General features: G+C 54.1%; 56 protein-coding genes, 1 pseudogene and 1 riboswitch (2 of these 58 running past the window's edge). Of the genes and pseudogenes, 28 read left to right on the top strand and 29 right to left on the bottom strand.

Annotated features, from left to right (window positions below; genetic code table 11):
* The 3 genes in view from HYT79_01210 to HYT79_01200 are tightly spaced (at most 59 nt apart) and all read left to right on the top strand, a layout consistent with a single transcriptional unit that may run on beyond the window.
* Positions 1–523: the 3' portion of a hypothetical protein gene (locus HYT79_01210; GenBank protein ID MBI2069194.1), read on the top strand. It extends 476 nt beyond the left edge of the window; only the last 523 of its 999 coding nucleotides appear in the window; the start codon falls outside the window, past its left edge; its stop codon occupies positions 521–523.
* Between the two features lie 59 nt (positions 524–582).
* Positions 583–1,317 carry an LssY C-terminal domain-containing protein gene (locus HYT79_01205; protein ID MBI2069193.1) on the top strand — a complete coding sequence of 245 codons (735 nt, stop codon included), beginning with the start codon at positions 583–585 and terminating at the stop codon, positions 1,315–1,317.
* Between the two features lie 7 nt (positions 1,318–1,324).
* Positions 1,325–2,650 (top strand): acetyl ornithine aminotransferase family protein, encoded by a 1,326-nt coding sequence (locus HYT79_01200; protein MBI2069192.1) that lies wholly within the window; start codon positions 1,325–1,327, stop codon positions 2,648–2,650.
* A gap of 89 nt (positions 2,651–2,739) precedes the next feature.
* Positions 2,740–2,912, top strand: a riboswitch (cyclic di-GMP riboswitch).
* A 52-nt stretch (positions 2,913–2,964) separates the two neighbouring features.
* Here HYT79_01200 and HYT79_01195 read toward each other — a convergent pair.
* From HYT79_01195 to HYT79_01175, 5 genes are read right to left on the bottom strand one after another with little or no spacing between them, the layout of a single operon-like run.
* A complete protein-coding gene (locus HYT79_01195; GenBank protein ID MBI2069191.1) occupies positions 2,965–4,221 on the bottom strand; it encodes an ACT domain-containing protein in 1,257 nt (418 codons plus the stop codon).
* Complete coding sequence (locus HYT79_01190; protein MBI2069190.1) at positions 4,222–5,049, bottom strand: alpha/beta hydrolase; 828 nt, start codon at positions 5,047–5,049, stop codon at positions 4,222–4,224. It lies immediately after the preceding gene.
* Between the two features lie 9 nt (positions 5,050–5,058).
* The gene (locus HYT79_01185) at positions 5,059–6,786 is read right to left on the bottom strand and encodes a thiamine pyrophosphate-binding protein (protein MBI2069189.1); all 1,728 of its coding nucleotides are present in this window, start codon (positions 6,784–6,786) and stop codon (positions 5,059–5,061) included.
* Positions 6,786–8,309, bottom strand: a complete 1,524-nt coding sequence (locus HYT79_01180; protein ID MBI2069188.1) for a GMC family oxidoreductase — start codon at positions 8,307–8,309, stop codon at positions 6,786–6,788. Before HYT79_01180 ends, HYT79_01185 begins: the two co-directional genes overlap by 1 nt.
* A complete protein-coding gene (locus tag HYT79_01175; GenBank protein MBI2069187.1) occupies positions 8,309–8,713 on the bottom strand; it encodes a hypothetical protein in 405 nt (134 codons plus the stop codon). The genes HYT79_01180 and HYT79_01175 overlap by 1 nt, the downstream gene beginning before the upstream one ends.
* 29 nt (positions 8,714–8,742) lie before the next feature.
* Between HYT79_01175 and HYT79_01170 the strand changes: the two genes are divergently transcribed.
* Together HYT79_01170 and HYT79_01165 are read left to right on the top strand one after the other, a co-directional pair.
* On the top strand, positions 8,743–9,507 hold the full coding sequence (locus HYT79_01170; GenBank protein ID MBI2069186.1) for a hypothetical protein: 765 nt from the start codon (positions 8,743–8,745) through the stop codon (positions 9,505–9,507).
* On the top strand, positions 9,508–10,644 hold the full coding sequence (locus HYT79_01165; GenBank protein ID MBI2069185.1) for a PQQ-dependent sugar dehydrogenase: 1,137 nt from the start codon (positions 9,508–9,510) through the stop codon (positions 10,642–10,644).
* On the opposite strand, the gene HYT79_01160 is transcribed toward HYT79_01165, so the two are convergent.
* Positions 10,641–11,510 carry a hypothetical protein gene (locus tag HYT79_01160; protein ID MBI2069184.1) on the bottom strand — a complete coding sequence of 290 codons (870 nt, stop codon included), beginning with the start codon at positions 11,508–11,510 and terminating at the stop codon, positions 10,641–10,643. The genes HYT79_01165 and HYT79_01160 overlap by 4 nt on opposite strands.
* Before the next feature lie 170 nt (positions 11,511–11,680).
* On the opposite strand from HYT79_01160, the gene HYT79_01155 reads away from it, so the two are divergent.
* Both HYT79_01155 and HYT79_01150 read left to right on the top strand, forming a co-directional pair.
* Positions 11,681–12,247, top strand: coding sequence for a hypothetical protein (locus HYT79_01155; protein MBI2069183.1), 567 nt, complete (start codon positions 11,681–11,683; stop codon positions 12,245–12,247).
* Between the two features lie 2 nt (positions 12,248–12,249).
* Entirely contained in the window at positions 12,250–12,921 is a 672-nt protein-coding gene (locus HYT79_01150) for a hypothetical protein (protein ID MBI2069182.1), read from the top strand.
* A gap of 6 nt (positions 12,922–12,927) precedes the next feature.
* On the opposite strand, the gene thrB is transcribed toward HYT79_01150, so the two are convergent.
* Positions 12,928–13,806, bottom strand: a complete 879-nt coding sequence (gene thrB / locus HYT79_01145) for a homoserine kinase (GenBank protein ID MBI2069181.1) — start codon at positions 13,804–13,806, stop codon at positions 12,928–12,930.
* Positions 13,803–14,858 carry a threonine synthase gene (locus tag HYT79_01140; protein MBI2069180.1) on the bottom strand — a complete coding sequence of 352 codons (1,056 nt, stop codon included), beginning with the start codon at positions 14,856–14,858 and terminating at the stop codon, positions 13,803–13,805. The genes thrB and HYT79_01140 overlap by 4 nt, the downstream gene beginning before the upstream one ends.
* A 43-nt stretch (positions 14,859–14,901) precedes the next feature.
* Between HYT79_01140 and HYT79_01135 the strand changes: the two genes are divergently transcribed.
* The gene (locus HYT79_01135) at positions 14,902–15,222 is read left to right on the top strand and encodes a cupin domain-containing protein (GenBank protein MBI2069179.1); all 321 of its coding nucleotides are present in this window, start codon (positions 14,902–14,904) and stop codon (positions 15,220–15,222) included.
* Here the strand turns inward: HYT79_01135 and nadA are convergent.
* Positions 15,219–16,259 (bottom strand): quinolinate synthase NadA, encoded by a 1,041-nt coding sequence (nadA, locus tag HYT79_01130; protein MBI2069178.1) that lies wholly within the window; start codon positions 16,257–16,259, stop codon positions 15,219–15,221. The genes HYT79_01135 and nadA overlap by 4 nt on opposite strands.
* 53 nt (positions 16,260–16,312) lie before the next feature.
* On the opposite strand from nadA, the gene HYT79_01125 reads away from it, so the two are divergent.
* Positions 16,313–18,025: a cation:proton antiporter gene (locus tag HYT79_01125; protein MBI2069177.1), complete on the top strand. Its 1,713-nt coding sequence runs from the start codon at positions 16,313–16,315 to the stop codon at positions 18,023–18,025.
* A gap of 64 nt (positions 18,026–18,089) precedes the next feature.
* Complete coding sequence (locus tag HYT79_01120) at positions 18,090–18,857, top strand: enhanced serine sensitivity protein SseB C-terminal domain-containing protein (protein ID MBI2069176.1); 768 nt, start codon at positions 18,090–18,092, stop codon at positions 18,855–18,857.
* Here the strand turns inward: HYT79_01120 and HYT79_01115 are convergent.
* On the bottom strand, positions 18,832–19,857 hold the full coding sequence (locus HYT79_01115) for an ATP-binding cassette domain-containing protein (protein ID MBI2069175.1): 1,026 nt from the start codon (positions 19,855–19,857) through the stop codon (positions 18,832–18,834). The two genes, HYT79_01120 and HYT79_01115, sit on opposite strands and share 26 nt — an antisense overlap.
* An 85-nt stretch (positions 19,858–19,942) precedes the next feature.
* Between HYT79_01115 and HYT79_01110 the strand changes: the two genes are divergently transcribed.
* Together HYT79_01110 and HYT79_01105 are read left to right on the top strand one after the other, a co-directional pair.
* Positions 19,943–20,179, top strand: coding sequence for a hypothetical protein (locus HYT79_01110; protein MBI2069174.1), 237 nt, complete (start codon positions 19,943–19,945; stop codon positions 20,177–20,179).
* Positions 20,179–21,105: a prohibitin family protein gene (locus tag HYT79_01105; protein ID MBI2069173.1), complete on the top strand. Its 927-nt coding sequence runs from the start codon at positions 20,179–20,181 to the stop codon at positions 21,103–21,105. Before HYT79_01110 ends, HYT79_01105 begins: the two co-directional genes overlap by 1 nt.
* A 9-nt stretch (positions 21,106–21,114) precedes the next feature.
* On the opposite strand, the gene HYT79_01100 is transcribed toward HYT79_01105, so the two are convergent.
* Positions 21,115–22,293, bottom strand: coding sequence for a CoA transferase (locus HYT79_01100; GenBank protein ID MBI2069172.1), 1,179 nt, complete (start codon positions 22,291–22,293; stop codon positions 21,115–21,117).
* Between the two features lie 36 nt (positions 22,294–22,329).
* Here HYT79_01100 and HYT79_01095 point away from each other — a divergent pair, with 36 nt between their 5' ends.
* The 3 genes from HYT79_01095 to tsaB are packed head-to-tail and all read left to right on the top strand — an operon-like array spanning position 22,330 to position 23,662.
* A complete protein-coding gene (locus HYT79_01095) occupies positions 22,330–22,773 on the top strand; it encodes a CoA-binding protein (protein MBI2069171.1) in 444 nt (147 codons plus the stop codon).
* Positions 22,770–22,994, top strand: coding sequence for a hypothetical protein (locus HYT79_01090; protein MBI2069170.1), 225 nt, complete (start codon positions 22,770–22,772; stop codon positions 22,992–22,994). The genes HYT79_01095 and HYT79_01090 overlap by 4 nt, the downstream gene beginning before the upstream one ends.
* An 11-nt stretch (positions 22,995–23,005) precedes the next feature.
* Complete coding sequence (gene tsaB / locus HYT79_01085) at positions 23,006–23,662, top strand: tRNA (adenosine(37)-N6)-threonylcarbamoyltransferase complex dimerization subunit type 1 TsaB (protein MBI2069169.1); 657 nt, start codon at positions 23,006–23,008, stop codon at positions 23,660–23,662.
* Between the two features lie 3 nt (positions 23,663–23,665).
* Here the strand turns inward: tsaB and HYT79_01080 are convergent, their stop codons facing one another.
* Positions 23,666–24,313, bottom strand: coding sequence for a DUF799 family lipoprotein (locus HYT79_01080; protein MBI2069168.1), 648 nt, complete (start codon positions 24,311–24,313; stop codon positions 23,666–23,668).
* Between the two features lie 95 nt (positions 24,314–24,408).
* Here HYT79_01080 and panB point away from each other — a divergent pair, with 95 nt between their 5' ends.
* The 7 genes from panB (at position 24,409) to HYT79_01045 (ending at position 33,722) form a co-directional block, all read left to right on the top strand.
* Positions 24,409–25,293, top strand: a complete 885-nt coding sequence (panB, locus tag HYT79_01075; GenBank protein ID MBI2069167.1) for a 3-methyl-2-oxobutanoate hydroxymethyltransferase — start codon at positions 24,409–24,411, stop codon at positions 25,291–25,293.
* Positions 25,277–26,170 (top strand): pantoate--beta-alanine ligase, encoded by an 894-nt coding sequence (locus HYT79_01070; protein MBI2069166.1) that lies wholly within the window; start codon positions 25,277–25,279, stop codon positions 26,168–26,170. The genes panB and HYT79_01070 overlap by 17 nt, the downstream gene beginning before the upstream one ends.
* Positions 26,154–26,975, top strand: a complete 822-nt coding sequence (locus tag HYT79_01065) for a type III pantothenate kinase (protein ID MBI2069165.1) — start codon at positions 26,154–26,156, stop codon at positions 26,973–26,975. The genes HYT79_01070 and HYT79_01065 overlap by 17 nt, the downstream gene beginning before the upstream one ends.
* On the top strand, positions 26,972–28,210 hold the full coding sequence (gene coaBC, locus HYT79_01060; protein ID MBI2069164.1) for a bifunctional phosphopantothenoylcysteine decarboxylase/phosphopantothenate--cysteine ligase CoaBC: 1,239 nt from the start codon (positions 26,972–26,974) through the stop codon (positions 28,208–28,210). Before HYT79_01065 ends, coaBC begins: the two co-directional genes overlap by 4 nt.
* Before the next feature lie 78 nt (positions 28,211–28,288).
* On the top strand, positions 28,289–30,379 hold the full coding sequence (locus HYT79_01055; protein MBI2069163.1) for a tetratricopeptide repeat protein: 2,091 nt from the start codon (positions 28,289–28,291) through the stop codon (positions 30,377–30,379).
* A 41-nt stretch (positions 30,380–30,420) separates the two neighbouring features.
* Positions 30,421–31,632, top strand: coding sequence for a hypothetical protein (locus tag HYT79_01050; protein MBI2069162.1), 1,212 nt, complete (start codon positions 30,421–30,423; stop codon positions 31,630–31,632).
* Positions 31,629–33,722: a SpoIID/LytB domain-containing protein gene (locus tag HYT79_01045; GenBank protein ID MBI2069161.1), complete on the top strand. Its 2,094-nt coding sequence runs from the start codon at positions 31,629–31,631 to the stop codon at positions 33,720–33,722. The genes HYT79_01050 and HYT79_01045 overlap by 4 nt, the downstream gene beginning before the upstream one ends.
* Before the next feature lie 20 nt (positions 33,723–33,742).
* Here the strand turns inward: HYT79_01045 and HYT79_01040 are convergent, their stop codons facing one another.
* Complete coding sequence (locus tag HYT79_01040) at positions 33,743–34,612, bottom strand: GAF domain-containing protein (GenBank protein MBI2069160.1); 870 nt, start codon at positions 34,610–34,612, stop codon at positions 33,743–33,745.
* Between the two features lie 137 nt (positions 34,613–34,749).
* Here HYT79_01040 and HYT79_01035 point away from each other — a divergent pair, with 137 nt between their 5' ends.
* The 4 genes from HYT79_01035 to alr are packed head-to-tail and all read left to right on the top strand — an operon-like array spanning position 34,750 to position 38,157.
* Positions 34,750–35,625 carry a hypothetical protein gene (locus tag HYT79_01035; protein ID MBI2069159.1) on the top strand — a complete coding sequence of 292 codons (876 nt, stop codon included), beginning with the start codon at positions 34,750–34,752 and terminating at the stop codon, positions 35,623–35,625.
* Positions 35,626–35,671: 46 nt separating this feature from the next.
* A complete protein-coding gene (locus HYT79_01030; protein ID MBI2069158.1) occupies positions 35,672–36,370 on the top strand; it encodes a hypothetical protein in 699 nt (232 codons plus the stop codon).
* Positions 36,371–36,406: 36 nt separating this feature from the next.
* A complete protein-coding gene (locus tag HYT79_01025; protein ID MBI2069157.1) occupies positions 36,407–37,054 on the top strand; it encodes an MBL fold metallo-hydrolase in 648 nt (215 codons plus the stop codon).
* Positions 37,055–37,062: 8 nt separating this feature from the next.
* Complete coding sequence (gene alr / locus HYT79_01020; protein ID MBI2069156.1) at positions 37,063–38,157, top strand: alanine racemase; 1,095 nt, start codon at positions 37,063–37,065, stop codon at positions 38,155–38,157.
* Here alr and HYT79_01015 read toward each other — a convergent pair whose 3' ends face one another.
* From HYT79_01015 to HYT79_00945, 15 genes and pseudogenes are all read right to left on the bottom strand, one after another.
* Positions 38,158–39,573 carry a DUF4139 domain-containing protein gene (locus HYT79_01015; GenBank protein ID MBI2069155.1) on the bottom strand — a complete coding sequence of 472 codons (1,416 nt, stop codon included), beginning with the start codon at positions 39,571–39,573 and terminating at the stop codon, positions 38,158–38,160.
* 69 nt (positions 39,574–39,642) lie between these two features.
* On the bottom strand, positions 39,643–40,989 hold the full coding sequence (locus HYT79_01010) for an aspartate aminotransferase family protein (GenBank protein ID MBI2069154.1): 1,347 nt from the start codon (positions 40,987–40,989) through the stop codon (positions 39,643–39,645).
* A gap of 9 nt (positions 40,990–40,998) precedes the next feature.
* Positions 40,999–42,498, bottom strand: a complete 1,500-nt coding sequence (locus tag HYT79_01005) for an aldehyde dehydrogenase family protein (protein ID MBI2069153.1) — start codon at positions 42,496–42,498, stop codon at positions 40,999–41,001.
* Position 42,499: 1 nt separating this feature from the next.
* Positions 42,500–43,957 (bottom strand): dihydropyrimidinase, encoded by a 1,458-nt coding sequence (gene hydA / locus HYT79_01000; protein ID MBI2069152.1) that lies wholly within the window; start codon positions 43,955–43,957, stop codon positions 42,500–42,502.
* A gap of 78 nt (positions 43,958–44,035) precedes the next feature.
* A complete protein-coding gene (locus HYT79_00995) occupies positions 44,036–44,536 on the bottom strand; it encodes a VOC family protein (GenBank protein ID MBI2069151.1) in 501 nt (166 codons plus the stop codon).
* A 13-nt stretch (positions 44,537–44,549) separates the two neighbouring features.
* Positions 44,550–46,115 carry an NCS1 family nucleobase:cation symporter-1 gene (locus HYT79_00990; GenBank protein MBI2069150.1) on the bottom strand — a complete coding sequence of 522 codons (1,566 nt, stop codon included), beginning with the start codon at positions 46,113–46,115 and terminating at the stop codon, positions 44,550–44,552.
* A gap of 18 nt (positions 46,116–46,133) precedes the next feature.
* Positions 46,134–47,009 carry an acyltransferase gene (locus tag HYT79_00985; protein MBI2069149.1) on the bottom strand — a complete coding sequence of 292 codons (876 nt, stop codon included), beginning with the start codon at positions 47,007–47,009 and terminating at the stop codon, positions 46,134–46,136.
* 148 nt (positions 47,010–47,157) lie between these two features.
* Positions 47,158–47,730 carry a hypothetical protein gene (locus tag HYT79_00980; GenBank protein MBI2069148.1) on the bottom strand — a complete coding sequence of 191 codons (573 nt, stop codon included), beginning with the start codon at positions 47,728–47,730 and terminating at the stop codon, positions 47,158–47,160.
* Positions 47,731–47,791: 61 nt separating this feature from the next.
* On the bottom strand, positions 47,792–48,364 hold the full coding sequence (locus tag HYT79_00975; GenBank protein ID MBI2069147.1) for an ORF6N domain-containing protein: 573 nt from the start codon (positions 48,362–48,364) through the stop codon (positions 47,792–47,794).
* Between the two features lie 84 nt (positions 48,365–48,448).
* Positions 48,449–49,792 carry an NAD-dependent dihydropyrimidine dehydrogenase subunit PreA gene (gene preA / locus HYT79_00970; GenBank protein MBI2069146.1) on the bottom strand — a complete coding sequence of 448 codons (1,344 nt, stop codon included), beginning with the start codon at positions 49,790–49,792 and terminating at the stop codon, positions 48,449–48,451.
* Positions 49,761–51,227 carry an NAD(P)-dependent oxidoreductase gene (locus tag HYT79_00965; protein ID MBI2069145.1) on the bottom strand — a complete coding sequence of 489 codons (1,467 nt, stop codon included), beginning with the start codon at positions 51,225–51,227 and terminating at the stop codon, positions 49,761–49,763. Before HYT79_00965 ends, preA begins: the two co-directional genes overlap by 32 nt.
* 70 nt (positions 51,228–51,297) lie before the next feature.
* A complete protein-coding gene (gene greA, locus HYT79_00960; GenBank protein ID MBI2069144.1) occupies positions 51,298–51,768 on the bottom strand; it encodes a transcription elongation factor GreA in 471 nt (156 codons plus the stop codon).
* 13 nt (positions 51,769–51,781) lie between these two features.
* Positions 51,782–52,663, bottom strand: coding sequence for a M28 family peptidase (locus HYT79_00955; GenBank protein MBI2069143.1), 882 nt, complete (start codon positions 52,661–52,663; stop codon positions 51,782–51,784).
* A 75-nt stretch (positions 52,664–52,738) separates the two neighbouring features.
* A pseudogene (locus tag HYT79_00950) lies at positions 52,739–53,509 on the bottom strand (undecaprenyl-diphosphate phosphatase).
* A complete protein-coding gene (locus tag HYT79_00945) occupies positions 53,506–54,420 on the bottom strand; it encodes a metal-dependent hydrolase (GenBank protein MBI2069142.1) in 915 nt (304 codons plus the stop codon). Before HYT79_00945 ends, HYT79_00950 begins: the two are co-directional and overlap by 4 nt.
* 104 nt (positions 54,421–54,524) lie before the next feature.
* Here HYT79_00945 and HYT79_00940 point away from each other — a divergent pair, with 104 nt between their 5' ends.
* On the top strand, positions 54,525–55,511 hold the full coding sequence (locus HYT79_00940; GenBank protein MBI2069141.1) for a hypothetical protein: 987 nt from the start codon (positions 54,525–54,527) through the stop codon (positions 55,509–55,511).
* A gap of 4 nt (positions 55,512–55,515) precedes the next feature.
* Here the strand turns inward: HYT79_00940 and HYT79_00935 are convergent, their stop codons facing one another.
* Positions 55,516–55,683 (bottom strand): hypothetical protein, encoded by a 168-nt coding sequence (locus HYT79_00935; protein MBI2069140.1) that lies wholly within the window; start codon positions 55,681–55,683, stop codon positions 55,516–55,518.
* A gap of 157 nt (positions 55,684–55,840) precedes the next feature.
* Between HYT79_00935 and HYT79_00930 the strand changes: the two genes are divergently transcribed.
* Positions 55,841–56,706 carry the 5' portion of a diguanylate cyclase gene (locus tag HYT79_00930; GenBank protein ID MBI2069139.1) on the top strand. It continues 466 nt past the right edge of the window, so the window shows 866 of its 1,332 coding nt (coding positions 1–866); its start codon is at positions 55,841–55,843; its stop codon lies beyond the right edge, outside the window.

Below are 56,706 nucleotides of genomic sequence, written 5' to 3'. Positions count from 1 at the left end.
TGCCGTCAACGGCGCCGGCCCTAATGCCGCGGATGATACGGGTAAAAAATCGTTCGCCGGGCGCTTGGGCGGCGAATGGCGGGAATTCGCCCTGGGCGGCTACGCTTATCTGGGCGATCAGGCGGATTCGGCGGGACCCGTGCTCCGCAATCGCTTCGGCGGCGAACTGCGCCTGGGACCGCCCGGCCAAAACCTGCGCGCCGAATACCACAGGGGCCAGGACGGAACCTTAGTCAGCGACGGCTGGTTCATCCAAATGGACGCGGCTTTGGGTATTTTTTCGCCGGAGGCCTATCGCAAGCTCGAATGGCTGCAGCGCTTGCGGCCCGTCGTCCGTTTCGAATCCTATGATCCGGACCGGCAGACAAGGAACGACCGGCAAATGACGACGCGCGCCACGATCCATTATTACTTCTCCAACGATTTCCGCCTGAGCGTGCAATACGACGCCGGACGCGAAGAAGACCCAAAAAAACAAATCGACAACGACGCGTTCACGGCCCAATGCCTGCTTCGTTTTTAAGAGCGCGGTTTCGCCCCCGCACCCGTTCCCAGCGGGCATTTGAGATAATCTCTTCCATCATGAACAAACGCGCCGCCGGCTTCGGCATTATTTTAACCGGAGCGCTGTTGACCGCGCTCTTCGGCGATTTCATTTGGCCGACCAGGGCTGAACCTTTTCCGGTGGAAACGCTCAGCGCGGTCCCCTCCTTTGACGGGCTATTGCCCACGCTGCCGGCCCGCAATACGGGACGCCTGGGCCGGGTCGGCAATGCCTGGAATATGGCGTTCATCGGCAGTGAAGAGCAGATCATCGGCGCTCTTGAGGAAGCGGGCTGGACCCGCTTGGCCCTGTCCATCCCGCAATCCATTCGAGAAGGCCTGGCCCAGATTGTCCGCTGGGAACGCCTGACCAAATTTCCCCCCATGAACCTTTACAAGCTCAACGGCCGCATCCAGGATCATAATTGGGCCCAGGTCATCACCCCCATCGCCAAGCGGCATCATTTCCGGCTTTGGAAATTGCCCCATATCGATCAAAAACAACGGTATTTGTGGTGGGGCCACGGAGATTTTGATTTAAGCGTGCGTTGGCATGATCTCTCCCATGTGCCGGACCCGGATATGAACATGGAACGCGACCATATCGCTGGAACGCTCAAAGGATCGCGCTGGGTCGAATCTTTAGAATGGCGTCCCATGGCGCATATTCCCAACAAAGGCAAAAACGATAAAGGCTACCCTTTCTTTAACGATGGACGCATCTTGCTGGTGACGCTCAAAAACCCCTCGGAATCTTCAAAAACGCTAGACTGAGCCATCCATGACTAAATTTAAAGCAGGGCCAAAAGCCAAACAATGGATCGCGAGGGATAGTCGCGTCATTTCCCCCTCCTATACCCGCGGCTACCCTGCGGTCATCGTGCGCGGACGCGGCGCGCGCGTCTGGGATGCGGACGGCCGCGAGTACCTTGATTTTTCGGCCGGCATCGCCACAGTATCCACCGGCCACTGCCATCCGCAAGTCGTCCGCGCCGTTCAAAAACAAGCGGCAGAGCTCATCCATATGTCCGGTACGGATTTCTATTACCCGGCCCAAATCAAATTGGCCGAAAAACTATCCGAACTGTTCCCGGGCAAAGAGCGCGGATCGGTTTTCTTCGGCAATTCCGGCGCCGAGGCCATTGAAGCCGGCATGAAATTGGCCCGCTACGCGACGCGGCGGCCCCGTTTTATTTCCTTTATCGGCGCTTTTCACGGCCGCACCTTCGGAGCGCTGTCCTTGACCAATTCGAAGGCCGTTCAACGGCGCGGTTTTGCTCCGCTTCTGCCGCAAACCAATCACGCGCCCTACGCCTACTGCTACCGATGCCCCCTGAATCTAAAATACCCGTCCTGCAAAATCGCGTGCGCGGATTACATTGAAGATGAAATGTTCCGGACCACGGTCCCTCCCGAGGAGGTGGCCGCCATTGCGGTTGAACCCGTTCAAGGAGAAGGCGGCTACGTGGTGCCGCCGCCGGAATGGCTCGCCCGCGTTCAACAAATCGCCCGCAAGTACGGCATTCTTGTATTAGCCGATGAAGTCCAATCCGGCATGGGAAGAACCGGACGCATGTTCGCGGTGGAACATTTCGGCGTGAATCCGGATATGATCGCGCTGGCCAAAGGCATCGCCTCCGGCCTGCCCTTGGGCGCGCTGGTCGCCAAAAAAAGCCTGATGACCTGGCCGCCCGGAGCCCATGCCTCCACATTCGGCGGCAATCCGGTGGCGGCTGAAGCCGCGCTCGTCACCATCAAACTGCTTGAAACAGAATTGATCAACAACGCGCAAATCCAGGGCCGCTACTTGATGCAGAATCTTAAGGCGCTCCAGGATGAGTTCGAGCCCATCGGCGACGTGCGGGGCTTGGGTCTGATGATCGGCGTCGAGATGGTGACGGATCGCGTCACCAAGAAACGGGCCGGAGCGTTGAGGGATTTGATCGTCGATAACTGCTTCAACGCCGGGCTCCTGCTCTTAGGCAGCGGTCCCAATACCATCAGGTTCTGCCCTCCGCTGACCGTCACCAAAAAAGAAATCGACCGTTCGATCGATATTTTACGTCGGGTTCTCAACAAGTCTCTAAAGAATCGAAAAACGGCCTAAATTTTAACACCGCTCCACCGGATTGAAACAGCGACCCCCCTTGACCAATCCTCGTTTCCGGTCAATAGTTGATGGTTGCCTCAGCGACCGCCTCGAAACGGCAAACCCGTTCTTTGAAAGTCGGGGACGCGAAGCCATGGGCCCTGTTGCCTCAAAAGCGGCGATCCCTTAACCCCCAAAATAAAAGGGAACCGCGAAGCACTCTTCCCCCACGCAAGCGGAGCGAGCCGCCGGTGGGCGATAGGGCAGCCTGGCTACCGAAGGCCGCTGTGCTTAAACTATGCCGAAGCAATGAAGGAAGCTGGAAGCTTCCTTCATTTTGTTTTTAAGGAACGCTTGAGCGACCGAACGACTTTTTGAGCCAAGGGTTTCTCAACGAACAGCATGATATCCGAATGAATGGTGACGATTTCCCAGACGTTCAACCCCGCCCTGGCGATGGGACGCACCAAGCGCTCGATCGCGCCCGGAGCCTCAATCGATTCTTCGCTGGATACGGTGATCTTAACCAAACCCTTTTTAACGGCCGAGCTCTTTAATTGAGGGATACGCGCGGCCACCTCAGCTAAGAACCCATAGGCTTTTTCGCAGTCTTTCTCAGGGACGTAAACGGCAAGAAAGGATTCGCTGACTGTAATCGAATAAATCGAAACGCCCGTTTCCTTCAGCGGCCGGCTGATCTCATAAAGAATGCCGGGCGTCGACACCAAGTCCCTGCCGATGAACGTCAAAGCCGCCAACGGGATGTCCAATAGACGCAAGGCGGCGTGCGGCGTCTTCAAAATTTCGGTTCCGCCCTTGGCCCAATCATCGCTTTTATAGGAGATCACGCGTGCCTTTTTGCCCGCTTTAAGATAGCGCAGAGCCCCAGGATGAACCACGCGCGAGCCCGCCGAAGACAAAAAATAAAGCTCCTTGGCCTCAAGATGAGCGACTTTGGCCTTGGGGTGAACGCCCGCCACATTGGGGTCCCAGGGCAAAACACCATCCACGTCTTTGACCAAAATCACTTCATCGGCTTTCAGGATATCCGCCAGCAAAAAAGCGGAAATATCGCTGCCGCCGCGGCCCAAGGTCACCACTTCGCCCGATTGATTTTTAGCCACGAACCCGCAGACAACCGGAATGCGTCCGGCTTTCAAATGCCCGCCGATCACGTTGTGAACCATGCGCTTTGATGATGTCAGCAGTTTGAAATTCCTGATTTCATTGACTTTTTCCTTCAGGGGAGCGGCGTGATTTTGAAGAGCGACGGCCAACGGCCAATTTTTGTCCCATGGGGTGATGGCGACCGAATCTTGACCGGCAGTCTTGAGCGCAGCGGCCAAAAGTTGGGCCGAGGCCCATTCTCCTTGGGATAAAAAACGTTCCAAATCCAGGGCATCCGCCCTTTCGCCGGCAGCGCGGATAAAAGCGTCATAAAGATGGTCCGTGGTTTTTCCCATGGCTGAGACCACGGCCAAAACTTTCTCTTGGCCCCGGTGCATGGTGGCTAAGGCCTGTGCCATAGCCCGAACTTGTTCAGGGGTGGCTAAAGTAGAACCGCCTAATTTAACAACACGCAGCATCAATTAAAGCCTTCGATTCGCAATATCTGATTTTGCCAGAAACTCCTCGATTTTATCCCAATAGAGTTCACCCGAAATGCTCGGACCCGCGCAATGGCTGCCGCTAATCGCCCAGAACTCCTTAGGTTCCTTGGCTGCCTGGAACAGACGTTCGCCAAGGGCAAAGGGAACGATTTCATCGTCCCGGCTATGAATAATCAATTTGGGAGCGCTGACGCGGGCCAGCTTATCCGCGGCTTCAAAACGCTGCTTGAGAAAGCGTCGCACCGGCAAAAAAGGAAACATCATTTCCCCCATGTCTACGGCCGAGGAAGGGGAGCCTTCTGTGATGATGGCGCGAATTTTCACGCGGCTCGCCAAATCAGCGGCCACCATCCCGCCCAACGACTCGCCGAAAAGAACAACGTCGTCCGGGAGAATATTCTTTTTGTCCGCCAAAAACCCATAAGCGGCCAACGCGTCGCGATAAAGCCCTTGTTCGGATGGCCGGCCGGCGCTTTGGCCATAACCTCGGTAATCGATGATGAAAACACTAAAACCGTGTTCATGAAATCCCGCCAATGTCGCCATCCGATGGCTGATATTGCCGCCGTTGCCATGAAGAAAAAGAACCGTCGCCTGAGCCCGGGAATGGGGCATCCACCAGCCGCAAATGGCAACGCCGTCTTGGCTGGTCAAATGAATATCTTCAAAGGCAAGCCCCGCTTCCCGCGGCGTGGCCGCCACAACGCGGTCTGGAAAATAAATATTCGCCTGCTCAAACGCCCGGAGGCCGAAATAAACCAGTCCCCCCAAAACAATGAAAACAACCAGCGCGGAAAACATTTTCAAAGGCTGGTTTTAGCGGGCAATCAAATGGCGGTAAGCGGCGCGGCCGAGCATCCTCAGGCGCTCGCTCCAAGGCAATCGCCAAAGATTGGTTTTAACCACGCCTTTGGTGAAAAATGTTTTTTGGGAATAATCGATGGCCACATTGATCACCACGGGTTTTTTATCCTTGGCTTTTTCCAATGCCGCATGAATCGTTTTATCGATGGCCGCGTCATTAGGCAAATCACAATAGTGGGCATGGCAGGATTTAGCCAAGGCTTCCAAGTCATACGGATGAAGCACGCTGCACGTATCCCGGTTCAAGCTGGTCCGCTGGAACTGAACGATTTGGCTTAACTCCCCGTCTCTGAGCACAAAAATCAACGGCGCGATCCCGTAATGCGAGGCGCTCATCAATTCCAAGCCGGTCATCAACAAAGCGCCGTCGCCGGCTAAAGCCGCCACCGGCCGGTCAGGGTTAACGAGTTTCGCGCCGATAGCTGCCGGCACCGAATAACCCATGCAGGAATAATCAATGGGCCCGATAAAACAGCCGGGTTGATCAAGGCGCAGCATTTCCATGGCCACGAACGTGCCGTTGCCGGAATCCGTGGCATAAATGGCATCCGGGCCCAGAATCTTTTGGAGCGAGGATAAAAACAAAGACGGGGTCACGCGTTCCTTGCTGGGCGATTGGCGCCAATCGTTCCAAATATCCTCATGCCCCCGGCGAATTTCCTCTTTTAACGCCGCGTTCTGGGGACGCCGCTTGAGCCGCTCCAGCAAGCCCCGGACAAATACGCCCGCGTCCGATTCAACGGCCAGCTTGGCCGGATAATTTTTATGAAAAACATCCTTATTAATATCCACATGAATCAAATTTTCCGGCGTCTGCAAACCGTAGCTGGCCGTGGCCACCTCGCCGAACCGGCAGCCGATGGCCAATAAACAATCCGCCCGGTCCATAATGTTGCGGACAAAGGCCGGGGCCGCATTCCCGAACGTGTTCCAAAGCCAAAGGGGATGATGCTCCGGAAAAACGCCTTTTCCCTGGACCGTCGTGACCACGGGCGCGCCCAGTTTTTCGGCCAATTCGATTAATTCCGCTTGGCAGGCCTTGGCCCCGTTGCCGATATAAAGCGCGGGGAACGCCGCGCCCTCAAGCAGGCGGGCTGCTTGGTCCAAATCTCCCGAAGAAGCCTCGGGCGGACGCAACGACCCCGCTCCGTCGTAGCTGAGCGGCCCGATCTCATGGCTGAAAAGGAAAAAATTCGCCGGGATTTCAACGGCCACAGGACCCGGCGTGCCGCTTCGCGCGATGGCGAACGCTTGGCGGACAATCGGGTAAATATCCTCCGGGCGCTCGGGCCTGAACGCCGCTTTGGTGATCGGACGCAAAATCGCCAATTGATCGATATGATGCAGTTGATAAGATTTGCCCGTGTCCCGGCGCATACCCGTGGCCAGAACAACCAAAGGCACATTGTCCATGAAGGCTTCCCCCACCCCGGAAAGGCAATGCGTCACCCCGGCTCCGGGCACCACATTGGCCACGCCCACTTGATCCGACGTGCGGGAGACCCCGTCCGCCATGAATGAAGCGCATTGCTCATCAGTCACCAGCATCGGGGTCACCTGCTCGGAGCGCTCCAACGCATCGTAGAGCTCGGTGTTATGCGTGCCCGGAATGCCGAATGTCCAGCGAACGCCCTCGGCTTCCAAAGCTTTAACGACCAAATCAGCGCCTGTTAATTTCATTAAACCCCCACGGGCTGGGTCTTGAGTTCCCCAACCCTGCTGCGAACGGCCTCAGCCGCTCGATCCGCCAAAGCCATAATCGTCAAATAAGGATTGATCTGGGCGCATTTAGGGAACAAGCTTGCATCCGCCGCAAACAACCAAGGCAGCCCATGCACCTGGCCCCAAACATCGGTCACCGAATCTTGGGCATTCGTTCCCATACGGCAGCCGCCCATCAAATGCGCGGCGGAAATGGAAACCTTGCCCAGCTTGAAATCATCACGGGTGATGAGAGCGTCGATCTGATTTTTTTCTTCGGCCTCGATAAAAAACTTCTTGGCGGCCGGAGCATGCACGCGCCGGGCGCCGGCGGCGAAGAAAATCTTGGCCGAGGCGCGCATGGAAGCGACGAACGAATCGATGGTTTGATCCCCGATGCGGTAATCAACCACCGGATTGCCCTCATGATCGATCGTGACGCGGTTTTGAGCCAGCGCCTCATCTAACGCCAGAACAAGAATCATTTGCAATCGGTCCATCCGCTTCATCATGGACGCGTGTTCGGGCCCGAAACCCGCCAGATTCTTGGCTGTGACAAAGGGAAAGTACATGCAGGTTTCCAGCAAAAACTTGTCGGGGTCGACGAATTCATCGCAGTAGTAGCTTTTAGGATGACCGTAATAGTTAGTAATGGACCGGTCATGCTGAGCGACCAAAATCAAAGCCGGGTGGCATGTCCAATAGCGCCCCAAAGCCGGCAGCCTGCCCCCCAACCCCGATCGCAACAGTAAAGCCGGGCTGTTGACCGCCCCGGCGGCAACAACAACGATTTTGGCCTTAATTTGATATCGGCCCGGCGCCCATTTTGAGGGCTCCCCCACGCTTTCTTGGGGGTGGACGACGGCCTCAAGCGCGCGGGTTTCCATATCGATGCGCTTGACCTCGCAGCGGGTGATCACCTGAACGCCTTGTTTTTCCGCGGCCGGGAGCTGGACGCGATGAGTGCCCTGTTTGGCCGCATTCGGGCAGCCCATATTGCACATGCCCGAACCCTGACAACCTTTCAAATTCAACGGAAATTGTTCGACCTGGTAGCCCAATTGCCGGCAGCCCTCATAAAACAAACGGTTATTGTCATTAATCAAATCAGGTTCAAGCAAATGAACGTTATTTTCTTCTTTATATTTTTGGGAACGCCTGCTCAAATCATCCCAGGATAATCCGGGAACGCCCCATCGCCCGAGCGTTTCCTTGGGGATCACCAGCGAGGTGCCGGTGTAAACCACGGTCGAACCCCCGTAAGCGCGGGCAAAGGCGAGCGTCATATTGCGATCCTTGGTTAAAAAACCGCCGCCGTCAAAATAAAGACGGTTGGCCATTTCCACTTCCCGGCCCGTGTAATCCGCTTCCCGGAATTTTGGGCCCCATTCCAAAACCGCGATTTTCATTCCATGGGCCGCCAGGGGAGCCAATTCCTTGGCCACGGCGCCGCCCCCGGCGCCGGAACCCACGACCACGATGTCGAATTCTTTGGTATGCATCAACGCTTTAAAAGAGTATTGCCTTGTTTGGAAGGACGGTACCCGACCGGCTCGTTGATTTCGGTCCGTCCGTAATAACCCATAAAAATTAAAGTTTTTAAACCCCAAAATCCGTTACGCAAAAGGCCGATTGGTCCCTCTTGCAGCCAACGACAAAGCCGGGAGCGCCCAGTTGCGTCCAACCGGCTTAACGATTTTCCATAGCGCAAAACGGATAAAACATCGATGGCTTTAAGAAACAGCAAAAATTGCCGCTGCATGGTTTGGGGCCGCTTGGACAAGGCATTTTCGATGGTCAGGAAAAAATCCGTCTTTTGGGTCTGGGTTAACAATGCGACATCAGGCGCAATCGTTTGCGCCAAAACCCATAAAACTCCTTTTTGTCCGTCGGAAAACACAAGCATGGAAGAAGTTTATATAAAAGCAGGCTGGTATGGGTATCAACATAAAGACCGCGTTGCTTTTGATTGCTTTAACCCCGGCCGGCGCGCAGGCCTTAAACACTGAATGGGGTTACGAATACTGGGATCTCAGTTTCTTCTCGCCTTCGCGAATTTGGAGCCTCCGGCTTCAAGAACGCGGAAAAAAAGGGACGGGGTATATCGAGTATTACCGCACATCGCGTTTCAAACGCCAAGACAACACCGTTCATGGAGGGATTGTCGGCAAACTGGGCCCCCTTGGCTGGGATTTGAAGGCCGGCTTTACACCCAAAGCCGCCGTGCTTTACCGCCAAATAAGCGAAGTCATTTTCTATCTGCCGAGTCCCGGTTATACCCTGGAGCCCTTTGTCAGGGGCAATTACCGGCGCTTTACCGACGCCAAAGTGACCACAGGAGAAGCGGGCCTGCGCTTTAGCCCGCTGTCAGGCTGGGATGCTTCGGTCCGAGCGGGTTATATCCAAACCGCGCTGGAAGGCCCGGCCACTCAGAACAAAGACGCCGGGTCTCAATCCTATCAATTGGGCTATACCTGGAAAGAGGCTTTACGAATATTCACGTTTTACGGATCATGGCGCGAATTCTTCGATTCAGGCAATCCCTCCAATCCAGGCGAATACAGCATCGCCGAACGCGGGGGAGGACTAAGCTGGGCTTTAATCTCAGCCGGAAAACTCAAAGCCACTCACAGCCAGGAACGCCGCAGCAACGGCGCTTCGATAAAAAAATACTCCCTGGCCGTTGAAACGTCCTTTTAAATGGCATTTCTCATTGCCGTCTTGTTATTCAATGTGACTGTTTCGGCCGCGCCGCCGGCAATCACAATGAAGACGGTGGCGACCGGCTTCAAGCATCCGGTCAGCTTGAAATTCGACTCCTCGGGGAAAGCTTATATCGTCGAACAAAAAGGCTACGTCCGCGTCATCGAGAACGGCCGGCCCGACAAAAAACCTTTTTTGGACTTAAACCGCAAAGTAACCAGATTTTTATCGGCCTCCTCGGAACAAGGGCTCTTCGACATCGCCCTGCATCCGGACTTCCTTAAAAACGGACGGTTGTTCGCCCATTACACGGACAAAAACGGAGATACGGTGATCGCGGAATACAAAGCGGCCGGCGGCCAAGCCGATGCCTCAACCGAACGCGTGCTCCTGCGCCAACAACAGCCCTACTCAAACCACAACGGCGGGCAAATCGAATTCGGGCCGGACGGTTATCTCTACATCGCTTTAGGCGACGGCGGTTCGCGGGGCGATCCTCAGGGCAACGCTCAAAAACTGACGACCTTGCTGGGCAAAATCCTAAGGCTGGACGTTTCCACGCCGGTACAATACACGGTACCGCCATCCAACCCCTTGGCCGATGAGGCCAAAGACAATCCTGGGATCAAACCGGAAATCTGGGCTTTCGGACTAAGGAACCCTTGGCGATTCAGTTTTGACGGCCGCTTCCTCTATATCGGCGACGTCGGCCAAAACAAATGGGAAGAAATCGATGTGGAAGACACCCGCCAAGGCGGCGGCAAAAATTACGGCTGGAATATCATGGAAGGCCTGGAATGCTACAAGTCAAAAGAATGTGATCCAGCAGGATTGACTCCTCCGGTCCATGTTTACCCCCTCTACGAACAAGGAGACTGCAGCGTCACCGGCGGCTATGTTTACCGGGGTCCCGACACCAAACTTCAGGGTATTTATTTTTATGCCGACTATTGCAGCGGCACACTGCGTTCATTTCGCCATAAAAACGGCAAGACCACCGAACACAAAGAGTGGCGCGAACTCAACCCGGATGGAAAACACTGGGAAAAAATCAGCGCTTTAGGCCGGGATCCTGAAGGTGAAATTTATTTAGTGGATCATGAACGCGGCAGCATCCTCAAGCTTGTTCCCTAAAACCGAAAAATCCTTCTGATCCTCGACTCCACGACATAAAAAGCGGAATCTGGCTTGGGTTCTTTCACCGCATAAATTTCGCTCCCTAATGTCGCCTGCGCCAGATAAGGGATATATTGGATCAGTTCGGATTCGGCGGCGCGCATGGTCATGACGCGGCGAAAAATCTCTCTACCGCCTTTACGCCGTTGCATCTCATCCCAATGTTTCCCGAGGCTTTGATTAGGCTTGGAGACAAAGGGATTTTTTGCGTCGTAACGGACCGGATGAACAACGATTTTGTCCCCCATTGCGCTCGTATAGCGTCCATCTTTTTCTTTTTTGATCAATCCCCATCGGTAAAAATCGTTCAAAACTTTCACGATAACCGCCTGGGAGAATCCCAAAAGTGCGGCCAAATACTGTACGGTCCAAGAACCCATGTCCTCGCTAAAAATCTGAAGCGCCCAATAATGCGACGCCGAGCGCTCGATGATTTGCGCTTGATTTGGGCCCAGGACCAATTGCCGCCCGGCTCTGGCCTTTGCAATGGCTTTGCCCAGAGGATGCGCGCTGCGGGATTCAACCGGAGGCTTCAGCAAAGGCGCCAATACGCTGCGAAACCCTTCGCCCCCGAAAAGAGAGCGAAGATAGGCCGACATCAGCCTCCCTAAAGCCCCTTCGGTATGGCGCAATCGCAGTATGGTCGCTACGGCCGTGACCACGGGCGCGCGCGGCAAGGAACGCCCCTGCTCGATATTCAAATACTGGTTGTAATTGACGCCGAAAAGCCGGCGTCCGCCGTTAGTGTGGTAAAACGCATAGGCTGAGGAATACCCCGCCCCTTCGCGCAGTTTCCTTAGAACCGGACCGAATTCATAAGGCATGTTGTCTTCATTATAGCCTATAGTTCAATTTGATTGAACTATAGCTGAAAAAATATCAGTCTAATTGCGTGGGACTTAGTCCCCCCTTCCAGGCCCCAGAAGACTCTATTCACCGGGAACAGCGGGTGTTATCTTGATTGGGTTAGTAATGAATAAAGGAGGCCCCTGCCATGAAAGCGAGAATCATACCCGCCGCAATTGCGTTAATTTATTTCGTGCCCATCGATATCCAGGCTCAAGAAAATGAAACTTTAAAGCAAAGGCAGCAGTTGGAACAAATCATGGACGGCGGCGCCGGACAAGGCCGGCAGGCCGGACCCGTACCCGTGAGCAACCGCCGCGAGGAACGCATCGCCAAACTCAGGCGGCTGCATGAACTTTACGAAATGAAGCTGGAAACCACAGAACTTAAGAACCGGGCCCAGCGCAACGTGGAGAGGGCTGATGAAAAATCTAGAAAACTAATTGGTCCCGAGATTGGCACGGATGCGATGGGTTGGCTGTTGGCCGGACTCTCGCTGCTTTCAATGGTTCCAGGATGGTGGATAGCCGCTTCTATTCTGGGAGTCCTTTCGGCGGCTTCTTTTGCTTCAGCCCGATTGATCAACCAAGCCAAACACTCCGCTAAACAAGAAGTTGAATATCAAAGATTCGTTGTCAGGTCTCACGAAAAACAACTCAACAAGATCGAGGAAGATATCTTGTCCGTTGAAGAAGAACTGCTTCCCAACTCCTAAAGATGCGGAAAAATAACAAAGCCAAAAAACCGGCTTTAAACCACAATCGGCTGATTCCATCAGCTTTGACGGCCGTTATTTTCTTATCGCTCACTCCCGTTGATTCAACGGCCGCGTCCGCCAGGGAGGCGCTGCCGATTGAATATTCGCTTCAACGCCGGATGGACGGACGCTCTGCCGTAAAAAACAATATGAACAATCACGCGGCTAATCCCGCATCAGCGGCATCACCAACAATTCTCACTCCGTTGCCGGTTACTAGCCTGATGGAAAATACGGCCCCAAATATAACGCCCATGAATATCAAGCTTGTAAAAATGACCGGCATTCCAAAAAAGAACCCCATTCTTAACGAATCCGTAGGCGCGGCGATGATGACGGCCATGATGGCCACCTCGTACACAATAGCAATGGGAAGGCGGGGCATGCTCAAAAGAACGGGCGTTTCCGGGGCGATCAGCGGCTTTGCCGGAGCCCTAACTTTCAACCTTCTTGACCAAAGTCGGCAACGGCAAGAACGCTTGGGGTTATCAAGCCTTGCGGCCGGGATTGCCGGAGGCATCGCCACAGGATTGATTTTTAAAGCCGGGTTGATCGATTACAATGTTTATTTCTGGACCTCATCCGTATTGGGCCTATTCGGCGCTATACTCGTAGAACGTTGGCGAGAATAACCCCGCCTAGTTTCTTTCCGATTTAAATCCCTTGTTGTCAAATAAATAAACCTGGGCCCGGCTTTGGATTCGGCGTCCGGCGAAAGCGCGTTCCATGGCTTCGCCGATGGCGCCGGGGTCTTTTCGTTGATCCACGACAGCCAAAACAGAAGGGCCGGCTCCCGATAAACAAGCGCCCAGCGCTCCGCTTTTAAGCGCGGATTCGATCACCTGATTTAAACCGGGAATCAAACGGGCGCGATAGGGCTGATGCAGCCGGTCTTCCAGAGCTGATTTAAGCTGGCCGAATTGTTTAGTTTCCAACGCGCAAAAGAGAGAAGCCAGCCTCCCTAAATTAAAAACCGCGTCCTGCCTGGGAACGCTTTTAGGCAAAATGCGCCGGGCTTTTTCCGTGGGTAGATTAAAAGAGGGGATGCAAATCACGGCGGCCAATTCACGGGGCATTTTTCGGGAATAAGCCTGAACTTTGCCGCCGGCAAACCAAGACAAGCAGAATCCGCCGTAAAGCGAGGCTGCGGCATTATCAGGATGCCCCTCAAGGCGGGCTGCTTGCGTTAACGTTTCTTCATCATGGTCCTCGCGTTTCGTCAAGAGACGCGCCGCAACCAAGGCCGCCAAGCGCGCCGCGGCCGAGGAGCCCAGCCCCTTGCCCATGGGGATGCCGTCTTTTGAACGAAAACGAAAACCATTTTTAGGAAAAGCTTTTTGCAAAAGCGGCCAAGCCGTCCGAACAATTAAATTTTTGGGCTGATAAGGCATGCCCTGCGCCTTAGGCACGACCTCAAGCTCCAATTCCAGATAAACGCCCAAGGCCGCGGCCGCCACATCGAAACCGGAGCCTAAATTGCCTGATGAGCCGGGAACGCGGATCCAGACTTTTTTCATCGCAGGATACGCTTAAGCGCGGCCTCCACGGATTTCATGTCCGGCTTGACCGTCATCGATTTGCTCTTAAAGCGAAACGGGCTGTCCGGGTCTTTCAAACCGTGGCCGGTTAAAATGCAGACGATTTTCATTCCGGATTCGATTTTTAGACGGCGATTTTTAGCGTATTTAATCAACCCGGCGACCCCGGCCGCCGAAGACGGCTCGCAAAAAACGCCCTCGGTTTGAGCCAGCAACCGGTACGCCTCCAATATTTCCTTGTCCGTCACCGTGTCGATGGCGCCGCCGGACTCATCCCGGGCCGCCAGCGCGCCTTTCCATGATGCCGGATGGCCGATTCTAATGGCCGTCGCCACTGTTGCCGGGTTCTTAACGGGCTTGCCCAGGACAATAGGCGCCGCGCCCTTGGCCTGAAATCCCATCATCCTGGGCAATTGTTGATTGCGCAAATATTCTTTATACCCCCGCCAATAAGCCGTGATATTGCCGGCATTGCCGACGGGCATGAATTGATAATCCGGGGCGCGACCCAATGCCGAGCAAATCTCAAAAGCCGCGGTTTTTTGGCCTTCCAAGCGATAAGGATTGGTTGAGTTGACGATCGTAAGATTGAATCGAACCGCAGCCTCGCGAACTAATTTTAAACATTGATCGAAATTACCCTTAACCTCGATCACTTTGGCCCCGTGGATGACCGCTTGGGATAGCTTGCCCGCGGCCACATGCCCCTTGGGCAAAAAAACAAAACAGGGCAATCCGGCGCGCGCCGCATAAGCGGCGGCCGAAGCCGCGGTATTTCCGGTTGAGGCGCAGACAACCGCTTTGGCCCCTTCCTCAACAGCCTTTGAAATCGCCAACGTCATGCCCCGATCCTTAAAGGAACCGGTAGGATTCGCCCCTTCAACCTTGCAGTAGAGGCTCTCTTTGGGCAAATTTAATTTTTGCCCCAGCCGATCGACGGCAACCAGGGGAGTGCCGCCTTCGTTTAAGGAGATAACCGGAGTTTTCCCGGTGACTGGAAGGTGCTCCCGATAACGATCAATAATGCCCATGGCTCAACCGGCCTTATTTAAGGATAATAGGAGCCCTTAAGCTATGAAACCCAAACTCATCGAGCTGACCGAGCGCCAAGAACGCCTGCTGTCCGGGCCGCCGGAAACCGCAGGCATGAAATCAGGGCACGTGGTGCTTGCCGTCGGCGAGGAATCAGGACGGCATTCGACCGGCGAGCGCGAAGAAATGATTATTGTCCGCTCCGGCGCCGGCGTGGTTGAAATCGATGGGCAAAAACCTCTGGCCGTCAGCCGGCAAATCATCTGCTATATTCCCCCCGGCACCTGGCACAATGTCAAAAACAACGGGCGGGAGCGGCTCGATTATGTTTACGTGGTGACGCCGGCGGGAAAAGCGTCTTAAGCCAGCGCGAACATCGCGTCGATGGCTTTTTTGGCCTTGACGCGAATGCCTTCGGAAACTTCGATGATATGATCGGGTCCGGGATTGCGCAATGCTTGTTCCACATGATCCAAATCCACGGATTTCATGTAAGGGCATAGCCGGCACATCGGCACAAATTTTTTACCGGGAAATTCGGTCCGGGCCAAGTCGCCTAACCCGCATTCGGTAACCAGCATATAGTAGGAGGCGTCTGTATTCTTGACGTACTTCATCATGTCGCCGGTGCCCCCGGCAAAATCCACGATTTCAACCAAACTTGGGCTGCACTCGGTATGCGCCAAAATTTTAACCCCCGGGTATTCTTGACGGTAACGCTGGACCCATGAGGCGTCAAAATCCTCGTGAACGATGCAGGTTCCCTTCCAAATAATCATTTCCTCGCCCAATTTCTTGTTTAAATCGCGGGCTAAATTCTTGCCCATCAGCTCATCCGGCAAAAAAATCAGCTTCGGGTGCTGCCGGTAAAGCTTTTCCAAAATTGTGCGCGCATTGGCGCTGGTAACCACGGCGTCGCATTCGGCTTTGACGTCGGCCGTGGTGTTGATATAACAGACCGCCGGAACGCCGGGGTGGCGGGCCTTGAGTTTTCGGACATCCTCGCCGGTGATGCTCTCCGCCAGCGAACAACCGGCTTCAAGCGCGGGAAGGATAACGGTTTTCTCCGGGTTTAAAATCTTGGCTGTTTCCGCCATAAAACGAACCCCGCAAAAAACAATGCGCTCGGCCTTGACCTCGGTGCAAAGCTTGGCCAAACGATAGGAGTCTCCGGTAAAGTCGGCGATCCCCAAAAGAATCTCGGCCCGCTGATACACATGCGCCGGGATCACCGCATTGTTTTGCGCTTTGAGACGATTGATGCGCCAGGTTTTTTCCGCGGTCAAGAGCAGCGTTTCTTCGGTATGCCCGCCCAATTGAAGCAGGCCCTTGGCCTCAAGGCGCGCGGCCTCGTCGTCGATCTCTTTCTTCGTCGGTAACAGGGTTTTCTCACTCATCATTTTTATTTTACCACCAATCACCGATCGTCCTACCCGGGGGTATAATACTCCTCGTGACGCATGGGTCCCTGCACCTGCTGACGGATATCAGCCTCTCGATCGTGTTCGCGGCTTGTTCGGCGCATATTCTGCGCCTGCTGGGCCAGCCGGCCATTCTAGGCTACGTTTTAGGCGGCGTTATCCTGGGACCCCAGTTGGGCCTGGGCCTGGTCACGGAACCGGATTCCATCGAATTAATTTCCGAGATCGGCCTGATTTTCCTCCTCTTTATCATCGGCCTTGAGATCAATTTGAAAGAAATCGCCAAAATGGGCCGCGCCATGTTGACGCTCGGCGCCGCGCAAATTTTCTGCTGCATGGCCCTGGGCTTCGCCTTTTTCAGCCTGGTGGACTATGGTTTTCGTCCGGAAGGGTTCGAGCTCCTTTATCTCTCGGTGGCCCTGGCCATGAGCTCGACCATGATCGCCGTCAAGCTTCTACACGACAAATTTGAGGCGCACACGACAGCCGGCCGCTTGACCATCGGCGTCCTGATCGTTCAAGACATCTTTGCCGTAGCTTTTATGGCGATCCAGCCGAATTTAAGCAATCCCGAATTAACCGGCATCGCCGCTTCTCTGGGCTTAGGCGCGGCGCTGGTGGCGTTAGCTTTTGTGATCAGCCGATATGGCCTGAGCCGCCTGTTTCGAGCATCGGCCAAAAACCCGGAATTGGTGCTCTTAACATCGGCATCCTGGTGTTTCGTCCTGACTATGCTGGCCGAGCGCGCCGGGCTTTCCAAAGAAATGGGGGCTTTGATCGCGGGCATTTCCATCGGCACATTTCCCTATGGAACGGATGTCGGCTCCAAATTGACCGGAATCCGGGATTTCTTCACCACGCTGTTTTTCGTCTCCTTGGGTCTAAAAATGCCGCGCCCGGACGGAACTTTTTTAATGACGGCAGGGTTGGCCGTCGGTTTCGTCATTGCGAGCCGGCTCATCAGCGTGACCGCGGTTCTTTACCGCCAAGGAAAAGGCTTAAGGCTCGGCCTTGTTACTGCGCTGAATTTGGCCCAAATCAGCGAATTCTCCCTGGTGATGGTGGCCTTAGGCGTAGAATTCGGTCATGTGCGGGAAACGTTCGCTTCCACGATTCTCGGCGCCATGCTCCTGGCTTCTTTGGCGTCGACCTATATCATCGCTTATAACGACCGCTTGGCCAGAACCCTGAGCCGGTGGCTGGAATCCCTGGGCCTGCGCGAACGGCGTACGGACCCGGCCCAGCCGTCACCCGAAGCACAGAGGGATATCGTCATGCTGGGCTGCTTCAGGGAAGGCTTAGCTCTAATCGACACCATCGAGGAGGAATCCCCTCAACTCTTAAACCGGATGCTGGTCATCGATTACAATGCGGGCTTGAAAGAACGGTTGGAACATAAAGGCGTCAAATGGGTGTACGGCGACTTGGCTCACGCCGAAACCCTCAGCCACCTTCATCTTGAGAAAGCCTCCATTGTCTGTTGCACCATCTCGGATACGTTCCTCAGAGGAACGACTAATGAACGGTTGCTGCGCTTGACCAAAGCATTGTCTCCCAATGCGCGCTTTATCGCTACGGCGGACGACCATGCCCAAGCCGAACGGCTGCTGGACGAAGGGGCGGCCCATGCCCTCGTTCCGGCGAAACTGGCCGGTTCCAAAATTTTAGAGCTCATCAAAGAATCATCGCCTGCCGACGTCCCCGAAGATCGCTCCTGCGATCATCCTCAAACGACCGCCGTTTAGAACGAATTTTCATTTTCAAATTCGCTATGGCTTTTTTTCATTCAAGGCTCTACACTGTAAAAGCATGAGCAGGGAAATTCATCCGTTAAAAAATTCGGCGCTTGAGAAGGCCTTGGCTGATTTGGCCGAATCCGACAACAAAAAAACCCGGCAGGCTCTCTACCAAAGCTTTCTAAAAAGCTCCCTGTTCGTCCCCGGCACGCCTCCGGAAAATCCCCAAGACCAGGATCATCAAATTGAAATTTTGAAAAACTCCCAGGGCCAAGCGGCGCTGGCCGTCTTCACCTCGCGCGAAGCGGCGATTCAATGGAAAGAAGAGGTCACCTGCATCGCCGCCTCCGGCCGTGAAATTGCGGCGCTCGCCGATGAGGCCGGCGTCGAGATTATTCTCATCAATATGGCCGGGCCCGATCCGCGCGGTTTTTTAACCCGCGCCGAAATTCAACTGCTGATTCAAGGATTTTCCGCGGTCAAAGAAACCAACGGGACCATCACGGCCGAAGCCTCGCGAGAAATTTCCGTCAATATCGAGGAGCCGCCCGGCGGCGTCGCTCCGCAGCTGGAGCGTTTTTTGCGCCTAAGCCTGGATTGCCAGCCGGCCGCGCGCGCCGCTTATCTTTTTCAAGCCACTTATGAAGGCGGTGATCCCCACCTGGTTCTGGGCGTAGAGGCTCAGGGCGATGAAAACGACTTAGCTCGTTGGTTGGAGTCCATGGCCACGCCCATCGCCAAATACCTGCCGGTCGGGCAATACATGGATTTCATGCTCATCGACCGGGCCATGGCCGAAAAAATCCAAGAGGCCATCAACCCTCTTTGGCAGCGGGCTTAGCTCCCGCGAAAATCGTCCGGATCACATCTTCCACCGCCGGCTCTTCGATCGTAATGTCTGAAATCGCGGGCAGGGTTTTACCCGAACGTTCCAAGAGCTCCGCCGCCGAAGCCGAAACCCGTTCCCGGGCGACGTTAACTTCAGCGGCAAGCCCGGAGCCGTTGATGGCCGTCAACCCGGAATCCTGAAGGGACCCCGGAGCGGGCGCTTGCGCAAAATCAACGCGTATTTTTTTGGTTGGGGCGTACTGATCAACAAGTTTCTTCAGCGGACCATCGTACAACAGCCGCCCCTGATCGATGATCAAAACGCGGCGGCAAAGCTGGGCGATGTCTTCCATGTTGTGGCTGGTGAGCAAAATGGTCGCCCCTCGGCGTTGATTGTACTCTTGGAGAAATCCCCTGATTTTATTCTGCATCACGACATCCAAGCCCAACGTCGGCTCATCAAGCAGCAGCAATTTCGGCCGGTGCAAAAGCGCCGCGGCCAGTTCCGCCTTCATGCGCTGGCCCAACGAAAGCTTTTTAGCGGGCACGTTCAACAGTTCGGAAAGCTCCAGCAACTCAACCAATTCCCCCAGGCTTTCCTTGTAAAAATCGTCCGAAAGTTCGTAAATCTCTTTGTTTAACAATAAGGATTCTTCAATCGGTAGCTCCCACCACAATTGAGAACGATTGCCGATCACCAACGTGATTTGCCGCAAAAATTCGTAGGGGCGCTCACGGGGAACAAAGCCCAGCGTGCGCACCAAACCGGCGTCGGGGTGAAGCAAACCGGAAATCATTTTCAGCGTCGTGGTTTTGCCCGCGCCGTTGGGGCCCAAAAACCCGACCAATCCCCCGCCGGGGATCGTAAAACTTAAATCCCGAACCGCTTCCACCATCGTATAGTGACGGCGAATGAGCGCGGCCAGCGCGCCCATAAATCCCGGATTGCGTTTGGGAATCTTAAACGTCTTAGAGAGCCCGTTAACAACGACCGCCGAGGAATCCGGGTTCATTGCTTTCATCTTATCGTTTTTGTTCCGCCTACCTGTTCCGTAACTCCTTGGATGATCAAAGCATGTTTATTACAATGAATTTGCGATGGACGAAAACGATAGCTGGTTGAAGCGCTTGCTGGGCTTAAACGGCCATGAAGAAGACGGCCTGGGCCGGCCGGCGCCGCAGGGATTCCAATCTCTGGAGAAAGCGATTGTTACGGCTCTTCTTTGGTGCGCGGCCGCTATTTTGATGCTGCGCTTCAGAAATCCGGAGCTGGGCCTGGTTTTAGGCGCAATCGCCGTGGCCGTCACCGTCGCCATTTGGAAGAGGAGGTCTTGATGTATTTCACGCTAGCCGCAATTATCGCCGCCGTTCTGCTCATTTTAAACAGAAACAGCTGGCTCGACTTCAAACACGGGGTTCTCTGGGATCAGCTTTCCGTGCTGTTGGTGCGCTATGCCGGAGGTTTGTTCGCCTTGGCCATCATCGCGACGTTGGCCGATGACGCGGTTGTCATCGTTCCGGCCGGCCACCGGGCCGTTGTTTATGATGTGCTGCAGAAAGGCGTACGCCCCAAGCCGCTGGGCGAAGGGTTGAACTTTGTGATGCCCTTCGTGCAGCAAGTGACGCTCATGGACGTGCGCGTTCAAAAAGACACGTACGATGCCACGGCCCAATCCAAAGACCTCCAAACCGTTCACTCAAAAGTCACCTTAAACTACCGTCCCGATCCCGGTCAAACGCCTATCATTTACAGGGATTTCGGGCTTGGTTATGCGGACAAGGTGATCAGCCCCGCTGTTCAAGAGGCCATTAAACAAGCCACGGCCCGCTTCACCGCCGAAGAACTCGTCACCCGGCGCGACGACGTCAAACGCATGATTCGCGACGTGGTCGATCACCAGGTTCGATTCGCCCATATCAAAACCGAAGAAATCTATATTACGGACTTTGAATTCTCGCGCTCCTTTGCGGAGTCCATTGAGCAAAAGCAGGTCGCGGAACAGCAGGCTCTGAAAGCAAAACGCGACCTGGACAGAATTAAGGTTGAGGCCGAGCAAAAAATCGCCACGGCCCGCGCCGAAGCCGAATCGCTGAAAATGCAGCGCGACGCGATCACGTCCCAGCTCATTCAATTGCGCCAAGTCGAGGTTCAGAAACTGGCGATTGAAAAATGGAACGGACAAATGCCCCAGGTCATGATGAGCGACAAAGGGGCCACCCCGTTACTTGATTTAACCAGCATGCGGCCCGGCGGCCACTAAGCGCAGCGGCTACTGGACGATCCGCTTTCGGCGCAGATCGTTAATTCTTTCCGTTTTTAACCCCAGGCCGCGCAAAACGCCAAGCGTATCGCGGCCCACGCGAAACGGCTTAAGCCGCGTCTTTATTTTGGACCGGGAAAAAGCGAAAGGATGCCCGATCATTGGGAGCGCTCCTTTGCGGACTCTTCCCCGCGCCTGAAGATGGTCGTTGGTCAAAGCTTCATCGAGCGTCAAAACAGGCGACACGCAGGTTTCCGGGCCTTCCAGGATCGCACGCCATTGCTCAAGGGTCTTGGTCTTTAAGATCGTCGACAACTCTTTTCTTAAAAACTCCCAGCGCCCGATATCGCCTAGGTATTGTTTCAAATCCTCCCGGCCGACCAAGGTCAACAGCCGTTCCCGATAAACCATCTCCACCGCGCCCACGGCCAAATGCCGCCCGTCGGCTGTTTCATATACGCCGTAAAAAGGATCGCGCCCGGCCAATTGCAGACAGCCGCGTTTTAACCCGCCGTTAGCCAAATGCTCGGCATAGGGCAAAAACATCCAAGAAAAAAGGCCGTCAAGAATGGCGGCGTCGACGAATTGCCCGCGCCCGCTGATCTTGCGCTCATAAAGAGCCGCAATCACGGCGATCGCGGCGAATAAACTTCCCCCGCCGATATCGCCGATGGGCAACGGCGCAAGAACGGGCGGCCGGCCGGCTTCCCCGACCAAAGACAGCAAACCGGCGTAGGCCAGATAATTGATGTCATGGCTCGCCCAATGGCGCATGGGCCCGGTTTGCCCGTACCCCGACAGCGAGCAATAAATAATCTTGGGGTTGACCCGGACGATGTCCCGGTAGCCCAGACCGATTTTCGACAGCGTGCCCGCGCGAAAACCCTCGATAAAAACATCGGCTTGCTTGGCCAATCGTAAAACCAAGCGCCGCCCTTCTTCTTTCTTGAAATTAATAACCGCGGATTTTTTACCGCGATAGAGTGTCGCGGAAAGCATGGCGTGTGCCGGTCCCGAAGGAAACCATGCCAATAAAGGATCGATCATTTTAGGCATCACCACATTGGTTACTTCCGCGCCCAAATCAGATAAAACCATGCTCGCGAAAGGCCCGGGCAAAATCCGGCTCAAATCCAAAACCCTGACCCCGGAAAGAGGAGGCTTGGCCGAAACCGCGCCAAATGTCATATCAGAAATACCATAATAACGTACGGGAGCATTATTATGTCTGAAAAAGAGCCCTTCTGCGAGGTTCCTGCTTTCAACGCCTCATCCGAAGAAATGGCCGGAATCCTAAAAACAGCCAAAACCATCGCCGTGGTCGGGCTTTCCCCGAAACCTGAGCGGCCCAGCCATGATGTGGCCAGGTACCTGAAAGCTCGGGGTTACAAAATTATTCCGGTTAATCCCGGGCACAAAGAAATTCTGGGCGAACCTTGCTACCCCTCGCTTCTCGAAGTCCCGGAAAAAGTGGATTTGGTGGATATTTTCCGCGAGACGGCGGCTGTTCCCGACATCGTGGATCAAGCCATTAAAATCAAAGCCAAAGCCGTTTGGATGCAATTAGGCATCATCCACAATGAAGCCGCTAAAAAAGCGAAGGCCGCGGGCTTAAAAGTGGTCATGAACGCCTGCACCAAAGTCGAACACATGGGGCTTGGCTCATGAGGAATCTGTTCTTCCTCCTGGGATTAATCGTGGGCTGGCTCTTGGCCTCGGTTGTGCCCCCTCCCAATTGGCTCGCCCATCGAGTCGAAGGCATCGTTGAAACGGGTCGGGATAAGATTGAAGAAAAAGTGCAGGAGCAAAAAGAAGCTATTAATGAAAAACTTCGCGGCCAAGTCGAAGAAGGCGCCATCGACCTGCAGAAAACGCTCCAAAAGCAATAACCCAAACACCGTTGAACGCGATCGCCGTTGAAACATCGGGCACCTATTTAAGCTTCGCCATTCTTAAAAACGGCCGGATAGCGGCCAAATTATTCTTGGATGCGGGATGGAACCATGAAAACATTTTTTGGCGGCGCTTCCCCCCGGCCCTCAAAAAGACGGGCCTGAGGCTGAACAACCTTGATTTTTTAGCCGCAACCACCGGACCGGGCCGCTTCACCGGAGTACGCTTGGGCCTGAGCATCATCAACACCTGGGCCGGCCTTCATCAAACCCCCGTTTTCGCGCCTTCGGTCGGCGATCTGATGGCCTGGTCCTGCGGCGGCCCTAGCCGTCTGCTGCGCGTCGTGGCGTTCAGCGGAGCCTATGTGGCCGCCGAAGAATCCCGGCTGAAGGCTTATCCTGCACTTGAGGATTTATTCGCCAAAAAAGCTCCCGGTAAAACCGTGACGGCGCTCTACTACGTTCAAGAAAACCTCAAGGAAAAAACCGTGGCCCTGGCGAAACAATTCGGATTCAACCCTAAAGAAGAAATTCCCAGCGCAGAGCGGCTTTTATCCATGGCTTTAGCCGCGGCCAAAACGGATCGACGCTGGATCAAGCCCCCGCAATTGCCCAAACCGATTTATCTAAAGAATACTTGGAACGCGCCGACGCGCCGGAAATAAAAATTACTTAGGGAATTTTTCAAGCAGTTTGCGGATGGCTTCATCGGTTTCAGCGGTTAATTCCACATCAGCCAAGGCATCGGTGGCATCCATGGCTTTTTTACCGGTCTGCGCAGGCATTAATTTTTTGGCCCCGTCTTTGACTGATTTGACCACTTTGCCGGCCACGTTTAAAACCAAATCCCCGGCCGCGTCCGTGCCTCCTCGGGTGGTGACGCCGGATTCCTGGCGTTCATAAAGAACGGCTCCGTTGTGAGCGTCCACCAGTTTCAACCGAATTTCCACTTTACGCTGGCTTAAAGCCACGGCGCTCTTAAAGGTGAACTCCACCAGGGTTCCATAACAAAAACGATCGGCCGGTATTTTTTCCCGAAGCCGTTCGACATCGATCGCGCCCAATTGCCCGCCGTCCGTTACGCCCATCTCTTTTAATTGAGCGTCTATTTCTTCCATCGGAATAAGAAGATGCCCCTTCTTTCCCATCTCTTTAAAAAGAGCCACCCGAACCAAAGACGGCGCCTCAAGATCGTTGGAATCGTTGGCCAGGGGAAACAGGGCTATTCGATGATTTGAGATCAGACCGGTTTTTTTGGAGGAAGCCGCGCAAGCGGCCAAGACTACGCATAAAAAAACAGCCAGGATTGGTCTCATGCGTACACTAGTTTACATCACTGCTCAAGGCAATCAGCCGATAAAGTTATAATAAGAGTGTCGCTTGGACCCGGAAACGGGCCGAGACGGTTATGATGAACGATCATCTTACGCCTGCCCAAAAAATCACCATTGCCGACGTTCAACGTAAAAAACTTGAACGTCAACCCATCACGATGCTCACCGCCTATGATTACCCGACGGCGTTGGCCGTGGATCAGGCCGGGATCGACTCGATTCTGGTCGGGGATTCGCTCGGCATGGTGGTTCTAGGCTATGAAACGACGTTGCCCGTCACCATGGAGGACATGATCCATCATGCCAAGGCCGTCTCCAGAGGCGCCAAACGCGCGCTCTTGATCGGTGATATGCCGTTTCTATCGTATCAAGCCTCCGTTGCCGAAGCCGTCAAAAACGCGGGGCGGTTCCTTCAGGAAGCGGGGATGGATGCGGTCAAACTCGAAGGCGGCCGGGAAATGCTCAACGCGGTCAAGGCCATTATCGCCGCAGGGATTCCGGTGATGGGCCATTTGGGGCTGACCCCTCAATCCGTGCGTAAATTCGGCGGTTTTAAGAGTCAGGGGCGAACCGCGCAAGCCGCTTTAAAAATATTAGACGATGCACTGGCTCTTGAGGCAGCCGGGTGTTTTGCCGTTGTTTTGGAATCCATCCCGGATCGAGTGGCATCGTTTATTTCCCAGCGCTTGTCCATCCCCACCGTAGGCATCGGCGCAGGCTCAGGCTGCGATGGGCAAATTCTGGTGCTCCACGATATGCTCGGATTTTTTGACCGGTTCACCCCGAAATTCGTCCGGCGCTACGGTCAATTACATCAAAACATAGCCGGCGCTATCGCCGCTTATAAAAAGGATGTGGAAACGAAAATGTTTCCGGTCCATGATCACGCTTACGCCATCAATGATGCCGAATGGGAATATTTTTTGAAGGAGGCCGAACATTCCTATGCGGGTCGTCACTGATCTCAACGAACTTCGCCGAGCGAGGCTTGCTCTGACCGAGCCCCTTGGTTTTGTACCCACGATGGGCTACCTCCACGAAGGGCATCTATCGTTGGTTCAACGGGCCAAGGAAGAATGCGCCTCGGTGATCATCAGCGTCTTCGTCAACCCGGCCCAATTCGGCCCTCATGAAGATTTTGAACGCTACCCGCGCACCCTGGATCATGATCTTCATATGCTCAAGGATCTCAACCCCGATCTTGTCTGGGCGCCTTCTGTCGGAACCATTTACCCTGAAGGCTTTCAGACCTATATCAATGTCGAACGAATGTCCCTGCCCCTGGAGGGAACGGTCCGGCCCGGGCATTTCCGCGGCGTGGCCACGGTTGTCGCCAAGCTATTTAATCAGGTTCAACCTCAATACGCTTATTTCGGGCAAAAAGACGCCCAGCAATTGACCGTCATCCGGCGCATGGCCCTTGATTTGAATATGCCGGTCCATATTGTGGCCTGCCCGATTATCCGGGAAGCGGACGGCTTGGCCATGTCGTCAAGAAACGGTTATTTAAATCCGAATGAGCGCCGGGCGGCCGTGATTCTTCATCAAGCGCTCGAAGCGGCGCGCTTGGCTTATAACCGGGGAGAGCGCCAGCCCGAAACGCTTAAAAGCGCCATGCGCAAAATCATCCTCAACGAACCCCTGGCCAGAATCGACTATGTTTCCATCAGCCGCCCGGAAACGCTTGTGGAGCTTGACGTCCTGGGCCCGAACGCGCTTTTCTCCCTGGCTGTGCGCATCGGCTCAACGAGACTAATCGATAATTTTCTTCTTGAAGCGGGGCGCTGGCAAACAGGCCGCTTATCGTCCGGGAGTCTTTCCTATGCTGCTGGCCATTGATATCGGCAACACCAATATCACCCTGGGTCTCTTTGACCGGGACAAACTGAAAAGCTCCTGGCGCCTGGCCACGAATCATGCCAGCACAGCCGATGAATACGGGTTGAAAATTCTGGGCCTGCTCCGTCACGAAAACATCGACCCCGCAGCCGTCGCCGGAGCGGTCTTAGCCTCGGTTGTGCCGCCGTTAACCGGATTTTGGATGGAACTTTGCCGCCGTTACTTGGGCGTTGAAGCGCTGGTCGTGGATGCCGGCGTTAAAACAGGAATGAGCATCCGCTATGACGATCCCAAAAGCGTGGGCGCGGATCGAGTGGTGGATGCGGTGGCCGCTTTCCGACTTTACGGCGGACCGGCTTGCATCGTTGATTTCGGCACAGCCACCACCTTTGACGCGATCTCGGAAAACGGCGACTATTTAGGCGGCGCCATCGCCCCCGGAATCGGCGTCGCCACAGAATCCTTGTACAAGCGCACGGCTAAACTGCCGCGCATCGAAATCGCCAGGCCGCCGTCCGTCATCGGGAAAAACACCGTTCATTCCATGCAAGCGGGCGTGCTCTTCGGCTATGTGGGCCTGATTGAGGGGATCGTGAGCCGTTTCCGAAAGGAGTTGGGCCCGAGCATGAAAGTGGTGGGCACGGGCGGCCTCCTCGATCTGATTGCCGCGGAAACGCCGGTCATTGAAATCAAAGCGCCCTGGTTGACTCTTGACGGGTTGCGCCTGATTTATGAAATGAATATGCCGCAGGCAAAATACCCTCCCAAGCAAAAAAAAGCCGTGAATTTAACGGGGGCCCGATGACCACGATTGCTTCCTGTCCCCCGCTTGAGAATAAACGCCTGGTCTTAGGCGTCACCGGCAGCATCGCCGCTTATAAAGCCGCCTATTTGGCCAGCCGTTTCACTCAGGCCGGAGCCTCGGTGGACGTGATTTTAACCTCATCCGCGGCCAAGTTCATCACGGCGCTGACGTTTCAATCGCTCACCGGCCGTCCTGTTTTTACGGATTCGGATTTATGGGGCGCCCAAGCCCATGTCCTGCACGTGGGTTTGGCCAAAAATGCCGACGCTTTGATCATTGCCCCGGCCACAGCGAGCCGGTTGGCCAAGCTGGCCCATGGACTGGCGGATGATTTGCTCGGCCTGACCGCGCTCTCGGCGCAATGCCCCATTGTCGCGGCCGCGGCCATGGATGCAGGCATGTGGATGAATGCCGCCGTCCAGGATAATGTCCGGCTTCTTAAAAAACGCGGCGTGATTCTCATTGATCCCGAAGACGGCCGGCTCGCCTCAGGCCTGACGGCAACCGGCCGGATGGCTGAGCCCGGCAGGATTTTCGGACGCCTGCGTTATTGCTTGAGCCGCCGAGGCCCGCTTCGGGGAAAAAAATTTCTCATTACCGCAGGCCCGACCCAGGAGCCCATCGATCCGGCGCGCGTGTTGACCAACCGGTCTTCGGGTAAACAGGGGTTCGCCCTGGCCCAAGCGGCCCTGGACCAGGGGGCCGAGGTCACGTTGATCGCCGGGCCGGTTGCCTTGGCCACGCCGGAAGGAGCCGCGCGCCTCAACGTCAACAGCGCTCAAGACATGGCCGACGCGGTGCTTAATGAATTAGAACGGGCGGATGTCCTGATTATGGCTGCAGCCGTGGCTGATTTCAAACCGAAACGCCAAGAAACAAAAAAAATAAAAAAAGAACATGGTTTGCGCGTCATCGAGCTTGAAACGACCGCAGATATTCTTCTTGAAGCCGGGCTCCGTCGACGGCGACAGGGATCGCCTAAAATCATCATCGGGTTCGCCGCGGAAACCGAAAATTTATTGACCAATGCCAAAGCCAAAATGAAGGCTAAAGGCCTGGATTTAATCGTGGCCAACGACGTCGCAGGGCCTGACGCCGGGTTCGACGTCGACACAAACAAAGTCACGCTCCTGACCCCGGACCGGCCCCCTGTCCATCTTCCCCTGGCCTCAAAAGCCGAAACCGCTCAACAAATTATCGAGCGGGCGGCGGCCTTGCTCAATCAAGCGAATTAAAAACCAGCCTCAGGTTTGACGCCGCAAAAATTACCCTAGTGCAAAAATGCTTTTCTTGAGTCAAAATATCAAAGAGCCATGCGTCGACTACTGATCATCACCTTTTTCCTTGCCGCCGGCAGCCGGTTTGCCTGGGTCGCATCCTCTGCCATCCAAGAGGAGGAGCCGTTCCCGCGCATTTCCATGCACCACTACCTTAAATACATGCTTTATCAGCGCTCCGACGAGCCCGAAAAAGCCCTGACCGAGCTCATTCTGGCCTATCAGACCAATCCCATGGCCTACGAATTGCTTGAAGAAATCGTGGAAGTGGCCCTGGACTTGCGCCAAATCGAAATCGCCAGGGTTTATTCCCAAATCGCCCGGCAAATAAAACCCAGAGACGCCTCAAGCCTCTATCTTGAAGCCCAGGTGCTCCAAGCCATGGGCCGCACCAAAGAGGCGTTGCGGGCTCTCTTGGAAGCCAGAGCGCTCAAACCCCAGGACCCCAACATTCTTCTGGGCCTGATTTCCCTTTACGCTTCACTCGATGACAGGCGCAACGCGCTGCAATACCTTGACTCCTATCTGAACGTTTCCCCGCCCAACGCCGACCTCCTCAAAATCAAAGGCTACTACGAAATGGAATCAAACAACCCGGAATCCATGCACAGCTACCGCCGGGCCTTTGAAGAGGACCCCGATGACGCGGAAACCGTCGACGGCATGATCAACGCCTATAAAAAATTCGGGAAACTCGACGAACTTTGGGGTTACCTCAACCGCGCGTTGAGCGAAGACCCGCAAAATAGCCCGTTACGCCTGAAACTCTGCGCCGTTCAAGAGGACGAGGAGAGCAAACGCAGCTGTCTGATGGAGGTTTTAGAGCAGGAACCGGATAATATCCAGGCCATGGGCCTGTTGCTCGATATGCTGGAGAAAACCGAGGCCTGGGATGAGGCGCTGGCCGTGCTGCACGAACACCCCGGAATCGCCCGACGAGAAGCCGTCTTCGCGCTGAAAGAAAGCTTTTACCTGCTTCATCTGGATAATCTTCGGGCCGCGGTCGGCGTTTTAGAGGAACGGCAAAAACTGTTCCCGGACAATCACGATATCGCTTATTTTTTGGCTTTAGGCTACGAAGACCTGGGCGAATACGCCAAAGCCAAGAATACCCTGGCCGAGCTCTATAAGAAAAAACCCGACTGGCAGGAAATGGCTTATGCCTATGCCTTGATCTGCGGGGAGCTCGAGGATTACGCGTGCATGGAGAGCGTCTTAAACGATCTTTACTACCGCATGCCGGATGACCCGGTTTTTTCGAATGCCCTGGGATTCACCTGGGCTGAGATGGGCAAAAACTTGGATGAAGCCCATCGGTTGGTCGCCAAAGCGGTCCAAGCAGACCCCAAAAATCCGTCCTATCAAGACAGCATGGCTTGGGTGCTTTTTAAAATGGGCCGCACGAAGGAAGCGCTTGAAATCCTTGAGCGCACCGCCCAAGACAGCCATGAGCCTGAAATCATGCTGCACTTGAGCCAACTCCAAAGCAAAGGAGGCAAAGACCGGGAAGCCTGGCTTTCCTATTTCTCAGCCAAATTCGAAATGAACAAAAGCCGCAAAAAAAGCGTGCGGCTTCTCTCCCATATCGCTGTTCTTGAGCCGATGCTGGATAAAAAATTCAAACCCCGGCCCGCGGAAATCTTCACGCGTCAAATCGCGACGGCCCAGGATGGATTCGCCGGACAGTTTCGATGCGAATTCGCGGCCAATAACAAACAGGCCCTGCGCGTTAAAATGGCGCTGAGCCTGCCCAAAGACAGCGGGCAGATCAAAGTTTTGTATTGGCCGCCCGGAATGATGACGCCCTTAAACAGCGAGGATGTCGCCGCTAATTTACCCCAAAGCAGGGAATTTTTAGCTGAATTTGAGTCCGCTCTTCAAGAATTTTTCGCCCGCCACTCGTGGCTGAACAAAGAAAAACACAGCCGCTTGCGCTGGAAAATCATGAACGACTACTCCGTGCGCGCAAAAGGACCGCATCTACGCCTAGAGTTCATGGATTTTTACCGGGAATTAAGCCTTAATTCGGCGCAGGGAACCAAAGGGGGGCTGGTGCCGCGCACCATCAAATTGGACGGCCGCCTCATCCGCGCCACCTGCGAAGCCCTGGACTACGTCAAAGAGTAAATAACCATCCTCCCGCTCTTCATTAAACGCTAAAATTCCTGATGATGATTTCTACCGATCATGAGTCGTCCCTTGCTTTCTCCTGGACCAAAGGGAGCCGGCGCGAAACCCTGGCTGAAATGGTCGGGGAGTGGAAGAAATCGTCCCAGCCGCTGGGTTTCCTCAAGCCTCCGGATGCCGATGACATCAAGACCATAAAGTCCGAGCTCAACAAAAAACGCAAGCTCGGTTTTAACAATTACTGCATTTTGGGGATCGGAGGCAGCGCCTTGCCGGTCAAATCCTTGATTCATTTTTTCTCCGGCCGCGCCAAACGCCCGGAAATCTGGGTTTTAGACACCATTGATCCGGCGACCCTGACAAAACATCCGGCTCTGACCGAACGACTCGATCAAACCCTGTTTCATATCGTTTCAAAAAGCGGTTCCACCCTGGAGGTGGAGCTCCTCAAACAATTGACCGTCAAGGCGGTCCAGGGCATCGATAACAAAAACTGGAAAGAGCGGTTTCTGGTCACCACTACGCCGGGCGCCGGCAATCCCCTTGAACGCTGGGCCGCGAGGAACAGAATTTCCGTCCTCCCCTTGCAAGAGGATATCGGCGGGCGCTTTTCAAGCTTTTCTCCCGTCACCTATGTCGCCGCCGGGCTGATGGGCCTTGATTTGCCTTCGATCAGCCGCGGCGCGGCGGCCGCCATCGAACATTGCGATTGGGCGCTGAGCTACGCCGATCTGCTCGGCCGCGAAGTCAAGGCCGGTAAAAAAATTCTGGGTTTTTTCTTCTACGATGACCGCCTGCAGGAATTCGGCGAGCTTCTGCTGCAGCTGGCGGCCGAATCCCTGGGCAAAAAAGGCCGCGGGCCGGCGCCGCTGAAATTCATCGGAACGCGGGACCAACATTCGCTGCTGCAGCTCTATTTGGACGGGCCGAAAGACAAAGCCGCGACAATTTTAAGCTCGGATGAATCCGTTGGGCAAGAATCTCCCGCGGCGATCGATCCGGACAGCCTGGCGGCGATCGAGCGTGCCTTCCGCGCCTCCTGCGAAGGCACGGCGCGCTCGCTTGCGCAGCGCGGAATCAAAGTTCTGCGCATCAACATCAAGCGCCATGACGAAGCCGCTTACGGCGAGTTGGTCCAATTTTTCCATCTGGCGACCGTGGCCATGGGCCGGCTCTTCGGCATCAATCCGTTCGATCAGCCGATGGTCGAACTCCAAAAACAATACACCCGGCAGCTTCTTCAACATCATTGATCGCGCTTCTCCTTGTTTTATCCGCGTTTCCCTCCTTCGCGCAAATCGCCGATGACGCCGCCCGGGCCAAGAACGAAGGCAACGTTCATTTTTTCCGGGCCCAATTCGCCCGCGCCGAAAGCGCGTTCCGCTACGTTCTGGCGCGGGATTTAAACGATAAGGAATCCCGGATTTCCCTGGCTTTAAGCCTGGAGGCTCAAGAAAAACACCGGGAAGCCTTCGCCGTCTGGACGGCGCTCAATGCGGAAGCCGGCTCTATCGACCCCTTCATCCTCTACCATCTGGGCCGCAATCATCTGATGCAAGGCAATTTCTCCCTCGCCCAGGAGTCTTGGACCAAGGCCGTGGGGTTCTTGACGCCGCCGGAAAATGATTCGGAACAAGCGCTGCTTCGGCTCATCACATTGATGCTGGCCGTGACCCAGCATATCAGCAAAGATTACGGCGGATCCAATGCCAATTTAGATTACTTAGCCGAGCAGGAACGGGTCTCCTTGGGAGCGGCCCGGTATTTGGAAGGCATGAATTGCCAGCATTTAAAAAGAGCGCCCTGCGCGCTCGAAAAACTGCGCCTCGCCCTGAGCATCGACCCCACACAGCAAGAAGCCCGCCGTTTTTTAGCCGATATCCAAGCCGGGTATGGGGATATCGACAGCGCTTATCTTGACGCCCGGCGTTACCTTTCGGCGGAAAAAGACCCGGCTTACGAAAAGATTTTCAAAGCCTACGCCGCCCACACCTTAAAACCCGTGGATGTGTTGTTGGCGGACCGGGAAACGGGTTTTGCCACGGCTTGGCCCAGGCTGGTCAAAGACGCCCTGACCGAACGAAGCCCGGCCCTGCGCGTCGGACTCTTTGCAACAGCCAACGGCGAACCGCAGGCGCTTTCCGAACTCAGCATAATCGCCGGGTCCTCATTTTCCGTCACCCTGGCGCAAGAAGGCGACTTGGCCAAAGGAAAAACGGATGAAAGTTGGCGCGTGCTGTTTCTATCCACGCCTACGGCCATGATCGCTCTGCTGAAAGGAAACCAGGAATTTAGAGTGGCCAACAGCGTTCTCTTTAAAACCGATGACCCGGCCCGCGGAAGCTTCCTGATCAAAGGAGCCCGGCCATGGGGCCTGACCGAATCCATCCGCTCCGATCTTCAGGTCCGCGGCCATGTCTTGATCGTCGCCCGACAAGAAGGATTCTTCGCGATCAACGAAATCGGGCTTGAAGAATACCTATTCGGCGTTTTGCCCTATGAAATCGGCGGGTCGAGCCCGGAAGAAGCCTTGAAAGCCCAAGCCATCCTGGCGCGATCCTATGCGCTCTGGCGCCGGGACCAGGATCGCTACCATGCCCGGAAAAATCATCCCTTCGACGCCTGCGATCAGGTTCACTGCCAGGTGTACAAGGGTTTTTTAGGCGAAACCCAATCCGCCAATGAAGCGGTGCGCGCCACCTTCGGGCAAGTCGTCAAGAAAGACGATGTCTTTTTTCAAATCTGGTACCACGCCAGCTGCGGGGGCTTGCTGCGCGACGGCGACAGAAAGGACTTGCGGCCGGGCGCCCATTCTTTGGCGCCCGGTCTTGACGCCGCACAATCGATGGCTCAGTTAAACCCGCAGCAATTGACCCAATTCCTCGAATTCGCCCCCTTCCAAAAAACCGGGGCGCAGTGGTGCTTTGAAACGGCGCCACGATTTTCCTGGGTCCGCTTCCTCAGCATGGAGCAACTCGCCCAAAAAGCGCGCAACGCCTACCCGGAAATCGGCTACCTCAAATCCGTAGCCATTGAGGAACGCGGCTTCGACGGACGCGTCCGAAGAATCCGGCTGTCGGGAAACAAATCAAGCCGCATCATTGATGAAGATTTCGCCATCCGCCAAGCCCTGGCTCCGGGGGCGCTGCGCTCGGCGCAATTTACCATGATCCCCATCCGCATCAACAAAGAACAACGCTACTTTCTGTTCATTGGACGGGGCTACGGCCACGGCCGGGGCGCGTGTCAAGTCGGCATGATCAATCAAGGCAAAGAAAAAATCTCCGCCGCGCAAATCCTGAACCATTACTATCCCGACGCCAAGATTGAACACGCGTATTAATGCGGCCGGCGGTCAAAAAACTAATTCGACGCTGAGCGGGCCGCTGCCGGGGTAATATCCTGCAATAAAAGAGCGGCGCCGGCGAGCGTGCCCTCTCGATCCGTCACGGGAACGCAGGAAAACCCCACGATTTTAGACGGGTAACGCTGGGTTTCCTGCCGGGCGATGGGCAGAGTGGTCTCGATCACTTGATTGATCGAATGGGCCAATTCCGGCCAACTATTCGCCAACTCATCGAGACGGCCCCCGGCCGCCAGTTGAAAGGATTCGGTGTTTAAAATCTCCCTAGCCCGGGCATTGGCCGTTAAAATCATGTTATTGGGATCGGCCACGATCACGCCTGCATGAAAATTATTCACGGCCCACTCAAGAGCGGTATTTCTGCGAACGTTTTCTTCCAACGCGGCTTTTTCGAACGCCGAGCCGATTTCACGGCCCAGGATGGAAATCAACTCAAGATCGGCGTCCGTAAAACGGCCGTCCTTTTTGTTTAAAAATTCGATGGCGCCTTCCACTTTCTCGCCGAATAAAATGGGGGCGGCCACCACCGAACGCGTATCAAAATTGGTCCTCCTGTCCGCTGCGCCGGAAAAACGGGCGTCGCTTTTGACATCATCCACTTTGAGAGGCTCTTTGAATCGAACCACCCACCCCACCAAACCCTGCCCCACGGGAAAAGTGATGGATTTGAGCGTTTCCAAGGGGGCTCCATAGGCGGCCGATGGCGTCAATAAACCCCCCTCATTCATCAAAAAAATCGTTCCGCCCTCGGCATTAAGCGCCTGCGCGACCTTCATCAGCACGAAATCCGCTACGGCCTGGCGATCCCGCAGCAGGTGCACATTGCTCAAAACATCGCAGAGAATCCGGTAATGAAAAAGTCCTAACATCACCGTTATTATACCCCATCGAAACGACCGGCTTCGGGGTAGGACTTTAGGGCAGGCTGATCTGGGACTTAAGTCCGACGGAAAACAGCCCCTTTGGGCCCAGGGAAAATTTAAGGGTAAAAGCTATCCTTAAAGTAATGAAAAAAACAGGCCTTCTGATCAGCCTTGCGGCAAGCCTTGCTTTTCTGGTTTTCAACCGCAATCAGACGCCTGCCGACATGCACCGCCACAGCAGCGCCATGCAAATCGCCGGATTCTCCCCGGCGCCCCGGCATGTTGCATCCGTGCCCGGCGACACGTATGCCAACGGCACCATTCTTCGCCAGCTTAAAAAAATCCTTTGCCGCCTCCCCTCGCTTGATGCCGAATGCCGTGAAATGTCGGCCATCGAGGTTTCCATCAGCGCCGATTCACCCTGCCTGATCTCCCCATATTCCGACGCCGTTTACGGGCATGGGCATATCGTCATCAATCAAACCCGCCTGGAAGCGCTGTATGGCGAGCTCTTGAAACAAGGCGCTCCGCGCAAGAAAGCGTTGCGCTACCTGGCCGCCCATTTTGCGCCGGTCCTGGCCCATGAACTCCGGCATGCCATCAACGACCGGCTGTACCCTGGATTAAAACCGACCAAAGAGGGCGAAATCAGCGGATTTTTGGCGGAAGTCGCGGCTTTTGACGAAGTCCACCGTTTTTATCCGGATGCCTTCCGTTATCGCAGTGAACTTGTCGGGCATATCAAAACTCAGCTTTGGAACCGCTGGCAGGAGGAGGGCGCCGCAGGCTTGAGCGAATTCGTGGAACACTCGCCGTTTTATCTGCATCTGCCTTCCTTGGCCGAATTAACAAGAGGTTCGACCAGGCGAAAGGCCAGGGCCGCCCTGGCCTTTCACCGGAATGAATGGCGCCAAGCGCAAGACGCCTGGTGCCAGGAATTCGTCGAAGCCTGCTCTTTTCTTTCAAGGCAGCCCTCCGTGTCCGCAGAGCCGATGCTGGCCTACGGCTCGGATTTCTAAATTCGCTTCTTTCCGGCGGGCGGATCAGTTGTAAGATATAACGCTTATGCCTCTGCGGATGCAAAATTTTCCGGAACACCCCCTAAGCCGGGCGACGGAATTGCTGATCGCGCTGACGGCTTTTATTGGAGCTTTATTTTTAAACACCCTGGCCGGACGCGTGGCGGATGAGGCTGGTGTCCATGCGCATTCATCGCCCGACCTTCTTTTTCAGTACCTGCCCATCGTCGACATGCGCTTTTTCTTTCTTTGGGGATTTTTGGGGTTCGTTTGCTGGGCCACGTTCGCGGCCCTAAAATGGGAACGGGAACGACTGGCTTATATCCTGTGGCTTTTTGCGCTGCTCATTGTCGTGCGCTGTTTTTTCATCGTCTTGACGCCCATGAAGCTTCATGAGTCGGCTCTTTCCATCGATGGCGACCCTCTTTATGAAACCATCGGCAAGCATTTCACCCTCCGGCATGATTTGTTCTTTTCCTCGCACACGGCCATGCCTTTTTTGGCTTCGCTGATCTTTCGCGGACGCTGGATTCGACTTTCGTTTTTGGGCATTTCGATTTTGATGGCCTCGTCGGTTCTGTTATCCCGACTACATTATTCCATCGACGTGTTTGCGGCTTATTTCATCACCTACGCCACTTACCACGCGGAAAACAGGTGGTTCCAAGTGCCTTACATGAATTGGCGCCGACGCTGGGTGGCGACCCCGGTCAAACCTCAACCTGCGCCCGATCAGCAAACCTAACGGCCGAACGCAATGGTTTTTTGGCATTATTGAGGCATGGCGACGCTTGAAATACGGCAGCTTGAACTGGGGCCCCTAGCTAATTTCGTTTATCTGCTGGCGGACGCGCAGGCGAAAAAAGCCCTGGTTATCGATCCAGCCTGGGACGTGCCGGCCATCCATAAAAGGCTCGAGGCCGAAGGCTGGGCCCTTGACGGTATTTTCCTCACGCACAATCACTTCGATCACATCAACGGGGTCGGCCAGGTTCTCGCGTTTGCGGACGTCCCCATTTATATTCACAAGGAAGACGCCGGCCCATTGGATCAAGATTTTCGAAAAAGCATGAGGGTTCTTTCCGGTGGGGAAAGCGTGCCTCTGGGCCAATTGAAACTCAATTTTCTCCACACGCCCGGACACACCGAGGGCTCCCTTTGCCTGAAAGTCGACAACCATCTGGTTACCGGCGACACGCTGTTTGTGCGCGGCTGCGGGCGGGTCGACTTGCCCAGCTCCGATCCGGAAAAAATGTATTCCTCGCTCAAAAAAATCGCGACGTTGGACGGGCAGGTCTTGGTGTTCCCCGGGCACAATTACGGACCGACCCCGACCGCTCCCTTGGATCAAGAAAAAAAAGATAACCCGTATATGCAACTCGCCTTAAATTCAACGCTGAAAGAATTCCTGCGCGTCATCGCTCCCTGAAGTCTTCGGTGGCCAATCACAGCTCAACACACTCGAAATGGGTTGAGGTTGATTTAAACGAACTCCAGGCCAATGCCCGGTCCATCCGCAAAGAGCTGGGTCCCGGGGTTAAATTCCTGGCTGCCGTTAAATCAAACGCGTATGGCCACGGACTTGAGGCCATTGTCCGGCGGCTTGCATCGGAAAATTTATGCGATGCTTTCGGCATCTGGTCCGCGACCGAGGCCAAACGCGTCCTTGGGATTGCTCCGGTAAAACCCATTCAGGCCGCCTTGTTGGCGCCTGCGCTCGATCATCCCGCTGATCTGGCCCCTCTCGTTCGCCGAGGCGCCTGGCTCACTTTGGATCGTGAAGAATTGATGAGGTCGTATACTCAGGCCGCCCGCCTGGCCAAAAAGAAAGCGCGGATTTTTGTCGATCTTGACCTGGGACTGGGCCGCTGGGGCGCCAAACCCAAAAACGCCATCACCCTGGTCCGCTCCATGCTCAAACGGCCGGACCTGGAGATGATCGGCATTGCCACGCATATTGATTATCTTCCCGGTTTAAACAAAACCGAAGCTGAAATCAAATTAGGCCATTTTCTCCAAGCAGCCAAGGAAATCGAGGCTATGGTCAAACGACCGCTGATTAAAACCTGCGCCAACACATCCGTTTTTTTGGATTTTCCGGCTTGGCGCTTGGATATGGCCAGGATCGGAAATTTGCTCTACGGCGTCAATCCCACGCCGACCCCGTTTCCCGTCAAAAATATCTGGTCCTTTAAAGCCAAAATTTTATCCGTCCAAAGCCTGCGCCGGGGAGAAACCGTGGGTTACGGCAGCGAATTTCTGGCTTTAAACCCGATGAAAGTGGCGTCGGTGGCCTGCGGATTCGCCGACGGCTTGACCATGGAGCCCGCGCATCGGTTCATCCGGCTAACCTCGCCGTCGCGCTATTGGGCCAAATGGCAGGATAAGGAATTGCCCATTGTGGGCCGCGTGGGTCTGGGCCACGCATTGTTGGATATCAGCAAAGCCCCGAACATCAAATCCGGAGACACCGTCGAACTTCCCGTGCGCCGCACCGCGGCCTCCATGGACGTGCCCAGACTCTACCGCTGATCACCAAGAATACTTGACGCTATATCGAACAACGGATTCTGCGTCTTTTTTGACCGGGACTTCAAACTCGATGGTTTGCGCGTCCTTTTTGGTCCATTTCTGGGACGACTCCAGCACTTTCCAATTGGTCCAACGGTAAAGATGCTCCGCCACCGCAACCGTAATATCGGAATCCTTATGATTCCTTAAGATAATTTCAAATGACTCCTGGAACCAGCGCTTGTTGACATCCGATTGATAAGCCGTGCGTTTTCTTTCGCCGACCACGTCGAAAGCATTGCCCATGCGCACCCGGATTTTTTCATCCTTGGGCGTATGGTCGATTAAATCCTCGCCGATGAACTCCAGGGCCCCATCCGTGTCCTTCTTGTACACCCGGATCTTGCCTTTGGGCAAGGGCATGCCCATATTGTTGTCCTTTGAATTTTTAAACTCAAGCATCACCCAAACCTTTTTATGGCCCTGGGTTCCGTAGCCGGGCTCAGTCCGGTAATATTCATTGTATTCGTAGCCGACATTTTGGGCCCCGTCGTAAATAAACAATTTCTTTAAGGGCACATCGGCGGCCGAGGCCATCTCAATCTGCTTCGTCTCGTTTTGCCCCAGCGTCGTCCGGCGGCCGAGCGTGTAGAGATGGTATTCAAAAAATGATTTTTCCGTAAATTGATCAGCCGAGGCCTCCGCAACCATCAACGCCTTCCTGGCCACACCGTGCATCGCCCGAGCCTCCTCGGCGCGATGAACGTCCCCGGCCACCAGTTTCAACTTCGCGTCTTTGTACGTAGCGCCGGAATGATTATCAATCGTCACCCAGGCGTTTAAATCCATATGGTCATCCTGAGGATTCGTCACCAGCACATAATCAGCGCGCCAATTCAAACCGCCGGTCAAATAACTGATTTCGCAATCATGGGAGCCGCCTTTTTGGCTCGACGCCGTCCACAGCAAGGTGGGTTTCGTGAGCAGCCCTTCGGGGAGCTCGGGTAAAATTGGGTTGCCGGGAGGATTCACGTACACCTTGGCGCCCACTTGAAGAACTCGGCCGCCGTAATTAGACAGCAGCGTCCCTCGAATAACCTCTCTTTTTTCGCCGCTCGCTCCTAAAAAACGCTCCAGCTCGATTTCCTTGCCCAGATAACGCTCCAGGAGCTTGTCCTGGCTGATCAAGTCATACTGAAAATTCTGCTCGATGACGGAAACCGCCTCAGGCGCGGTCAGGCTTTTAAAATGAACGCTGGTCGGATCGATTTGGGCCGCCACGTCCGTGACTTTGATTTCATTCGTCCCTTTATTGAGGCGAAAATTTCTGGTTTCCCTGACCAAGCCCAAATTTTGATTGTAAACCGTGACGTCAACCGCCGAGGCCCATCGAATAAAACACAAAAACGCGACCAGAATCCATGGTATTCGTTTCACAATTCCCCCTCCGATTCAAGCTTAATGGACGCAGCGGTCATTTCTTTGACGGTTTGCCGCTGCGTCCACCTAGGAAAGTTTGTTTAAGCTCTCTTCCAAAACAGCGACGATTGTATCCGCGTCATTCTTGGTAACGCAAAGCGGCGGCTTAATGCGAATCACATTGGCGGCCATGCCGCCTTTGCCCAACAAAACGCCCCGCTCTTTGGCTAATTCCATGACTTTTAAAAGCTCTTGGGCCGCAGGCTCCTTGCTTTTCTTGTCCTTGACCAACTCAACGCCCAGCATCAAGCCTTTGCCGCGCACATCGCCCACCCAGGGCGATTTTTCCTTAAACGCCTCGAGCTTTGTTTTCAAATAAGCGCCGACCGCGGCCGCGTTCTCCGGCAATTTTTCCTTATCCAAAACATCGAGCACAGCCGATCCTGCGGCCATGGCCACGGGAGAGCCGCCGAAGGTGTTGAAATGGACTTTCCCCTCCATGGCTTTGGCGACTTCCTTGGTCGTGATGACTGCGCCGAGCGGATAACCATTGCCCAAGCCTTTGGCCATGGTCACGATATCGGGACGCACGCCCCACTGCTCGATGCCCAAAAATTTCTTCCCGGTGCGTCCGACCCCGGTTTGCACTTCATCGGAAATAAACAGGCCGCCGTATTTTTTGACGATTTCATAGGCCTTGGGGAAATAGTCCGGCTCAGGATCAATGACCCCGCCGAATCCGGAAATCGGCTCAGCCAAAAAAGCCGCGATTTTGCCCGAAGTCGAGTATTTAATCGTCTCTTCCAATTCCCGCACGCAAAGCTCGGCATATTGCTTGGCCGTGGTGCCCTCCGGACGGCGATAGGTGTAATTGGCCGGCGCATGGTAAACGCCGAACACATAAGGCATGGAATGGCGCCAAATGGATTGTCCGGTAAAGGACATGGCCATAATGGTTCGTCCATGGAAAGAATGGCGCAAAGCGATGAATTCCTGGCGCTGGGTGTAATTTTTGGCGATAATGGCCGCTAATTCATTGGCCTCGCAGCCTGCGTTAGTGAAAAAACAAACCTCAAGCTCAGGATTCGCGGCCTGGGCTTTTTTCACCAGTTTCTGAGCGAATTGAACCAAGCTCGGGTGAAGGTACAAAGTCGTGGTGTGGTAAAGCTCAGCCGCTTGTTTCTGGATGGCTTTCACCCATTGCGGATGGCAATGCCCGATGGAAATGGTCACCACGCCAGCGAATCCGTCGATATATTTTTTGCCCGTTTCATCAAAAACGTATTGACCCTGGCCTTTGACGATTTGAAGGGGCTTCGAGTAATAGGCGACGGTCGAGGGCAGAATGTGCTTTTTGCGAAGCTCCAGAATTTGATCGCCCGTTAATCCCTGAGTCAATTCTTCGGTTTCATCTAAAACAGCTGCTTTAGGCATACATCACCTCTAATAAATATTCGAATTGCGGCGCTCGCCGGTATAGTCCAAAAATATAGTCTTAGGCTCGGTAAAGAAATTGATGCCTTCCTTGGCCATTTCCCGTTCGCCGACGCCGGAGGCTTTGACCCCGCCGAAAGGCACCTGGGCCTCGCCGCCGATGGTCGGCGAATTGACATGCACCATGCCCGCTTCCAAATCCTCTACAAAACGCATGGATAAAGTCAGGTCCTGGGTGTACACCGCGCTGGTCAGGCCGTAGCGCGAGTTATTGGCCGCAGTCACGGCTTCCTCATAGGTTTTAACCGTGCTCACGGCCAGTACCGGGCCGAAAATCTCCTCCTGGAAAATCGTCATGGAGGACTTAACATCAACGAACACCGTGGGTTGAACAAAGAAGCCCCGCTTAAAACTGTCGCCTTCCGGCCGCCCGCCGCCGATGAGAAGACGGGCTCCTTCTTTTTTTCCGGTTTCGATTAAACCCAAAACTGTATTCAATTGATGTTCATCAACCAACGGGCCCATGCCCACTGATGGGTCCAAGCCATTTCCTAATTTGATTTTTTTGACTTCGGCGATAACCATATCCGTAAATTTGGCCGCGATTTTTTCGTGAAGAATCAGGCGGCTGGTGGCGGTGCAGCGCTGCCCGGTTGAACCGAAAGCGCCCTTCATTACGCCCCCCAAGGCCAAATGCAAATCCGCGTCATCCCAAACAATGCAGGGGTTTTTTCCGCCCATTTCACAGGTGACTTTAATGCCACGCTCCCCGGCGATTTTATGCACCCCGCGCCCGATCTCATTGGAGCCGGTGAATGAAACGGCTTTGATCCTGTAGTCATTGACTAAAATATCGCCGACCGAGGAACCGGAACCCAGCACTAAGTTTAATACCCCTGGCGGCAGACCGGCTTCTTCAAAAATCCGGCAAAGCTCAACAGCCATGGCCGGCACCAAAGACGCCGGTTTAAAAACAACGCAATTGCCGCCCACCAAAGCCGGGGCGATTTTCCAGCAGGGGATGGCCCAAGGAAAATTCCAGGGCGTGATAATGGAAACCACGCCCAGGGGTTCCCGGACGGTCATCAGCAGATTCCGAGGCATTTCGGACGGGGCGGTTTGGCCCATTAAACGCAGGCCTTCGCCGGCATACCACTCCATCAAATTCATGCCCTTTTCCACCTCGCCTCTGGCTTCACCCACGATTTTCCCTTCCTCGCGGGTCAATAGAGCGGCTAAATCATCCACCCGCGATTGGGCGATGGTCCAGGCTTTTTGCACGATACGGGCTCTTTTCGGGGCCGGGGTTTTCTTCCAAGCCGGCCAAGCGCGCTGGGCCGCTTCCAGGGCCGACAACGCGTCCTCGCGCGAAGCGCTTTTAAAGGCGGCGATTGTTTCCCTGGTGTCCGCGGGATTGACGGAAACAATTTCCCGTTCGCCGCGGCCGGCAACCCAATGACCGCCGATAAACTGTTTTAACGTCGTGGCTTTCGCTTCTGCAACCGGCATATTAAACCTCCGCTAGTACTTTACGAGTCGATTTTTTCTGCGCTTCGGCGGATTCAACGGGTTTTTCAGGACGCGTCGCCCGCTCCAGGAAAGAGCCTGTTTTTTGCCCCCCGACATACGAACCTTTCTCCACCACTTTCTTGCCGCGCAAATAAACTTCGCGGATTGCGCCCCGGATCACCTGGCCCTCATAGGGATTGTAATCGACGTTCATATGATGCGTTTTCGCTGAAATCGTTGTTTTCTGCTTGGGGTCCCATAGCACCAAATCCGCGTCCGCGCCCGGAGCAATCGTGCCCTTTTTCGGGTAAAGGCCGAACAGCTTGGCCGGGGTGGTGGCGGTGATATCCACGAAGCGATTCATGGTTAATTGCCCGTTCTCAACCCCTTCCCAGAGAAGGAGAAGCCGCGTTTCAATGCCCGGCGCTCCGTTGGGGATTTTGGAAAAATCATTTTTGCCCAATTCCTTGCCCGGTTTCCCGTCTTTGCTTTGAAAACAAAACGAGCAATGATCCGTGGAAACGACTTGAAGCCAATTATTCCTTAAACCGTTCCACAGCCTTTCCTCATTGCCCTTGGGACGCAAGGGTGGCGACATCACGAATTTGGCGCCCTCAAAACCCGGGCGCTCGTAATCCTCATAAGAAAGGTACAGGTACTGCGGGCAAGTCTCCGCATAAATAGGCAAGCCCCGCTCCCTGGCCCGGCGCACTTCTTCCATGGCATCACCGGCGGACAAATGCACGAAATAAATCGGAACCCCGGCCATTTCCGCCAAGGCAATGGCCCTTCGCGTGGCCTCGGCCTCCGCGCTCATCGGGCGGGTTAAAGCATGGTACTTAGGATGTGTTTTCCCCTCAGCCAAGGCCTTCTGCACCAAAACATCAATCACGCTGCCGTTTTCCGCGTGCATGCAAACCATGCCGCCGTTTTCCTTGGTCCGCATCAGGGCCCTGAAAATCGTGGTGTCATCGGACATGAACACGCCTGGGTAAGCCATGAACAGCTTGAAGGAAGAAATCCCCTCATCCACGAGCTTGTCCATTTGCTTGAGTTTAGCCTGAGGCATGTCCGTGATAATCATGTGAAACGCGTAATCAATCGCTGAATTTCCGGAGGCTTTTTTATGCCAGGTGTCCAAACCTTTTTGCAAATCCTCGCCTTTGTATTGAATGGCGAAATCAACAATGGTCGTGGTGCCGCCGCAGGCCGCGGCCGTGGTGCCGGTTTCAAAATTATCCGCGGTGGTCGTGCCGCCGAAGGGCATATCCAAATGCGTATGCACGTCGATGCCGCCGGGTAAAACATATAAACCTTTAGCGTCCACGGTTTTGGCGGCAGTGCCTTGCAAATTTTTCCCCAAAGCCGCGATTGTTCCGCCTTTAACAGCGATATCCGCCTCGAATTGATCCGCGGCCGTGACAACGGTCGCGTTTTTAATGATCAGGTCGTAAGTCATGTCATTCCTCCTAACCTTCAAACTAAAAATCTGAGAGCCGGACGCCGTAAAATTAGGCGTCCCGGCTCTATAAGCTTCTTACGCTTTGCTTGTTTCTTTTTTGGGCTGCTTGAACATTTCCTGCGCGCGCTGCTTCAACTGTTCCGGGGTCAAATCCTCTTTATGCGTTCCCAAATACCAACGGTGCCCAAAAGGGTCCCTGACGCCGCCGGTTCGGTCTCCATAGAACTGATCTTGAACCGGACGTTCTACTACGCAGCCGGCATCCACCGCTTTTTTAAAAGCGGCATCCACATTCTCGACATATAAATGAATCATAAAAGTCGTGCCTTTAAGCGTAGCGGGCGACAAGCAAGCTCCCGGCATTTCAGGGTATTCATCGGCCAGCATGACGATCGAGTCGCCGAATTTAAGTTCAGCGTGCATGACCTTGCCCCCGGGTCCGTCCATGCGCTCTTTGACTGTGGCGCCGAAAGCCTTCTGATAGAACTCAATGGCTTTAGCGGCTTCCTTGATGGATAAATACGGCGTCACCGTGTGATAACCATCAGGGATCGGTTTCACTTCATTGTTGGGCATTTTTTAATCCTCCCTAAGTTTTGGATTTTGCCGCCGCAGAAACGCGGACAGCATTCGGGGAACCCATTAGAGTAGCATAAACGCCAAAAGAGACGGCAAAGCTGACAAACCAAGCGTAGTGGTACATATGCATCCAGAATCCGGAAACATCGGCCGCGCCGATGGTGCCTAAAAATCCGGGCAAACAGGGCAAAACGCCCGATACCAGCGCAGCCACGGCCCGGTAATTAATGCCGGACAAATAGCTGTACGCGCCCGGATGGCGAAACAGCTCCGCCAATTCCAGTTTGGCGCGGCGAATCAAAAAGTAATCGCACAGAAGCACGCCGCCGATGGAACCCAATAAAGCGGAATAGCCGATGAGCCAAGTAAAAATATAGCCCGTGGGGTCAGCTACTAATTTCCAAGGCATCATTAAAATGCCGATCACGCCGGTGATCAACCCGCCGATTTTAAAAGAAATTTTCTTGGGCCAGAGATTGGCAAAATCATTGGCCGGACTCACCACATTGGCGGCTAAATTGGTGGTGAGCGTGGCCAGCGTCAAAGCCAGCATGGAAACAATGATAATCGCGGGATTTGAAAACTTGGACAACAAAACAACCGGGTCCCAAATCGCTTCCCCGAAAATAACGATGGTAGCCGAGGTCACGGCCACGCCCACGAATGAATAAAGAGTCATCGTGGTCGGCAAGCCTAAAGCCTGTCCCGCCATCTGATCCTTCTGCGATTTTGCATATCGAGTGAAGTCCGGAATATTCAGGGACAAAGTCGCCCAGTAGCCCACCATGCCTGTTAAAGCCGGAAAGAAAAAGCTCCAGAATTGCCCTTCCCTGGGGCCACCCGCGACAAATTGAGACGGCTGGCTAAGCATAGGGCCGAAACCCCCGGCCTTAACATAAGCCCAAATGAGAAGCGCCGCGCCCATAACCAACAGAAGCGGCGCGGACAAGCCCTCGACATGGCGGATGGATTCCATGCCTTTCCACACAATCGCCATATTCAGGGCCCAAAAACCCAAAAAACACCCGAGCTGGGCCGCGTTAATGCCGAAATAATGAGCGGGCAAAGCGTCCCAGGAAGGATAAAACACGGTCATGAGCTTAAAAATGGCCCAGCCTCCGATCCAAGTCTGAATCCCAAACCAGCCGCAAGCCACCAACGCCCGCAGAACAGCCGGGATATTGGAGCCCAACACGCCGAAGGAGGCCCGGCAATAAACCGGAAATGAAATGCCGTATTTGGTTCCGGCATGGGCGTTTAAAATCATGGGTATCAAGACGACGACGTTGCCCAGAGCAATGGTGAGAATCGCTTGCCACCAGGACATACCTTGGGCGATCAAAGAGGAGGCCAGCATGTAGGTGGTGGTGCACACGGACATGCCGATCCACAGCGCGGCAATATCCCACATGCCCCATTTGCGGTTCTTGAGTTTCGTGGGGGCTAGGTCGTGATTCCAATGCGGAGAACGGCTTAAATCCGCCTCCAGCTCATGAATGCCGCCGGTCACGCGAATACCAGCCAATGGTATGTTAGCCTGGCCGTTTAAAAGAGCCGCATTTTTCAGGGTATCCATGGGTCTTTTACCGGCCTATTAAGGCAACTGCTGCGTCAGCTCTTGATATGTTTCGGGCCTTCTGTCCCGGAAGAACTGCCATACTTTTCTAACCTCCAAGATTTGATCCAAGTCCAAATCAGCGGTCACGACAGCGTCCTTATCCCTGGGGCCCACGCAAACCATTTGCCCGCGAGGGTCGCAAAAATAGGATTGGCCATAGAACTCCCCGATTTTCCAGGGTTTTTCCCAGCCCACCCGGTTGATGGCGCCGATGAAATACTGATTGGCCACGGCATGGGCCGGCTGCTCAAGTTTCCATAAATATTCCGAAAGGCCCGCCACGGTCGCCGAGGGATTGAAGACGATCTCCGCGCCATTTAAGCCCAGAATGCGGGCGCCGTCAGGAAAATGCCGGTCATAACAGATATAAACGCCGACTTTGGCATATTTTGTCTGAAAAGCCGGATACCCGGTATTGCCCGGTTTAAAATAAAACTTTTCCCAGAAGCCCGGCGGACAATGCGGGATATGGTTTTTGCGGTAAATGCCGAGCAAGGAGCCGTCGGCATCGATGACCGCGGCCGTGTTGTAATAGGTGCCGGTTGAAGGCGTTTCGTAAATGGGCACGACGATCGCCATTTTGTATTTCTTGGCCAATTTCTGCATGAGCTTGGTCGTGGGCCCGGGGATGGGTTCCGCGGTTTCATACCATTTGGCATCTTGCTCAGCACAGAAATATGGACCGTAGAAAATTTCCTGAAGGCAAAGAATCTGAACGCCCTTTTTTCCGGCCTGCTCGATTAACGGCACATGCTTGTCGATCATTTTCTTTTTGATCTGTTTTAAGCTGTATTTATCCGGCGACCAATCGCAGGACGTTTGAATCAATCCGCTGCGAACTATTTTAGACATAGCAATTTCCTCCTGAGAAACCAATGAACTCCCGAAGCTGCCAGCTCATCGGCCACAGCTTGACGCATGACAGCTTTCGGTCTTTTTGAATATGAAAAATTTCTTTTTCAAGGTAAAACGCTTTTTGTTGGCATCGGCGCGCTTTTTATCAATAGTAATCATACTGGTCCTTTCCCGGGATTTCATGGCAAGTTTTATTCACAACTTTTTGCAAAATTTTATTGATATCCGGTAGATTTTTGACGTAACGTTTTTGGGTGGTATTACCCGATTTATCGATCTTCACCCAGTATACCTGCTTGGTTTTCTCAAAAACGTAGTCTGAAAATAAAATAAATCCTTCCGCTCCATCCTGAAAACAATGACCGAAAAAGACACGAGTTTTTTCCATTAATTTATTGTCGCTGTTAAGATCAAAGGATTTCCCAGGATAGGAAAACCTCCTAAGTTTTTTCGAATCTTCAGGCCACGGATCATTCAAAGGATGGAGCCAAAGGCCGCCCGGATCATCACATTCGTCGCACTCCCGTCCGAAAAGCAATAAATATGGCATTTTCGTTTTGGAAGCCAGGCAGCCGACGAAGGAAAGACCTCTGAGTGGTGTTACCAGGCGCTGGCCATTTTTAAAAACAAGCGCACCTCCTTCTATCGCCTTAGGAGCGCAGTCAACATCCGAACTTTTTTGAGCGCCCAGAACTAAAAACGGAATAAATAACGTCATTATTAGGATGATCAATTGTTGCTGCCTTCGGCAGTTTTTTTCGCGGTCATCCTTAAAAATCCTAATCATAAATATTGCCGTTGACGGCGTAAGCCGCCCGTTTTTCTTTCACCTCAAAGCCGATACGGCGCTTAGGCTCATCCGGCGGCTCTGGCGATTCCATGAGCCTGTGGATGGCATCATAAAGCGATTGGATATGGCCTTCATGGCTTTCCAATCTATTTTCAAACTGGGCTAGTTTCTGAGCCAAATCTTTATGCGTGACCAATAGTTCGCGCAATTTGATGAAAGCCCTAACGATATAAACGCTCATATCGATGGCCCTTTGTGAGTTAAGCACGCTAGCTAACATCATGGCGCCATATTCAGTAAATGCATAAGGCGGCTTTCTTAAGCCCATCTTAACCGCAAAATTGGATATCACAATTTGTGATATCCAATTTTTTGTTTCTTTTTTATTCAACCGAAACATAAAATCCTTCGGAAAGCGCTCAATGTTCCGTTTAACGGCTTGATTGAGTACCCTAGTCTCAACCCCGTATAAGTCAGCCAAATCCCTGTCCAGCATGACCTTTTGGCCGCGTATAACGTAGATACGACGTTCAACGACTTCCGTAGGGACTAAATTTTTCATGAGTAATCTTCTCTTCAAATTTGAATTTCTCTCCGTAGAAAGTGATCACAATTTGTGACCGGTTCGCGCATTTCCTGAATTCCCTCACTCATGGAACCTCTTATACACTTCCCTATAACCCTTAAATCCTTTGGCCGTGTATTCTTCCCAGGTTAACGGCTTGTTGCCGGTTTCAACCGGCTTCATTTCAATGCAATTGTCCACCGGACAGACGATGGCGCATAAATTGCAGCCCACGCAGTCCTCTTCGATCACATACGGGGTCTTATTGCCGTTTTTCCGGTCAATGGCGATGCATTGATGAGCCGTGTCATTGCAGGCGATATAGCACAAATCACATTGAATACATTTCTCCGGGTCGATTTTGGCCACGGTTTTGGCGTGAAGGTTGAGCCTTTTCCAATCAACCACATTGGGCGCGGTTTTACCGATGAAATCTTCAAGCTTTGAGAAGCCCTTATCCTCCATCCAGTCGGTCAAGCCCTGAATCATGTCCTCAACAATGCGAAAGCCATAATGCATAACCGCGGTGCAGACCTGAACCGAAGAAGACCCCAAGAGCATGAATTCAACCGCATCCGACCAGGTTGAAACGCCGCCGATACCGGAAATGGGCAATCCTTTGACTTCGGGGTCAGTCGCCAAGGAAGAAATCATGTGCAAAGCGATCGGTTTAACGGCCGGGCCGCAATAACCGCCATGCGCGACTTGCCCATCCACCGCAAACTTTGGCTTCAAGGTGTTCAGATCAACACCCATAATGGAATTAATAGTGTTGATTAAAGAAATCCCATCCGCTCCGCCTGCTTTAGCGGCCCGGGCCGGGTAGCGCACATCCGTGATATTAGGGGTCAGCTTGACTAAAACGGGGGTCCGCGCCGCCTCTTTGACGTATTCCACCACCATTTTGACGTAATCCGGCACTTGCCCGACCGCTGAACCCATGCCGCGCTCGGACATGCCGTGTGGGCAGCCGAAATTCAGCTCCAACCCGTCGCAGCCCGTGTCTTCGGTTTTCTTGACGATTTCATGCCATGTTTGACGGTCGCAGGGCACCATGAGTGAAGCGATCACCGCATGCTTGGGAAATCTTCTTTTGACCTCGCGAATTTCGCGCAAATTGTCTTCCAAGGGACGGTCGGTGATCAGCTCGATATTATTGAAGCCCGCCATTTTCATGCCGTTGATTTCAATGGCCCCGTAACGCGAGGTGGTGTTGATCACCGGAGGGTCCTGGCCCAAGGTTTTCCACACGGCCCCGCCCCAGCCGTATTCAAAAGCGCGCATCACCTGCTCGCCGGAATTCGAGGGCGGCGCGGAAGCCAGCCAAAACGGGTTCGGGGACTTGATGCCCGCGCAATTGGCGCTTAAGTCGGGTTTCGGTCGATGTCCGTTCTTAGACTGAGGAGAGTTCTTTTTTTTGTTCATGTTTCGGATTCTGTTTTTCCCTTAAAGGCGGGGCCATGCGGCGAACATCGATTGTGGACACCCAATACGCGTGCTCAGGCGCGGGTTGCGGGTCGCCGCCTAAATAACAATGAATGGCCCAGGCCGCCCGTTTTCCGTCTTGAGCGGCGTTGACCACTTCTTTGCCGCCGTTGATGGCGTCTCCGCCCGCAAAGTATTTCGGGTTTGATGATTGCAGTGTTTTAGAATTGACCGCGATGCGGCCGGTGGCGTCCAATTCCAAAATACGGACTCGCTCCAAAACCGAGCGCTGTTTCATTTGCCCCACGGCTTTAATCACCCGGTCGCAGGGCACGATAAACTCGGAACCGGGGATGATTTTTAGCTCAGCCTTGCGCCCAACGCCTTCGGTTTTGGTTCTGACAAATTCAATCCCTTCGGCTTTCCCTTTGCCCACGATTTTCTTAGGCGCGGCGTTCCATAAAAACTCGACCGCGTCTTTTTTGGCCAGCTCATATTCATAGTCATAAGCGCTCATTTCATTCCGGCTCCGGCGATAAGCCAATATGACTTTGGGCGTGCCCAGGCGCTTGGCTTGGGTCACGGCATCGATGGCTGTGTTGCCTGCGCCGATGACCACGGTCACGCGCCCGGGGGTGATGGCGTCGAATTTCCTGGTTTTAATCTGCTCAATAAAGGAAAGCGCGTCCGAAACCCCGCTTAATTCCTCGCCCGGAATATTCAAAGCCTGGGTCCGGCCCAAACCAATGCCCACGAAAACGGCGTCGTACTCTTTTTCGAGCTTTTCCCAGGAAATATCCTTGCCGATTTCAACGCCGAATTTAAACTCCGCGCCCAATTCCGCGACAAGCTGGGTCTCTTGTAAAGCCGTGGCCTGTGTCATTTTATATTCCGCGATGCCGTAGGTATTCAAACCGCCGGCTAACGGCCTTTTCTCAAAAATCGTGACCGGATAACCCAAACGCCTTAAATAAAAAGCCGTGGAAAGCCCGGCAGGCCCGGCTCCGATCACAGCGACTTTTTTCGATTGTTTGACACCGGCCTCAAAAAGGCGGGCTCCTCGGCTATAAACAAAATCCGTGGCCGCGCGCTGAAGCCGGGCGATTTCAATGGGCTTTTGATGCCAATCATGGTACACGCAAGCGCCTTCACAAAGCGCTTCAACCGGGCATACCCGGGCGCAGGAATGGCCCATAGGGTTCGCCTCTAAAATGATTTTAGCCGCGCCTTTCGGATTTTTGGCGGCGATTTGTTTGATGAAACGGGGCACTTCGATATGCGTGGGGCAAGCCGTCATGCACGGCGCGTCGTAGCAATAAAGGCAACGATTGGCCTCAATCGCGGCTTGTTCGGGTTTTAAGGGCGGATGAATATCCTCGAAGTTGGCTTCGATTTCTTTCAGGGGAACAGGGTCCGATTCCTGGCGCTGCCTCATGAAGAAGACGAGGAAGTTTATACTAAATTGGCGAACGCCTCAGACGGAGGCAGCCGGGAACAAACGCCGCTTAAAGTCTTTCGACTTTAAGGATTTTGTAAGTGGACGGGCCGCGGGGCAGCTCGACTTTGACTGTTTCCCCGGCCTTATGGCCCAACAAACCTTGAGACAGAGGGGCATGCACTGAAATTTTGCCGTCATCAGCATCAGCTTCATCGGCCCCGACTAAAGCCCACTCGTAAGTTTCCTTGCTGGGCACTTCTTCCAACGTCACTCTGGTGCCGATTCTGACCTCGCCTTTGGGGATATCCAATTCATCGAAGAGGCGGGCTGAAAGCAGTTTTTGTTCGATCTCGGCAATGCGCCTTAAGACATCGGCTTGCCGGGCTTTGGCCGCGTGATAGCCGAAATTCTCGCGCAAATCCCCCTGGGAGGCGGCTTCGCCGATTTCTTCGGACAAGCGCGTTCTCTCCTTTTTGAGCTCATCCAAGTCTTTTCTGAGCTTCTCAAAACCCGCTCGGCTTAAATAAACTTCAGGCATAGGGTAAGTATACCTACTTGGCCAGGGTCAGAGCCATCCCCGAAAGCGCCTCCAGCAGCTTGGCCATGCGCTCATAATCAAGCCGCTGGGGCGTATCCGTGGCTTCATGATAGTGAGGATTGCGGTAAAAAGCCGTGTCCGTCAACATCAGGCCGGGAAAACCGGCCCGTTGGAAATTAAAATGATCGGATAAAACGGTGGCCGAGATAAAACCAGGCAACGCCGCGGTTTCCAGAGGAAAGTCCGACGCTCCCTGCCAGGCTTGGCGGCAGGCCTTCAAAAACCGGCGGCTCGGCAAATTCCCGACTAACCCGATAAAATTTCCCTCCTTAGGATAAAACAAGGAAAGAAAAGGCGGGTAAATCTGCGAGCCCGGGCTGTCATTGTAATAACCCAGCATTTCCAGACTGATCATACCGATCACCGGACGGCCCTCTTTTTTTAAAGCCTGAGCATAATGAAAGCTGCCCATATTCCTGGTGAAAAACGCGGGCGGCTCCTCATTGGAAAAAGCGACCAGCCTGATCTCGCGCGTCAGAGGCTTATCCTTAAGCTGGCGGGCCAATTCCAGCAGCGCGGCCGTGCCGCTGGCATTATCATCCGCGCCCGGGGTTCCGGGAGCGCTGTCATAATGGGCGCCGATCACCAAAACGGGGCGGCCTGCCCCTTCGCCCAAACGCGCCTCAACGTTGTAAAACACAGTGCCGTCGTCGATCATGGACAGGCCGTCCGAGCGATACTCCTGAACCATGGGCTTCAAACCCAAGGAGCGGAACTGTTTCTCGATGTATCGCTGGGCTTGATCCAAGGCCGGACGATTAAAGGGGTTCCTCTCGCCGATTGTTCCCGCCAGCATGGAAACATGAGCATGCAAATGCCGGGCCTCTGAACTCATATTTTCCGATTTTGACATTTGAGCGGGAAGCGCCTCCCTTAATAATTTGGCGGATAAACGATGCGGGTTGCCCGCCCAAAGCAACAACACAAGTACCCCCAACAGAACCCGGTAAAAAGCGAAAACACCCATATCCTTTTTCTGGACATAGCCCAACAAAAAGCGAATCGCCCCATACCCTGACAGCGCCGCAGCAAGAACACCCGCCCAAAAAGAGCCTGAAGCCGCAGCCGGACCTAAATCCTTCAGTTTCAACACGCCGGCGGCCAGGACAATGGGCACGGACAAAAGAAATGAAAAACGAGCCGCTGTTTTGCGCTCAAAACCCAAAAACAAAGCCGCGGTGATCGTGATTCCGGAACGCGACACCCCCGGCACCAAAGCCAAGGCTTGGGCCAAGCCGACCAAAATGCAAGCTTTCAAGTCCATCGCTTTGATCGTTTTGTTTTTGCGGCCCCATCGGTCGGCCAGCCACAACAGCACGCCGAATATCATCAAAGGCCAAGCAATGCGATGCGGAGACCGGAACGCTGTCTCCGCCAAATCATCCAAAAAAAGACCGGCTAAAGCAGCGGGCAGAGTCCCTAGGGCAATACCCCAAAATAAACGATGTTCCGATGAATGTTCCCGCTTAAGGGCGGCTTTAGCCAGGGCGAACCAATCCTTCCAGAAATAAGCCAAAACCGCGGCCAATGTGCCCCAATGCAACGCCACATCAACAGCCAGGCCCTGATCCCCCCATTTGGCCATCCAGGGAATCAACACCAGATGAGCGGAGCTTGAAATCGGCAAAAACTCGCTTAAACCCTGGACAATGCCCAGAACAACGGCCTGAACGTAGCTCACCAGAGCTTACCGTCGCGCCAATGCCTTAATAGCCGGCCTTGGGCATCAACTTCAGCCACGGCCCGCCCGTGAATCATGCGGCCATCCCTGGAAAAAAGGAGATTGCCCCAAATCACCCGGCGCGTTCCATTGCCGGCTGTTTCAATTTTCGCCACAGGCCAACGATTATGCTTTAGAAAGAGCCGGGTTGAAGCGGTTGCCAGCGATGCTTGAACCGGCTCCACAGGCGGCGCCTTGGGAAAAACTCCGGCGCTCTCGATGGTTCCCTGCAAAGGTGAAACCACAAACGTTTGATACTCATCCGAGCCCTCGCCGACGGCCCGAAAAACCCAAGGGGCCAGGATATGAGGAAAAACAGAAAACAATAACTCGGGATGGGCCCGCTCAACTTGCCGCCGGGCCGCCAGGCGCAGGCTACCCGAACAAAGCACAAAAAGCGCGAGCGACAACCATGCGGCTTGAATGGCCCGGCGCGATCCGAAAGCGGAAAAAACCAAGCCGGCGGATATCAGAATAATCGGCAGCCAATTTAAATTGCTGACCAGATCCAAGGAAAAATTGCTTCGGTCAAACGGCCAAAAAACCGGGGTTCCATAGGTGGTCAGCCAATCCCCGGTCACATGAGAACACAGCAGCGCAACAGCCGCGGCAAAACCTCTCCACGCGCTTTGACTCTCCCGGCGAACGAACAACCATCCGGCTGGAACAGCCAGAGCAATAGCGGCTGCGAATGAATGAGTCGTCTCGGCGCGATGCACCAAAGCCATGGGAGCCCCCTCAATGGCCCAGCTGAAAACGTCGATATCCGGCAACTCGGCCAAACCTGCGGCCAGCCACAGGCTTGAGCGCCTCTGAAAACCAAAACTTTTTCCGATTAAAGCGCCGAGTAAACAATGCGCGATGGGATCCATCCGACAAGTATACGGATTCGCAAGCGCCTTCAGCCTGCGGCGCGCCATCCCTTGATTAATGAATGATTAGCCGCTACCCTTTAGGGACCCTTAACAACAAACAGATGAAAGCCTTATTGCTGCTGCCGGTCATCCTCATCTGCGGAGGATTTCTTGAAGCCAACCCCTTGAAGGAAATCCTGGAGCGCCGGTACGAGGAATGCCTCGGTGAACGAAACCTGTCGGAAACCACGATTTCCACGCTGTTAATCGACCAAGAACCTACGGACAGCGATTTGCACCTGAATATCCCCAACGCCCATGTCAACGCGTTCGCGGGTTTTCCGCCGGATGATCTTGAGGAACTGGATTGCCTGGTCCTTGATCACATCATCGTCACCGCGGCAGCGTGCCCCCTGTTGAGTGAAACCAACGGGCCGCGCCTGGGTAATGTCGTCCGGCAATTAAAAAACGGCGCATTTTTTGCGTCCATGGTCGAAACGCTTGTCCCGGCCGTCCCCCATGCCTTCGAAGGCATGGGCGGGATATTGGCCCACGGCATCGGCGGCACTTACAGCCCCGGCGCCAACGTCATTGCCGTCAATAATGTTTTTGCCTGCTTGCCTGCGGGGTGGGAAGCTCCGGTCTTAGCTCACGAATTCGTCCATGCGTATGTTCAATCCATTCTCGGCAATCATGAACCCGATATCAACGAAGAAATCCTTTCGGAAATCATCGCCTACCGCTCGGTGATCGAAGCCGGCTTAACCGATCTTTTTCATTGCCGGGAAACCGGCGGCAGCTCTCTGGTCCAATCTCTTCAACGAGACGCTTGCCAAAAAATACGGTCCTACCGGCGACGGCAGTGGCGCCATTTTGAACGCTGGGGAACCGAGTACTCTGACGTAAAAACAGACCAGCAAGGAAAATCAGTGATCGACTTTTATCCGGAATCAATCCATATCGCCGTCAACAAGACTCCTGCAAATCCATGCGATCGAGCCGTGTTTTATCTCAAAAACGCCCTCAGCGATGCGGTCGAAAATCGTAATTTATTGAATAATTTTCTTCTTTCCGTGCGATCAAGGAGAGAATGCTTAGGCCTGCCCTAAACGTTTATTTCCAAACAAAATGCACGCTGGGGCCTGTATTGACCTTTTGAATATGTGAAGCCTTGCGCGGGGTTTTCTGCCAGGAATTGCCGTCTGAACCGTTTAAAAGGTTGGCGGGGATATGAAATGCCTTGCGCAGGCCTTTATGTTTGGCGTTGACTGCGTTCTTCATAAGTGTCATCACCTCCACCATAAGCCTACCCCCTCCCCATGAAAATGAACTGGGCCTTTAGGCCAAAAAACAGCCTCCTGCCGGCCCAGCTCCAAATAGGCCCAAAGTCCTACCTCCCCCTTGTCATAACCCCTGTAGGGGTTTAAGCTATTGAAGAATGGGCATTAAAACCAAGCTTTTCCTGGCTGCGGCTATAACGGTCATCACCGTCATGCTTTACGGCATCTGGAGCGAACGCCATCAAAACCGCTTGGGCGAAATCATGTCCCGCACGCTTGCCCCGAACGTTCAGGCCATGAATGCCGCCGCCGAGCTCAAACATGCCTTTGTCTCCTACGATGATCTGATCATGCGCTTCATGGTGACCGGAGAATCCGGGTTGATTGAGGAAGCCGGACGCCATAAAAAAACCGCCCGAGAGCGCATGAACGAGCTGGGCCAAAATTCCATCAGCGCCACAATCAAAAAACTCCTGGCCGAGCTTGAACAGGAAAGCCGCCTCTATTTCGTGGATGTCGAGCGCCTGGTGCGCTTTTACCAGGAAACCAAATTCCCTGAGGGCGGGCCCATCGAAATCGTGGCTGTTTGGGGCAAGCAATTCCCCCGGCATAAACAATCCTTGACCCTGCTGTCTTCCTCCGGGCGTCAGCGCTTGGCCCGGATTTACGCAATTTGCGAAAAAATCCTGGATATTAACCGCGTGGCCCTGGAAGGCGCCGAGGCTAAGGTCAACGACCTTTTGGAGGAAGGCCGGCAAGCGGCCCAGTGGGCCGGAATCATCGCTTTTATCGCCGTCGGGACAATCACCCTGCTATTGGCTTTTTCCATTCTTCGTCCCCTTGGGGTCCTTTTGCAGGGCGTCCAAAAAATCACCGGCGGGGATTTGAATTTTGAAATGCGCATCACCTCCGCCGATGAAATCGGCACGCTGACCCAGGCCTTCAACTCCATGACCAGGAATTTAAAAGAAAAACAGGAACAGCTGGTGCGCGAAACCATCACCGATGCCTTGACCGGCATTTA

It is taken from the genome of Elusimicrobiota bacterium (assembly GCA_016180815.1).
GTDB lineage: Bacteria > Elusimicrobiota > Elusimicrobia > JACQPE01 > JACQPE01 > JACPAN01.
This window is presented reverse-complemented; position numbering and strand designations above follow the sequence as displayed.

Coding starts and splice junctions, on each gene's coding strand:
- HYT79_01025 (MBI2069157.1), top strand. CDS start 36,407: ATGGCGACGCTTGAAATACGGCAGCTTGAACTGGGGCCCCTAGCTAAT.
- HYT79_01140 (MBI2069180.1), bottom strand. CDS start 14,858: ATGGGCATTATTGATCGTTATCGGGAGCACCTTCCAGTCACCGGGAAA.
- HYT79_00980 (MBI2069148.1), bottom strand. CDS start 47,730: ATGACGTTATTTATTCCGTTTTTAGTTCTGGGCGCTCAAAAAAGTTCG.
- HYT79_00990 (MBI2069150.1), bottom strand. CDS start 46,115: ATGGATACCCTGAAAAATGCGGCTCTTTTAAACGGCCAGGCTAACATA.
- HYT79_01050 (MBI2069162.1), top strand. CDS start 30,421: ATGATGATTTCTACCGATCATGAGTCGTCCCTTGCTTTCTCCTGGACC.
- HYT79_01180 (MBI2069188.1), bottom strand. CDS start 8,309: ATGCATACCAAAGAATTCGACATCGTGGTCGTGGGTTCCGGCGCCGGG.
- HYT79_01150 (MBI2069182.1), top strand. CDS start 12,250: ATGCGGAAAAATAACAAAGCCAAAAAACCGGCTTTAAACCACAATCGG.
- HYT79_01200 (MBI2069192.1), top strand. CDS start 1,325: ATGACTAAATTTAAAGCAGGGCCAAAAGCCAAACAATGGATCGCGAGG.
- HYT79_01005 (MBI2069153.1), bottom strand. CDS start 42,498: ATGCCGGTTGCAGAAGCGAAAGCCACGACGTTAAAACAGTTTATCGGC.
- HYT79_01135 (MBI2069179.1), top strand. CDS start 14,902: ATGAAACCCAAACTCATCGAGCTGACCGAGCGCCAAGAACGCCTGCTG.
- HYT79_00995 (MBI2069151.1), bottom strand. CDS start 44,536: ATGCCCAACAATGAAGTGAAACCGATCCCTGATGGTTATCACACGGTG.
- HYT79_01120 (MBI2069176.1), top strand. CDS start 18,090: ATGAGCAGGGAAATTCATCCGTTAAAAAATTCGGCGCTTGAGAAGGCC.
- HYT79_00935 (MBI2069140.1), bottom strand. CDS start 55,683: ATGAAGAACGCAGTCAACGCCAAACATAAAGGCCTGCGCAAGGCATTT.
- HYT79_01080 (MBI2069168.1), bottom strand. CDS start 24,313: ATGAGACCAATCCTGGCTGTTTTTTTATGCGTAGTCTTGGCCGCTTGC.
- HYT79_01155 (MBI2069183.1), top strand. CDS start 11,681: ATGAAAGCGAGAATCATACCCGCCGCAATTGCGTTAATTTATTTCGTG.
- HYT79_01160 (MBI2069184.1), bottom strand. CDS start 11,510: ATGCCTTATGAATTCGGTCCGGTTCTAAGGAAACTGCGCGAAGGGGCG.
- nadA (MBI2069178.1), bottom strand. CDS start 16,259: ATGATGAGTGAGAAAACCCTGTTACCGACGAAGAAAGAGATCGACGAC.
- HYT79_01110 (MBI2069174.1), top strand. CDS start 19,943: ATGGACGAAAACGATAGCTGGTTGAAGCGCTTGCTGGGCTTAAACGGC.
- HYT79_01105 (MBI2069173.1), top strand. CDS start 20,179: ATGTATTTCACGCTAGCCGCAATTATCGCCGCCGTTCTGCTCATTTTA.
- HYT79_01170 (MBI2069186.1), top strand. CDS start 8,743: ATGGGTATCAACATAAAGACCGCGTTGCTTTTGATTGCTTTAACCCCG.
- HYT79_01185 (MBI2069189.1), bottom strand. CDS start 6,786: ATGAAATTAACAGGCGCTGATTTGGTCGTTAAAGCTTTGGAAGCCGAG.
- HYT79_01095 (MBI2069171.1), top strand. CDS start 22,330: ATGTCTGAAAAAGAGCCCTTCTGCGAGGTTCCTGCTTTCAACGCCTCA.
- HYT79_00985 (MBI2069149.1), bottom strand. CDS start 47,009: ATGTCTAAAATAGTTCGCAGCGGATTGATTCAAACGTCCTGCGATTGG.
- HYT79_01090 (MBI2069170.1), top strand. CDS start 22,770: ATGAGGAATCTGTTCTTCCTCCTGGGATTAATCGTGGGCTGGCTCTTG.
- HYT79_01175 (MBI2069187.1), bottom strand. CDS start 8,713: ATGCTTGTGTTTTCCGACGGACAAAAAGGAGTTTTATGGGTTTTGGCG.
- greA (MBI2069144.1), bottom strand. CDS start 51,768: ATGCCTGAAGTTTATTTAAGCCGAGCGGGTTTTGAGAAGCTCAGAAAA.
- HYT79_01115 (MBI2069175.1), bottom strand. CDS start 19,857: ATGAACCCGGATTCCTCGGCGGTCGTTGTTAACGGGCTCTCTAAGACG.
- HYT79_00955 (MBI2069143.1), bottom strand. CDS start 52,663: ATGAGTTCAGAGGCCCGGCATTTGCATGCTCATGTTTCCATGCTGGCG.
- HYT79_01165 (MBI2069185.1), top strand. CDS start 9,508: ATGGCATTTCTCATTGCCGTCTTGTTATTCAATGTGACTGTTTCGGCC.
- HYT79_00965 (MBI2069145.1), bottom strand. CDS start 51,227: ATGAGGCAGCGCCAGGAATCGGACCCTGTTCCCCTGAAAGAAATCGAA.
- HYT79_01065 (MBI2069165.1), top strand. CDS start 26,154: ATGCTGCTGGCCATTGATATCGGCAACACCAATATCACCCTGGGTCTC.
- preA (MBI2069146.1), bottom strand. CDS start 49,792: ATGAACAAAAAAAAGAACTCTCCTCAGTCTAAGAACGGACATCGACCG.
- HYT79_01100 (MBI2069172.1), bottom strand. CDS start 22,293: ATGACATTTGGCGCGGTTTCGGCCAAGCCTCCTCTTTCCGGGGTCAGG.
- panB (MBI2069167.1), top strand. CDS start 24,409: ATGAACGATCATCTTACGCCTGCCCAAAAAATCACCATTGCCGACGTT.
- thrB (MBI2069181.1), bottom strand. CDS start 13,806: ATGAAAAAAGTCTGGATCCGCGTTCCCGGCTCATCAGGCAATTTAGGC.
- HYT79_00940 (MBI2069141.1), top strand. CDS start 54,525: ATGAAAGCCTTATTGCTGCTGCCGGTCATCCTCATCTGCGGAGGATTT.
- HYT79_00975 (MBI2069147.1), bottom strand. CDS start 48,364: ATGAAAAATTTAGTCCCTACGGAAGTCGTTGAACGTCGTATCTACGTT.
- hydA (MBI2069152.1), bottom strand. CDS start 43,957: ATGACTTACGACCTGATCATTAAAAACGCGACCGTTGTCACGGCCGCG.
- HYT79_01030 (MBI2069158.1), top strand. CDS start 35,672: ATGCCTCTGCGGATGCAAAATTTTCCGGAACACCCCCTAAGCCGGGCG.
- HYT79_01010 (MBI2069154.1), bottom strand. CDS start 40,989: ATGCCTAAAGCAGCTGTTTTAGATGAAACCGAAGAATTGACTCAGGGA.
- HYT79_00945 (MBI2069142.1), bottom strand. CDS start 54,420: ATGGATCCCATCGCGCATTGTTTACTCGGCGCTTTAATCGGAAAAAGT.
- HYT79_01055 (MBI2069163.1), top strand. CDS start 28,289: ATGCGTCGACTACTGATCATCACCTTTTTCCTTGCCGCCGGCAGCCGG.
- HYT79_01205 (MBI2069193.1), top strand. CDS start 583: ATGAACAAACGCGCCGCCGGCTTCGGCATTATTTTAACCGGAGCGCTG.
- HYT79_01040 (MBI2069160.1), bottom strand. CDS start 34,612: ATGTTAGGACTTTTTCATTACCGGATTCTCTGCGATGTTTTGAGCAAT.
- HYT79_01035 (MBI2069159.1), top strand. CDS start 34,750: ATGAAAAAAACAGGCCTTCTGATCAGCCTTGCGGCAAGCCTTGCTTTT.
- HYT79_01070 (MBI2069166.1), top strand. CDS start 25,277: ATGCGGGTCGTCACTGATCTCAACGAACTTCGCCGAGCGAGGCTTGCT.
- coaBC (MBI2069164.1), top strand. CDS start 26,972: ATGACCACGATTGCTTCCTGTCCCCCGCTTGAGAATAAACGCCTGGTC.